Source organism: Belnapia sp. AC561, from assembly GCF_979252845.1.
On the sequence record NZ_CEEDBP010000038.1, the window covers coordinates 1 to 56,405 of the forward strand.

51 protein-coding genes and 1 pseudogene (1 of these 52 running past the window's edge) are annotated in these 56,405 nt (G+C 64.6%); 24 read left to right on the plus strand and 28 right to left on the minus strand.

From position 1 onward, the window contains the following. Positions 1-276 precede the first annotated feature (276 nt). Positions 277-1,395, minus strand: a complete 1,119-nt coding sequence (locus tag AC0IW9_RS24165) for a site-specific integrase (protein WP_471650871.1) — start codon at positions 1,393-1,395, stop codon at positions 277-279. Positions 1,396-1,591: 196 nt separating this feature from the next. Here AC0IW9_RS24165 and AC0IW9_RS24170 point away from each other — a divergent pair, with 196 nt between their 5' ends. From AC0IW9_RS24170 to AC0IW9_RS24180, 3 genes are read left to right on the plus strand one after another with little or no spacing between them, the layout of a single operon-like run. Continuing rightward, on the plus strand, positions 1,592-2,440 hold the full coding sequence (locus AC0IW9_RS24170; RefSeq protein ID WP_471650872.1) for a tyrosine-type recombinase/integrase: 849 nt from the start codon (positions 1,592-1,594) through the stop codon (positions 2,438-2,440). Between the two features lie 5 nt (positions 2,441-2,445). Continuing rightward, positions 2,446-2,622, plus strand: coding sequence for a hypothetical protein (locus tag AC0IW9_RS24175; RefSeq protein ID WP_471650873.1), 177 nt, complete (start codon positions 2,446-2,448; stop codon positions 2,620-2,622). 9 nt (positions 2,623-2,631) lie between these two features. After that, complete coding sequence (locus tag AC0IW9_RS24180; protein WP_471650874.1) at positions 2,632-2,901, plus strand: hypothetical protein; 270 nt, start codon at positions 2,632-2,634, stop codon at positions 2,899-2,901. Here the strand turns inward: AC0IW9_RS24180 and AC0IW9_RS24185 are convergent. Next, positions 2,882-3,813 (minus strand): annotated as a pseudogene (locus AC0IW9_RS24185) (IS5 family transposase). The gene AC0IW9_RS24180 and the pseudogene AC0IW9_RS24185 overlap by 20 nt on opposite strands. Before the next feature lie 176 nt (positions 3,814-3,989). Here AC0IW9_RS24185 and AC0IW9_RS24190 point away from each other — a divergent pair. Further along, complete coding sequence (locus AC0IW9_RS24190) at positions 3,990-5,063, plus strand: hypothetical protein (RefSeq protein ID WP_471650875.1); 1,074 nt, start codon at positions 3,990-3,992, stop codon at positions 5,061-5,063. A gap of 316 nt (positions 5,064-5,379) precedes the next feature. Here AC0IW9_RS24190 and AC0IW9_RS24195 read toward each other — a convergent pair whose 3' ends face one another. The 6 genes from AC0IW9_RS24195 to AC0IW9_RS24220 all read right to left on the minus strand — a co-directional run bounded on the left by AC0IW9_RS24195 (position 5,380) and on the right by AC0IW9_RS24220 (position 10,270). Further along, the gene (locus AC0IW9_RS24195; protein ID WP_471650876.1) at positions 5,380-6,672 is read right to left on the minus strand and encodes a hypothetical protein; all 1,293 of its coding nucleotides are present in this window, start codon (positions 6,670-6,672) and stop codon (positions 5,380-5,382) included. A 144-nt stretch (positions 6,673-6,816) separates the two neighbouring features. Further along, positions 6,817-7,770, minus strand: coding sequence for an MYG1 family protein (locus AC0IW9_RS24200; protein ID WP_471650877.1), 954 nt, complete (start codon positions 7,768-7,770; stop codon positions 6,817-6,819). After that, the gene (locus AC0IW9_RS24205) at positions 7,767-8,390 is read right to left on the minus strand and encodes a cyclin-dependent kinase inhibitor 3 family protein (protein ID WP_471650878.1); all 624 of its coding nucleotides are present in this window, start codon (positions 8,388-8,390) and stop codon (positions 7,767-7,769) included. Before AC0IW9_RS24205 ends, AC0IW9_RS24200 begins: the two co-directional genes overlap by 4 nt. Next, the gene (locus AC0IW9_RS24210; RefSeq protein WP_471650879.1) at positions 8,387-8,743 is read right to left on the minus strand and encodes a hypothetical protein; all 357 of its coding nucleotides are present in this window, start codon (positions 8,741-8,743) and stop codon (positions 8,387-8,389) included. Before AC0IW9_RS24210 ends, AC0IW9_RS24205 begins: the two co-directional genes overlap by 4 nt. Before the next feature lie 49 nt (positions 8,744-8,792). Then, positions 8,793-9,713, minus strand: coding sequence for an ADP-ribosylglycohydrolase family protein (locus AC0IW9_RS24215; RefSeq protein ID WP_471650880.1), 921 nt, complete (start codon positions 9,711-9,713; stop codon positions 8,793-8,795). A 17-nt stretch (positions 9,714-9,730) separates the two neighbouring features. Then, positions 9,731-10,270, minus strand: a complete 540-nt coding sequence (locus AC0IW9_RS24220) for a hypothetical protein (protein WP_471650881.1) — start codon at positions 10,268-10,270, stop codon at positions 9,731-9,733. Positions 10,271-10,502: 232 nt separating this feature from the next. Here AC0IW9_RS24220 and AC0IW9_RS24225 point away from each other — a divergent pair, with 232 nt between their 5' ends. The 5 genes from AC0IW9_RS24225 to AC0IW9_RS24245 all read left to right on the plus strand — a co-directional run bounded on the left by AC0IW9_RS24225 (position 10,503) and on the right by AC0IW9_RS24245 (position 19,591). Beyond that, the gene (locus AC0IW9_RS24225) at positions 10,503-12,581 is read left to right on the plus strand and encodes an AAA family ATPase (protein ID WP_471650882.1); all 2,079 of its coding nucleotides are present in this window, start codon (positions 10,503-10,505) and stop codon (positions 12,579-12,581) included. Between the two features lie 102 nt (positions 12,582-12,683). Next, entirely contained in the window at positions 12,684-13,709 is a 1,026-nt protein-coding gene (locus AC0IW9_RS24230) for a helix-turn-helix transcriptional regulator (RefSeq protein WP_471650883.1), read from the plus strand. 283 nt (positions 13,710-13,992) lie between these two features. Beyond that, the gene (locus AC0IW9_RS24235) at positions 13,993-15,186 is read left to right on the plus strand and encodes a hypothetical protein (protein WP_471650884.1); all 1,194 of its coding nucleotides are present in this window, start codon (positions 13,993-13,995) and stop codon (positions 15,184-15,186) included. After that, positions 15,186-17,033, plus strand: a complete 1,848-nt coding sequence (locus AC0IW9_RS24240; protein WP_471650885.1) for a hypothetical protein — start codon at positions 15,186-15,188, stop codon at positions 17,031-17,033. The genes AC0IW9_RS24235 and AC0IW9_RS24240 overlap by 1 nt, the downstream gene beginning before the upstream one ends. Then, positions 17,030-19,591, plus strand: coding sequence for a DEAD/DEAH box helicase (locus tag AC0IW9_RS24245; RefSeq protein ID WP_471650886.1), 2,562 nt, complete (start codon positions 17,030-17,032; stop codon positions 19,589-19,591). The genes AC0IW9_RS24240 and AC0IW9_RS24245 overlap by 4 nt, the downstream gene beginning before the upstream one ends. Positions 19,592-19,829: 238 nt before the next feature. Here the strand turns inward: AC0IW9_RS24245 and AC0IW9_RS24250 are convergent, their stop codons facing one another. From AC0IW9_RS24250 to AC0IW9_RS24285, 8 genes are all read right to left on the minus strand, one after another. Beyond that, positions 19,830-20,687, minus strand: a complete 858-nt coding sequence (locus AC0IW9_RS24250) for a KilA-N domain-containing protein (protein WP_471650887.1) — start codon at positions 20,685-20,687, stop codon at positions 19,830-19,832. Positions 20,688-21,395: 708 nt separating this feature from the next. Continuing rightward, positions 21,396-22,346 carry a hypothetical protein gene (locus AC0IW9_RS24255; protein WP_471650888.1) on the minus strand — a complete coding sequence of 317 codons (951 nt, stop codon included), beginning with the start codon at positions 22,344-22,346 and terminating at the stop codon, positions 21,396-21,398. 138 nt (positions 22,347-22,484) lie between these two features. Then, entirely contained in the window at positions 22,485-24,419 is a 1,935-nt protein-coding gene (locus tag AC0IW9_RS24260; RefSeq protein ID WP_471650889.1) for a hypothetical protein, read from the minus strand. 122 nt (positions 24,420-24,541) lie between these two features. Then, positions 24,542-24,937, minus strand: coding sequence for a helix-turn-helix domain-containing protein (locus AC0IW9_RS24265; protein WP_471650890.1), 396 nt, complete (start codon positions 24,935-24,937; stop codon positions 24,542-24,544). After that, the gene (locus AC0IW9_RS24270; RefSeq protein ID WP_471650891.1) at positions 24,934-25,269 is read right to left on the minus strand and encodes a helix-turn-helix domain-containing protein; all 336 of its coding nucleotides are present in this window, start codon (positions 25,267-25,269) and stop codon (positions 24,934-24,936) included. The genes AC0IW9_RS24265 and AC0IW9_RS24270 overlap by 4 nt, the downstream gene beginning before the upstream one ends. 311 nt (positions 25,270-25,580) lie before the next feature. Continuing rightward, positions 25,581-26,363, minus strand: a complete 783-nt coding sequence (locus tag AC0IW9_RS24275; protein WP_471650892.1) for a hypothetical protein — start codon at positions 26,361-26,363, stop codon at positions 25,581-25,583. A 25-nt stretch (positions 26,364-26,388) separates the two neighbouring features. After that, positions 26,389-26,640 carry a hypothetical protein gene (locus AC0IW9_RS24280; RefSeq protein ID WP_471650893.1) on the minus strand — a complete coding sequence of 84 codons (252 nt, stop codon included), beginning with the start codon at positions 26,638-26,640 and terminating at the stop codon, positions 26,389-26,391. A 10-nt stretch (positions 26,641-26,650) separates the two neighbouring features. Continuing rightward, positions 26,651-28,501: an exodeoxyribonuclease VII large subunit gene (locus AC0IW9_RS24285; protein ID WP_471650894.1), complete on the minus strand. Its 1,851-nt coding sequence runs from the start codon at positions 28,499-28,501 to the stop codon at positions 26,651-26,653. Positions 28,502-28,811: 310 nt separating this feature from the next. Between AC0IW9_RS24285 and AC0IW9_RS24290 the strand changes: the two genes are divergently transcribed. From AC0IW9_RS24290 to AC0IW9_RS24300, 3 genes are all read left to right on the plus strand, one after another. After that, on the plus strand, positions 28,812-29,507 hold the full coding sequence (locus AC0IW9_RS24290) for a hypothetical protein (protein WP_471650895.1): 696 nt from the start codon (positions 28,812-28,814) through the stop codon (positions 29,505-29,507). A gap of 760 nt (positions 29,508-30,267) precedes the next feature. After that, on the plus strand, positions 30,268-31,776 hold the full coding sequence (locus AC0IW9_RS24295; RefSeq protein WP_471650896.1) for a hypothetical protein: 1,509 nt from the start codon (positions 30,268-30,270) through the stop codon (positions 31,774-31,776). A 71-nt stretch (positions 31,777-31,847) separates the two neighbouring features. Next, positions 31,848-32,903 (plus strand): hypothetical protein, encoded by a 1,056-nt coding sequence (locus AC0IW9_RS24300; RefSeq protein ID WP_471650897.1) that lies wholly within the window; start codon positions 31,848-31,850, stop codon positions 32,901-32,903. Between the two features lie 276 nt (positions 32,904-33,179). Here the strand turns inward: AC0IW9_RS24300 and AC0IW9_RS24305 are convergent, their stop codons facing one another. Together AC0IW9_RS24305 and AC0IW9_RS24310 are read right to left on the minus strand one after the other, a co-directional pair. After that, a complete protein-coding gene (locus AC0IW9_RS24305; protein ID WP_471650898.1) occupies positions 33,180-33,764 on the minus strand; it encodes a Sir2 family NAD-dependent protein deacetylase in 585 nt (194 codons plus the stop codon). 386 nt (positions 33,765-34,150) lie between these two features. Continuing rightward, the gene (locus AC0IW9_RS24310) at positions 34,151-35,161 is read right to left on the minus strand and encodes a hypothetical protein (RefSeq protein WP_471650899.1); all 1,011 of its coding nucleotides are present in this window, start codon (positions 35,159-35,161) and stop codon (positions 34,151-34,153) included. Between the two features lie 188 nt (positions 35,162-35,349). On the opposite strand from AC0IW9_RS24310, the gene AC0IW9_RS24315 reads away from it, so the two are divergent. After that, entirely contained in the window at positions 35,350-35,919 is a 570-nt protein-coding gene (locus AC0IW9_RS24315) for a hypothetical protein (RefSeq protein ID WP_471650900.1), read from the plus strand. Here AC0IW9_RS24315 and AC0IW9_RS24320 read toward each other — a convergent pair. Then, on the minus strand, positions 35,898-36,236 hold the full coding sequence (locus tag AC0IW9_RS24320; protein WP_471650901.1) for a hypothetical protein: 339 nt from the start codon (positions 36,234-36,236) through the stop codon (positions 35,898-35,900). The two genes, AC0IW9_RS24315 and AC0IW9_RS24320, sit on opposite strands and share 22 nt — an antisense overlap. Before the next feature lie 172 nt (positions 36,237-36,408). On the opposite strand from AC0IW9_RS24320, the gene AC0IW9_RS24325 reads away from it, so the two are divergent. Together AC0IW9_RS24325 and AC0IW9_RS24330 are read left to right on the plus strand one after the other, a co-directional pair. Beyond that, positions 36,409-37,479 carry a hypothetical protein gene (locus AC0IW9_RS24325; protein WP_471650902.1) on the plus strand — a complete coding sequence of 357 codons (1,071 nt, stop codon included), beginning with the start codon at positions 36,409-36,411 and terminating at the stop codon, positions 37,477-37,479. A 27-nt stretch (positions 37,480-37,506) separates the two neighbouring features. Next, entirely contained in the window at positions 37,507-37,812 is a 306-nt protein-coding gene (locus AC0IW9_RS24330) for a hypothetical protein (RefSeq protein ID WP_471650903.1), read from the plus strand. A gap of 501 nt (positions 37,813-38,313) precedes the next feature. Here AC0IW9_RS24330 and AC0IW9_RS24335 read toward each other — a convergent pair. Genes AC0IW9_RS24335 through AC0IW9_RS24345 form a run of 3 tightly spaced genes read right to left on the minus strand, consistent with a single transcriptional unit; the run spans position 38,314 to position 40,301 of the window. Beyond that, on the minus strand, positions 38,314-38,685 hold the full coding sequence (locus AC0IW9_RS24335; protein WP_471650904.1) for a hypothetical protein: 372 nt from the start codon (positions 38,683-38,685) through the stop codon (positions 38,314-38,316). 39 nt (positions 38,686-38,724) lie between these two features. Beyond that, positions 38,725-39,744, minus strand: coding sequence for a helix-turn-helix transcriptional regulator (locus AC0IW9_RS24340; protein ID WP_471650905.1), 1,020 nt, complete (start codon positions 39,742-39,744; stop codon positions 38,725-38,727). 56 nt (positions 39,745-39,800) lie between these two features. After that, the gene (locus tag AC0IW9_RS24345) at positions 39,801-40,301 is read right to left on the minus strand and encodes a hypothetical protein (protein WP_471650906.1); all 501 of its coding nucleotides are present in this window, start codon (positions 40,299-40,301) and stop codon (positions 39,801-39,803) included. A 265-nt stretch (positions 40,302-40,566) separates the two neighbouring features. On the opposite strand from AC0IW9_RS24345, the gene AC0IW9_RS24350 reads away from it, so the two are divergent. Both AC0IW9_RS24350 and AC0IW9_RS24355 read left to right on the plus strand, forming a co-directional pair. Next, positions 40,567-40,848, plus strand: a complete 282-nt coding sequence (locus AC0IW9_RS24350; protein ID WP_471650907.1) for a hypothetical protein — start codon at positions 40,567-40,569, stop codon at positions 40,846-40,848. 132 nt (positions 40,849-40,980) lie between these two features. Further along, the gene (locus AC0IW9_RS24355) at positions 40,981-41,352 is read left to right on the plus strand and encodes a hypothetical protein (protein WP_471650908.1); all 372 of its coding nucleotides are present in this window, start codon (positions 40,981-40,983) and stop codon (positions 41,350-41,352) included. Between the two features lie 2 nt (positions 41,353-41,354). Here the strand turns inward: AC0IW9_RS24355 and AC0IW9_RS24360 are convergent, their stop codons facing one another. Both AC0IW9_RS24360 and AC0IW9_RS24365 read right to left on the minus strand, forming a co-directional pair. After that, the gene (locus AC0IW9_RS24360) at positions 41,355-41,879 is read right to left on the minus strand and encodes a hypothetical protein (protein WP_471650909.1); all 525 of its coding nucleotides are present in this window, start codon (positions 41,877-41,879) and stop codon (positions 41,355-41,357) included. Positions 41,880-41,881: 2 nt separating this feature from the next. Next, positions 41,882-43,963 (minus strand): ATP-binding protein, encoded by a 2,082-nt coding sequence (locus AC0IW9_RS24365; RefSeq protein ID WP_471650910.1) that lies wholly within the window; start codon positions 43,961-43,963, stop codon positions 41,882-41,884. Between the two features lie 165 nt (positions 43,964-44,128). Between AC0IW9_RS24365 and AC0IW9_RS24370 the strand changes: the two genes are divergently transcribed. Continuing rightward, the gene (locus AC0IW9_RS24370) at positions 44,129-44,989 is read left to right on the plus strand and encodes a hypothetical protein (protein WP_471650911.1); all 861 of its coding nucleotides are present in this window, start codon (positions 44,129-44,131) and stop codon (positions 44,987-44,989) included. 151 nt (positions 44,990-45,140) lie between these two features. Beyond that, complete coding sequence (locus AC0IW9_RS24375) at positions 45,141-48,965, plus strand: TM0106 family RecB-like putative nuclease (protein WP_471650912.1); 3,825 nt, start codon at positions 45,141-45,143, stop codon at positions 48,963-48,965. A 344-nt stretch (positions 48,966-49,309) separates the two neighbouring features. On the opposite strand, the gene AC0IW9_RS24380 is transcribed toward AC0IW9_RS24375, so the two are convergent. Continuing rightward, positions 49,310-49,780: a hypothetical protein gene (locus AC0IW9_RS24380; protein ID WP_471650913.1), complete on the minus strand. Its 471-nt coding sequence runs from the start codon at positions 49,778-49,780 to the stop codon at positions 49,310-49,312. A gap of 354 nt (positions 49,781-50,134) precedes the next feature. Beyond that, positions 50,135-50,479 (minus strand): hypothetical protein, encoded by a 345-nt coding sequence (locus AC0IW9_RS24385; RefSeq protein WP_471650914.1) that lies wholly within the window; start codon positions 50,477-50,479, stop codon positions 50,135-50,137. Between the two features lie 48 nt (positions 50,480-50,527). On the opposite strand from AC0IW9_RS24385, the gene AC0IW9_RS24390 reads away from it, so the two are divergent. From AC0IW9_RS24390 to AC0IW9_RS24410, 5 genes are all read left to right on the plus strand, one after another. Further along, positions 50,528-50,740 carry a hypothetical protein gene (locus AC0IW9_RS24390; RefSeq protein WP_471650915.1) on the plus strand — a complete coding sequence of 71 codons (213 nt, stop codon included), beginning with the start codon at positions 50,528-50,530 and terminating at the stop codon, positions 50,738-50,740. Beyond that, complete coding sequence (locus AC0IW9_RS24395) at positions 50,733-52,382, plus strand: hypothetical protein (RefSeq protein ID WP_471650916.1); 1,650 nt, start codon at positions 50,733-50,735, stop codon at positions 52,380-52,382. The genes AC0IW9_RS24390 and AC0IW9_RS24395 overlap by 8 nt, the downstream gene beginning before the upstream one ends. Continuing rightward, a complete protein-coding gene (locus AC0IW9_RS24400) occupies positions 52,379-53,614 on the plus strand; it encodes a DNA cytosine methyltransferase (protein WP_471650917.1) in 1,236 nt (411 codons plus the stop codon). The genes AC0IW9_RS24395 and AC0IW9_RS24400 overlap by 4 nt, the downstream gene beginning before the upstream one ends. Then, complete coding sequence (locus tag AC0IW9_RS24405; RefSeq protein WP_471650918.1) at positions 53,550-54,926, plus strand: protein NO VEIN domain-containing protein; 1,377 nt, start codon at positions 53,550-53,552, stop codon at positions 54,924-54,926. Before AC0IW9_RS24400 ends, AC0IW9_RS24405 begins: the two co-directional genes overlap by 65 nt. Before the next feature lie 140 nt (positions 54,927-55,066). After that, on the plus strand, positions 55,067-55,195 hold the full coding sequence (locus AC0IW9_RS24410; RefSeq protein WP_471650919.1) for a hypothetical protein: 129 nt from the start codon (positions 55,067-55,069) through the stop codon (positions 55,193-55,195). Positions 55,196-55,642: 447 nt separating this feature from the next. Here the strand turns inward: AC0IW9_RS24410 and AC0IW9_RS24415 are convergent, their stop codons facing one another. Both AC0IW9_RS24415 and AC0IW9_RS24420 read right to left on the minus strand, forming a co-directional pair. Next, positions 55,643-55,834 (minus strand): hypothetical protein, encoded by a 192-nt coding sequence (locus tag AC0IW9_RS24415; protein ID WP_471650920.1) that lies wholly within the window; start codon positions 55,832-55,834, stop codon positions 55,643-55,645. A 371-nt stretch (positions 55,835-56,205) separates the two neighbouring features. After that, positions 56,206-56,405, minus strand: partial view of a type II toxin-antitoxin system VapC family toxin gene (locus tag AC0IW9_RS24420; RefSeq protein WP_471650921.1) — the 3' portion only. 13 nt of this gene lie beyond the right edge of the window; the window shows 200 of its 213 coding nt (coding positions 14-213); its start codon lies off the right edge, out of view; its stop codon occupies positions 56,206-56,208.

Genomic DNA, 56,405 nt, shown 5'->3' on the forward strand with positions numbered 1-56,405 from the left:
GACACCGCAGGCTTGCCCACCACCGCCTCCTACGATCAGCCATGTGATCGTAGGAACTTTGCGATCAGGACACTAGCTGGCGAACTGCCAGACCAGGCAGTCGGAGATCATCGTGGACACGACGGCCCAGGCCGGGCAACAGACTCACGAGCACGTCCAACCGAAACGGATTCCGGTTCCCGGAATACGCCAGGGGCTGTCGAGCAAATCAGTGATGACCTCCAGCCGGACTGGAACCGCATGACCCCTAGGGGAAATCCGGGCCATGCGGCGAACTCATTTGGTTTCGTCAGTCCTCTCCCAGACCTTCTGCGAGGCGTTGTTGCGCCAGAGCTCGGCCGGCCGGAGATAGCCGAGCGCCACCTCGGCGGAGCGATGCCGGGTCTGGCGCATGACAGCGGCGAGGTCGGCGCCGGCCTCGCCGGCGGCGGTGGCCAAGCCGGCGCGGAGCGAATGGCCGGAGTAACCCTCAGGATTGGCCAGACCGGCGTCGCGGGCGGCCTGCTTGACCAGCCGCCAGACCGCCTTGTCCGAGAGGACCATGGTGGAGAGCCGGCCCGCCTTGCTCAGCCCAACGAACAGCGGCAGCGCCGCATCCGAGGCGCCGCCGGTGTGGTCGCCGCCGCCCTGGCGAAAGCCGAGCCAGGCCTCGAGCGCCCGGGCCGGGCAGAGGCCGGGCTCCCTGGGATTGGCCGAGAGGGCGATGGCCTGGCCGGCGCCGCGCTGGTCGGTCTTCGAGCGGCGGATCAGCAGGCGGAGGCCGCGCTGCGGCACCACCTCGACGTCGCCGAGCGCCAGCCCGACCAGCTCCGAGCGGCGCAGCGCCCCGGCAAAGCCCAGCAGCAGCAGCGCCCGGTCGCGGGCGCCGAGCGGCGTCTCCGGAGATGGCCGGGTCGCCAGCATCCGCCGCAGCACCTCCGGCCCGGCGGCGGTGGCCTGCCTGGCCGGGCGGGCGCCCTTGGTGCGGGCGATGCCCTCGAGCAGCATGACCAGGCGGGGGTGGCGGAGGTCGAGGGCGATGCCGGCAAGGCGGTGGGCGGCCTGGATGGCGGCCAGCGCCACCCGCAGGCTGGAGAGGCTGAGGCCGCGGTCGGCGGCGTGGACGGCGTACATCGCCACCGTCTCCGGATCGCCGGCGAGCGGCGGCCGGCCGAGGCCGCTGCACCAGGCCTCATAGGCCCGCCAGGCGGAGCGGTAGGTGCGGCGTGTCCCGTCGCCGCGGGCCCGCGTGGCATAGACCGCGGCGCGAGCGGCCAGCGCCTGCAGCGTCGCGGCCTGCTCCGGCGTGCCCGGGACCTGGAGATCGCCGAACAGGCTGGTGGAGAGGATGACGGTACCCGGGCCGGTGGCGGGCTCGGGCGGCAGGGCAGGGGGCGCGGCGGCGGGATCGGGCATGGGTTTGAGGCTAGCGCCGCGCTGTCGTGTCCGCAAAGCAGGATTAGCGGACGGAATTGGAAAGCGATAGGCGGCATGATCGGCGTTCCGGTAGAATAGGGCCTGATATCAGCGACTTGGCATGGTGCTAGTGGTGCTTGGCCTATTATCGTGCCTTCATGCTGACATCAGCCGGATTGCCCCGATTGATCCCGGCATGGCAGGCTCTGGACTGCCGCCGGCCGGGCCGAACCGGGGCAGGGGAGCCAGCGCCATCACCACCCACCACGCCACCACCGGGCCGCCACAGTCGGCGCATACCCGCCGCGCCTATGCCGCCGACTGGCAGGCCTTCGCCACGTGGTGCGCCGCCGCCGGACAGCCGGCGCAGCCGGCCACCCCGGAGGCCGTCGCCGGGCATCTGGCCAGCTTGGCCGGCCGGCTCGGCCCGAGCGGCCTGCGCCGCCGCCTGGCGGCGATCGCCGATCGGCACCGCCGCGGCGGCCACCCGTGGGATCCGGCCCAGCCGGCGATCCGCGCCACCCTCCACCGGCTCGTCGCCAGCCCGGTCGCCCCGGCGCGGCCCGCCGCGGTGCTGGACGAGGCCGCGCTCCGCGCCTTGCTCGCCAGCTGCGGCGAGGACCTGGCCGGGCGGCGCGACCGGGCGCTGTTATTGCTGGTTCAGGCCAGCGGGCTGCGCCGCGCCGCCCTGGTCGCGCTCGACCGCGAGCAGCTGCGCTTTACCGCGGCGGGGGTGGTGCTGGAGATGGGGCAGGACGCGCTGGAGCTTGCCCGCGCCCCTGACTCGGACCGCTGCCCGGTTCGTGCTCTGGAGGCCTGGCTGCGGCAGGCACGGATCGACTATGGCGCGGTCTTCCGCCGGGTGACCGCGGCGGGGACGCTGGAGGAGCGGCTCAGCCCGCAGGGGGTCTGGCGTATCCTTCGTCGGCGTGCCGCCCTGGCCCGGCTTCGCGTCCCCGCCGGCAGCCGCCTGTCGCCCGAGGGGCTGCGGGCCAGTTCTCGTCTCCCAGCCGCACCGCCCGCCAGCCCGCCGAAGCGACGATAACGACCATGCTGCCCGAGTCAGGCAGTGGTCCCACACCTCTGGCGCCCACCGACACCGACTGGCTCCGCAACACCCTCGGCGTCAGCGGTGCCACCGAGGCCGTCGGGCGCTTCCAGGCCGCCGCCAGGGGCAGTGGGATCATCCCCTGGCAGCGCGACCTCGACCGGATGGAGGAGGACTGATTCCTACCCATGGCCGCCCCCGCCGACGGGGTGCGGGCCATCAGCCTGGCCGGGGCGCGGATCCTGGCGCGGCGGCTGCGCGACTCAGTGGCCCTGCAGCAGCAGCGCGCCCTGCTGCGCGCCGCCACGGATCAGAGTTGCCCCTTCGATCTGCACCGCCTGCTGCCGGTGCCCCCTGCCATTCTTCGGCTCGGGCCCGAGGACCGGCTCTGTTGCACAGACGAGCTGACGGTCAGGGTTCCCCTTTCCCCGGACAGCTTCATCCTGCGGCTTCAGTGACGGGTATTCCGAGCGCGGTGAAGCCGTTCAGGACGGCCACACGAACCTGGAACTCGGCGACCTGACGGTCGGAGTCCCTCGCAGTCAGGCGTTGGCCCAAGAGTTTGACGCAGTGCATTTTGGTCTCTGCGCGGCTTCGACGGTGATAGCTGCTCCATCGTCGCCAGATGGTTCGACCGAAGCGCCGTAATGCACGGAGGGCTTCATTCCGTGCAATCGCCCCGGCGCCATCGGCCTTCCAGGGTTTGCCATTCTTTCGGATCGGAATGATTGCGGCTGCGCCGTGGGCGGCGATGGCGTCGTGGCACTTGCGGGTGTCGAAGGCGCCGTCAGCGGTGACACTTGCAATCTCTTGGCCCGGCGGGATCTGATCGAGAAGCTCAGGCAACATCGGTGCGTCCCCCACATCGCTGGTGGTGAACTCCGCCGCGGGGATTCCAGCGTTTGCTCGTCAATTCCGATGTGTACCTTCCGCCAGACCCGGCGTTTGGCGCCGCCGTGTTTGCGCGCGTTCCACTCCCCTTCGCCCTCGACCTTGATGCCGGTGCTGTCGATCAGCAGGTGCAGCGGACCCTAGGAACCGCGATAGGGGATGTTGACCTTCAGGGTCTTCTGCCGTCGGCTCAGGGTGCTGAAGTCCGGCACATTCCTATCAAGGCCAATCAACCGCAGCAGGCTCTCGACGAAGCCGGTCGTCTGGCGCAGCGCGATGCCGAACAGCATTTTCATGGTCAGGCAGGTCTGGACGGCAGCATCGCTGTAGAGATGGTGTCGGCCCCGCTTACCGGTCGGCGCGGCTTCCCAGGTCATCTCCCGATCGAACCAGACCGTCAGCGAGCCACGTCGCTTGAGCCCCTCGTTGTAGGCGGGCCAGTTCCTGGTCTTGTAGGTCGGCCGTGTCGGTCTGCTCATGCCCACCAGCTATCACGCTGAATTCACGAGCCGAATCCCCCTCAGGCGATTTGTGCAACAGAGCCACCCGCACCACCAAATCCCGGGACCAAACAGCTAATACGCGTTATATCCTGGATTTATGTTTTTAAATAGGCATGATGTCTCTCCTCTGCCGAAGGCTATAAGGAGGCACTTTGGAACAGCGGCGTCTTCAGGAAATCTGCCTTCTGTCTATGAGTGTAGCCGATGACGGCATGCCGGATTGGACCAATCTGGTCGGCAGCCCGGTGCTGACCAACCCATCGAATGGCCGCGAGTTAGCAGGTGGCGGAGTCTACGCCTGTTTTTGGGATGGAATCCTCATCTACATCGGCTCGTTCGTTGGACCGAAGGGAAATGCTTTAGGCGGGCATGTTGCCGAGCGGATTTACAAGCATGCCATAGGCTTCACTCTACGAGCCAAGCAGCTTGGCTTTAGCAAGCGGCCGCTGCGTTCCATCATGGTCAACCTCGATCACCCAATCGCGCGCGACCTCCAGGGTAAGCGCGAAGCAAGCGACCGTCTGGAGCGGGGCTCGATCAAGGCAACTTACAACAAAGCACGTTTTGCCGCACGGTACTGGGAAGACATCCGTGATGCTTCACCAGAGATGCTGTTCGAGCGTTTCTCCTTTGCGTATCGCCGAATCGCACCTGCATGCAGCCCTACGCATGATAAGCAGCTAATAAAGGAATACTGGATCAAGCCTATCGAGCAGCGGCTGGTCCGGCGGTTCGAGCCGATTTGCAATACCGAGTTCCGTGCAGGCCCCGATGGACCGCCCGTCGGCCCTGACCAAGTGGCCGAGGCGTTCGAGGAAGAGTTTGCGATGCCCTTGCCCCAACTAGGCGATATCACTTCGCAGATTCCGGTCAGCCAAAATTTGAATGGCGGGCCGGACGACGACGATGGTGATAGCCCGGAGGTAATTCCCGCTGATCCGCGTTGGTTCGAATACTACACCGCTGATGGGCAACTGCGCGTGCGGGCCGCGTCTGGCGAGGGCAGTTTGGCCAAGGGCCGCACGCTCCTCTACCGTCAATCGGCCAAACGGGTCATTTGTCTTGCGACGGTGGACGGTTTGGCGGCAGCCGGGATCAAGGCTGAACACGTGCAGCGCGGTCCCCTCGTGTCCTCCATTGCGGTGGATTTTGATGGAAATCCTGACGAACGCTCGACCCTGCTGCGCAGAATCTTGGAAGCATCTCTCACCGCGTTGGGCGACTGATATCATCCTGCTTTCCATCAGCGGACAGCAAAACAACTAGGGACTGCCAGAGCATAAGATCACCGAGCCTGAGCGGCGCTGACAACACGGGGTCGTTAACCGGCGGGATGGCGTTACGGCCTGCGGGCCCGTCAACATCTGACGCCCACTACGCATAGCACGGGGCAGGCCAGTACTCGACCATGGGCAGCGCTCATATCGAATGAGAGGCATGCAGCAGGTTCGCTGCGGCCGTGCAATCCATGCGACCTCTGGGTCTAAGGACGAGCTAAAGCTGCGCCCCGCCGTCTCAAACGAAGATGATGCCTGTGAAGAGTTACGTTATCTCCGTTCTCAAGGCAGTCGTCATCCACCCGATCAAGGTACTCCGTTCAGTATCCGATACCATCTGCAGACGCTCGCGCAGCGCGCCACAAAGCGCGTTCATATGCCCATGGTCAGCGTTGGTATCGTACTCTTCTGGCTCGTCGGAATGGCGAGACCGTCGATGTTCATAGAACAAGCAGAGCCAGAGCTCGGCCGCTGTCCCCTCCCAGCGCCCTGATGAAAAAGCGTTACTGCCCTTTGCATTGGCAAAGGGGCCGAGATCATGAATACCGATATCGCGCGCTGCGTCGTATCCTTGAACCAAGTGGCCGAACTCAATGGAATCAACCCAACGAAGCGGATCGGGGATTTTGTCGAATTTGCCCTTTTGGACAAGGGCTAGCCAGTTCGATGGTGCGGCGGTCGGCCGGCGAACATGGAATGCGGAGTTTGCGTGCCACAGGCCAAAGCCCAGGTGGAAAACATCGATCTGATGAGCGAAGGGAAGCTTGTGCAGCTTTTCCTCATTCAGCCGCCGCGCACGCGGATTGTAGTCGACGAGCGCGATGGCTATCCGGACGTCCTCGATCTTCTGCGAGATCGGCAGCGTCTGAATTTTCGCGCGCGCTCCTTCGCTGAGGCCATTCAGCAGACCAAGCCGAGCTTTCTGCCGAAGCTGGTTCTGCAGGGCGGGAACGATGCTTGGTAACGTCGTGCACAGATCATCGTAGTAGCGCCGGACCTGCTCATCGAGGCTTTCGACCCCTCCCTTTAAGCCGTATTTTACTTCGATCAATGCCAGGGTCAGCGGATCAGCGAACCTGCGCCGCGGGCCAGGCCAGTAGACGCCCATCACATCCGTGCGGCCTTTGCCTTCCTCAGCGACACCTTGGCGATCCACGGCGACGTAATCGGTGTTGAGCTCTTCGAGGTTGTTCATCCGAACCAGCAGCTGCTCGACCTCGATCTCCTTGCCGATATGAGAATGCTCGGCGATCCGCTGCTTGATGAAAGGCACGGTGCCATCGCAAAAAGCTTCGACGGCGTCCTGGGAATCGAAAACTTCGACCTCGCGGGACCAGAAGGCCTTGTGCGACTGAAACCGGTAGGCGTCACTCTTGATAGGCACCACGCTTATGAGGCGTTGCCCCTTGCAGTAAATATCCAGCAAACCAGACCGAATCTCTGCGATCAAATCCCGATCGCGCTTCACCAAGTCCAGAAGCGGTCGGAGGATACCCTCCATGAGGGCTTTCTCGAACTTCTCGGGCAGGATCCGAGGAGGCTGGACTGATTGTTCCATGTAATACCTTTGACAGATGAGAGTCGCAGATTTGTTCCTGCTCTAACGCCTTGGCAAACGAGAACACCGCTTCGCCGGATCGTCACCAACATGCATGCCAACACAGCCGCAGCATTCGGACGGCTCGCGGAACCGTGGATCGGGTCAGAGCTGGGGATGCCCCAGCTCCAAAGCACGATGCGCCATCGCCATCGCACCGGCGCGGGAGCGCGCTGCGCCGACGAAGCGTTCCCGATGGACAAACACCGCATCCGGAATACCGGACACCGTCGCCAGCTCAGCGTCCAGCAGCCCGGCCCAGGCCGCTGGCAACGGCAGGCGCTGGGCATAGGAGCCCGATGCCAGCGGCATGGCGTCGACCATCCAGTTGCCCTGTGCGACCGGATAGACCGCATAATCGACCGGCAAGTCGTATTGGAAGACTGGATCCTGCCAGGGCATCTTGCGACCGAGTTCCAGGATATGGGGATGGGCGGACTGCGCATGGGCCGCGAGCACGACCGATGAGGCGGCAAGGCGCGCCCGCACCGCTTCGACACGTTGACGCAGGAAGCCTTCGATCAAACCGGCTGCCCGCAGGAAGGCAGCATCTTCCACCGCTTGATCCCCGAAACCGGGGCCATCCCAGGACAGGTTGCAGTCCTCCACCACCGACGTCAGACCCAGCGAATCCTCGGGATGCTTCTCACCGTGATCGATCTCGTCGATGCGGTTGACGACATCACGGTCGACTTCGGCGGTCACCTTCGCCACGAGCGTCGGGTCGGCCGCCGATGCTCCCAGGAGCGCCCGCACCGTGGCCTCGCCATGGTGCCGCCAGACCAGACCCGCGGCGCTCAACGGCGTGCCGCTTGCCCGCTTGGGTGCGTCCCGCTGATGATGATCGAAGCGACCGGTGGCGGCGTCGTAGATGCCGCCGACATCCCAGATCATCTCGGCCTGGACGAAGATCTTCCTGTCGCGGGTCCGCACCAGCTGGTGGTCGGTTCCGGGCGCACCGAGCCCATGCGCCAGCCGTAGGGCGGCATAGGCGAAAGCATCGTCGAGGTGAAAGGTCCCGCTATGGGTGACGAACAACCTGCTGCGTTCCGCCGTCATGAGGTTTTCCTTGAAGGGGTCGAGGAGCGACCGGCTGGACCGGTGATGATGGGCGGCGCGATGGGACGGACCGCCCGGGCATGTGCCTCCTGCTCGGGGGTCTCGATGGCCCCAGGGCGTTCCTTGCGAACCCGGCGAATGGCATCCGCCGCCGGCACACCCAACTCGGCGAGAAGGCGCGCCGCAATCGTGCCGGTTCGCCCAAGGCCACCGCGACAATGCAGCACCACCTTGCGGCCCTCCGACAGGTGTTTGCGAAGCCGTTCGCCCGCCTCGATCCAAACCTCATCGAACGCCCGTCCCGGGACGTCCACATCGCGGATCGGCGCGTGGTACCATTCCATACCGAGCGCCGTCACGGCGCTGCCGATACTGGGAACGCCGTACCGCACCAGCTCGGCCTGCTCCATCAACGTCAGGACTGCCCTGGCGCCCCAATCGTTGATCACGGCGAGGTCCAGGCCGAGGTCGCGTGCCCAGGTACCGCTGACCGCCCCAACCTGGCGTTTCCCCGGGCAGAACGTCAGGCCGATCTGACCGCCGCCAGGGGTTTCGATGCTCTTGATCTGCAGCGGATCGGTGACACTCGTGCGGACGCGGTTGCTGTTCTGCATGGTCATGCTCCGGCACCCTGAGGAGCCGGATCCTGCTTCCCGCTCCGGATGTCGAGGCAACGCCGAAGCAGGGACTGCAACTCCGGGAAGGTGAACCGCTCCGCCGAAAGCTCGTCCTCCCGATACCGATTGGCCGGGGCATTGGCATCCGGCTTGTGGCCGCTACCCTTGTAAGCCTGGACGCGATCGGGGGGCGCCTCGAACTGATAATTCGGGCGGATCCCATCGCCCATGAGGCCGAACCGGACAACGACGCCGGGATCCTTGCGGGCATTGGGCTGGAATTCGATCATGCTGCCGATGACGTCCCGAAAGTAGTCCGGCTCGGCTACGAGGAGCCAAGGCTTGTTGCTCGTCATGGACTCTCCTTTTTGGCTGGATGCAGTGAGTGTCGCTGTCTGGGTCGGCTCAGACCGGGCTGTCCGCTGCGCCGCCGGTCTCGAGCAATCCGTGGCTCAAGGCTTCGATCTTCTCGCGCCAGGCCAATGGCCGAAGCCAGCGTTCGGGGATGGCACCGGCGCCGTAGCAGGCACCGGCGAGTTGGCCGGCGACAGCCCCCACCGTGTCGGCGTCGTCCGCCAGGTTCACCGCCAGTATCAGCGCCTCCTCGAAGCTCGTGGTGCTCGCCACGCTCCACAGCGCGGCCTCGAGGGTGTCGACCACGTAGCCGCTGGAGCGGATGCCGGCGCGGGCCTTGCCGCGCCAAGCGCCGGAGGCAATGGCCTGGATGGCCGGGTGGCCCTCCCAGGGGCGGGGCGTGAACAACGTCGCACCGTCCGCACCAAGGATGGCCTCACGCAGCAGCGCCACGAAGAACTCACATGCCTCGACCGCCTGAGGCGCGCCATGCGTGGTGCGGCTCTGGTCCCGTGCGATCCGCGTTGCCAGTGCCGGGTCCCGCAGCGCATGAAGCGCGACGGGTGCCACCCGCATCAGCGAGCCATTGCCGGCAGTGTCATCCGCCGTCGACCCGGCGAAGGGGTTGCCGGTCCGGCGAAAGCGGTTGAGCGCCTGGCTGGTGGTGATGCCGACGTCGAAGCAGGTGCCCGTGCAAGAGTAGTCACCGTCGGTCCGCCAAGCGAGGAAGCGCGTCATCAGGTCCGCCGCATCCAGCCCTCGGCACATGATGAGGCTGTCGGCGAGGGCGAGCGCCATGCTGGTGTCATCGGTCCACTGACCGGGTTCGAGTCCGAAGGGGCCGGCGCCCGTCATCTCGGTGTGGTGCGGACGGGTATCCCGCCGGGAGAACTCGAGGGTCGTGCCGAGTGCGTCGCCGACGGCCAGGCCCAACATGCAGCCCAGCGCGCGGTCGTTCAGGGTATTGGTCATGCCGTTACCAACCGCCATCAGCGACGCGCCCAAGCTTTCGGCTCGCCGGGTTTCAGCAGGGTGTAGGAGAAGATGTACTCACCCGACACCTGCACCTTGACCGGGTTGCCGTCGATGGTTTCGACCTCGGCGCCGACAGCGGCCTTGGACAACGCTCCCAAAGAACGATTCAATTTCGCTTTCAAGGCGTTTCCGCGCTCATTGCCGGGCCGATCGCCGATGGCGCGTTCGTAGAGCCGGCGAAGCTCCGCATCGGTCCGGAACTCCCGGAATACCTTCAACGTCACGTTCGGGTCGAAGGCGTCCGCTGGCGAGAAACGGCGGGCGAGGGTGATGGCACGCGCCCTGACCTCGAGTTCCGCCTCGATGCGACGGGCGGTCGCCTGGTCGGTTTCACCGAGCACGTCGAGCACATCCCGAGCGAGCACGCCGGCGGCGTAATCGGCAGGCTCCTGCCCGCAGCGGTCGGCCTTCTCGTACAAAGCGTTCGCGACCACCCGCTCGAGGCGTATCGTTAGCTGGAACAGCGGCACATTGGGAGATTGGGACTGCGGCATAGTGCGAGCGCCTCGATTGACTGAAGGCCTCTTTATAGATGAACGGTCAGAGGAAAGCAAGCCTAAAGAGGCGTCTGGCTGAGTGCCTCCTTCTAACGTGATGTGCGACGGTTAGCTATCGCCGCCGTAAGGAGGAGGCAGCCGATCCCGAATACGGTGCCGGGCGCTTGCGTCCGTTTCAGACGCACTGCGCTGCTAACTTCCTGGTTTCGCCACTGCCACGGAGATCCGCATGTCATCACGCCGGCGTCGCGTCCTCAGTCTGCAGACCCTGCCCCGCAATGCCCAGCGCCGGCTGGCCGGCTACCTCCGCGCCGCCGCCGCGGCGACCCATCCTGACTCCCAGCAGGCGCAGTTGATCACCAACTGGGCGGCCCAACTGGCCGGACGGCTGCGGCTCGACCTGCCCGCGGCCTTCCTCCGCGCCTGGGCGCATCCCGACGATGACGATCGCCCTACCGCGGCCGCCTGGCGACGGCTGCGCGAGGCGCTGGCGACGGTGCCCGAGCCGACCCGGCCGCAGCGGCCGTTCGGCCCGCTCGCCCGGCTGCTCGGCCTCGACCTGCTGGAGGAACGGATCCTTACCCTGGTGGCGGACTACGCCACCCTCAAGGCGGTCGAGAACTTCTGGGATGCCCTGGCCGGCAGCATCGACGAGGATCTGCGGCTGACCGCCACCTCGCCGTTGTTTTCCCTGCTGCTCGACGCCGCTCCGCAGCAAGTGGCCGAGCGGCTGCGCCCGGAGGCGACGCTGCGGAACGCCGGCCTGCTGCTGCGCGACCATGGCAACGGCCTCGAGATCCTGCGGTCACTGCTCAGTCTGATCTCTGAGCCGCGCCCACCAGCTGACCTACGCGCCGCGCTGCTTGGCCCGCTGGCCCGGGCGCCGCTGTCCTTCGCCGCCTTCGCCCACCTTGGCCCCGAGGCCGGGCACGTCCGCGCCCTGCTGCGCGGCGCGGTGGCCGAGCGGGCGGCCGGCGTGCACGTGCTGCTCTACGGCCCGCCCGGCACCGGCAAGACCACCTTCGCCGCGGCGCTTGCCGCCGAGGTAGCGGTGCCGATCTACGAGGTTGGGCTGGAAGGCCCGGAGGGCGAGGAACTCGAGCGCTACCAGCGGGTGGCGGCTCTGCGCATCGCCCAGCGCCTGCTCGGCGGCGGCGCGCCGGCCATGCTGCTGCTTGACGAGGCCGAAGACCTGTTCGGCGGCGGGCCCTCGGTCTTTGGGCAGGGCCGGATTGGTGGCTCGCGCGCCCACGTGCACAGGCTGATCGAGACCGCGCCGGTGCCGGTGATCTGGACCGCCAACGACATCACCAGCTTCGGACCGGCGGTGCTGCGCCGCATGGCCTGCTGCATCGAGCTGCGCATCCCGCCGGCGCCGGTGCGCGAGCGGCTGTGGCGGGCGGCAGCCAAGGCTGAGGGCATCGTCCTGCCGGCCGGCGAGGCCGCTGGCCTGGCCCGTTTGCTGCCGGCCTCGCCGGCCCTGGCCCATTCGGCAATGCGGGCGGCACGGCTGGCGGGCGGCGACGCCGAAACCGTGCGCTGGGCGGTTTCCGGCGTGGCCCGGGCCATGGCCGACGGCCGCCGGCCGGCGCCGGACGGCACCGGCGAGGCCTTCGAACCGGCGCTGGTCAGCGCCGACTGCGACCTCGCCGCCCTGGTGGCGCGCCTGACGCGCCAGGGAGCGACGCGACGGGTTTCGCTGCTGCTCTCCGGCCCACCGGGCTCAGGCAAGAGCGCCTTCGCCCGGCATCTGGCGGCGGCCATGGAGCTGCCGGTGCTGCAGAAGCGCGCTTCCGACCTGGTCAGCCCCTACGTCGGCGAAACCGAGCAGCGCATCGCAGGCGCCTTCGACGAGGCGCGCGACAGCGGCGCCTTCCTGGTGTTCGACGAGGCCGACAGCCTGCTCAGCGACCGCGGCCTGGCGCTGCGCTCCTGGGAGATCAGCCAGGTCAACGAGATGCTGACCTGGATGGAGCGCCATCCGCTGCCGTTCTGCTGCACCACCAACCTGCCCGAGCGGCTCGACCCGGCCAGCCAGCGTCGCTTCCTGGTCAAGGCACGCTTCGGCTTCCTCAATGCCGGTCAGGCGGCGCTGGCCTGGCGGCGCGGCTTCGCGCCGCCGCCGCCGGCCGGTCTGGCCCGGCTCGACCGGCTGACCCCGGCCGACTTCGACTTGGTCCGCCGCCTGGCCGAGGTCGCCGGCACACTGAACGACGGTGCGGCGCTGCTGGCAGCATTGGAGCGCGAGCACCGGGCCAAGCCCGGCGCCACGGTGCCGATCGGCTTCCTGCCGGCGCGGGCGGCGTGAGCCGATCCCGCCATCCTGTGCCGGCTCCCCCGCTGCGGCGGCGGGGTGCGGCTAGGCTCGGGTCGCTACCAAGACAACCGGGCTTCAGGAGGACATTGCCGCATGCCGGACCGCCACGAGAAGCTGTCGCAGGCGCTCGACCTGATCCTGTCGCTGGCCGCGACGCGCAGCGGGCTGACCATGGCCGAGCTGGTGGCGGAGCTGGGCTGCGGCCGGCGCACGGTAGAGCGCCTGCTGGCGGCGATCCGCCAGGTCTGCGGCGAGATCGAGGAGGTGCCGAACGATGAGCGCGAGAAGCGCTGGCGGATGCGGCCGAACGCCCTGCTCGGGGTGGTCCGCATGACGCCGGAGGAGATGGCCGAGATCGAGGCCGCGGCGCGGCGCTTGGCCGACGAGGGCCTAGCGGCCCGCGCCGCCACGCTGCGTTCGGCCGCCAATAAGCTGCGCGCCAGCATGGACGAGGCGGCCAAGCGGCGGGCCGAGCCGGACGTCGAGGCGCTGCTGGCCAGCGAGGGGCTGGCCGCCCGGCCCGGCCCGCGTGTGGCGGTGCCTGAGGGCGTCATCGAAACCCTGCGCCATGCCCTGCTCGCCACCCGGCAGGTCCGGCTGCGCTACCGCAGCCCGAACGGCCAGGTGCGGGTGCACCTGCTCGAGCCCTGCGGCCTGCTATACGGGGCGCGGCCCTACCTGCTGGCGGTCAAGCCAAGCAAGCCGGATGCCGCGGTCTGGCGGCTCGACCGGGTGCTAGCAGCCGAGGTGGCGGAGGGGAGCTTCACGCCGCGCCCGGGCTTCGATCTCGCCAGCTTGACGCGGGACTGCTTCGGGGTCTGGCGCGAGCCGCCAATGGACGTGGTGCTGCGCTTCGACGCCGGCGCGGCGCAGGATGCCGAGGCTTGGCACTTCCACGCCAGCCAGACCCGCGAGGCGCAAGCCGACGGGACACTGCTGGTGCGCTTCCGGGCCGGCGGGCTGGAGGAGATCGCCACCCACCTGACCCAGTGGGGCGATGCCGTCGAGGTGCTGGCGCCGCCGGCGTTGCGCCAGCGGCTGGGGGCGATCGGCGTGGCACTGATGCGGCGGAATACCCGGGGACGTGATGCCGGACGACGATCCTCTGTCCGCTCCTGACGCGCCACCCTGCCAGTCTCCTGCTTCAGCAGACGGGAAGGATGCCGGACCTATGACCGTCAGCTCGCGCCTTGCCCAGCCGATGCCGCCGCTTGCCAGATTGCGCCGCGGCGCCTCCCGTTCAGCATTGTGACACACCAGCGTCGCCGTCGAGCGCCCTGTAGTGGTGCTGACACCGCGCTTCGTGGCGCAAAGCCCACGCATGGCTTGCCATGCTGGAATGTGCGGCTAGGCGCGCTTGAGATTCGAGCCGATCATACCGCGATGAGGAGCAGCGTCAAAAATGTACTGGGGCATTTTTTCACCCGATCATGTGGCTTCTAGCCGACGGCAACAGACGCTGGGGCTAAGTTCAGTTGTTCGGCATTACAACGATTGTGCAGTTCCGGGATTAGGAGGGCTTTGGTACGGAATGCCTCTGGCATGGTCACTGCTCGGCATCTGGCTTGCCGAGGAACTTGGTGGTCGTCCGCTGCCCAGTGCGAATGCAGTCGAAGCGTTGGCTATGTCCTGCGCTTTGGATGCCGGCAGCGAATTCATGTGGCGTGGCCTGGGCCATCGTAAGCTTGCGGGTCGAGAAGACCACAGCTTCAAAGCGCTCAGCGCGCGCGGCGCTTATGTCACGCAGCCTCGCCGCATGGGCACAGTTCAGCCGCTTGTAGAGCTTGGCTTCGTCGAACCCGCGCCACAGCGCTTTAATCTTTATCGGTTACACCATGTTGGTGAGCAATTTCTAAAGTCGTTTGACGCCGAAAAGCGCGTGCTTTTCGATTGGGCCAAAAACTCTGCTCAACCGACCTTAAAAAAACTGTGGCCGTCGAAACAATTGCCTATCGAAGCCGCACGATTGCTTAATCGACAGCTGCGTCAGTTTGGCAGTGACCGTAATGCAGCGCGGCGGCGCACGCTCCTAGACTCAACGCCGGACAGGATCTTCGCTAGATCCCCACTCGACGAACCGCGCCCTCAAGGAAAAATCGATTCCTCGCATTGGGCCGATCTGCGCTGTGGCATCGCGTTTATTCGTCTGCGCGACGCTGCGATCGCCGTGCTGGACCAAGTCGAGCAGCAGATCTGCACCAATCGAAACATGACGTTGAAACCTGAGGCTGCTGTAGCCTTTGCGGGCACCCAAATCGCAGAGCTGGCGAACGCTGCCCGCATCACGCTGGCAGAAACCGATACGACCTCAGGACAGCTGGCGCATCAGTTTGCCCAACTCTGCATAGCATCACCCGCGGCGGTGATTTTGGAGTTGGCGCGACGTGACGGTGCAGTAGTGCGCGAGTTACCAGGAGGGCACCTGGGGCTCGGCCCGGCGGGTGAGCAGACCGTGGTGATCGACCAGGATGACCAGAGTTCTGATCAAGACGCGGTGGAGGAAGCGGAGGGAGCACTGTTGGTACCCGAACTACCTCGATTAGCCAATCTGTATATGCTTGCGAAAGATATTGAGCCGGGTTGGGGCGCTGTCTGATGAGACACGAGACAATCCTAACCTGCTTTGCACCGCCTGAAAATTTTGAAGGTGATTTTGGCTGGGTCTCTGGTTTTACAGCTAATGCTGACGTGCTGGCGGACATGGCCGACCGCTTTACGGGAGGTGGACGAAGGCGGAGGCCTTCCCTCGGTGTTTTCTTACATCCCCCTGCAGCACATCTGCCAGTAAAGCGTGGGGTAGCAGTGCTGTTCCCACGTCGCGGCAAAACGCTTGGCTTCAATTTGCTCCATGCCAAGGTCGCACTGTTAAGGTTCACCGGACGCGATGCATCGATGCTCCGGTTGGTCGTATCGACCGGCAACTGGACGCATGATCCGCTGGGTAACAGCCTAGATTTATTTTGGATTACTGAATGGCGCAGCGATGCGACGGACACAACGGCAGGCGAAAGCGACCAGGCTGCTGTTGATATTCGTGCTGCTGCTGCGATGTTCGCGTGGCTTCGGCCCCGGTTCGATACGTCGGTGCTGGAGGTTGATACTGGAAACGGCTCGGCGGAGCAGCGTTTGAGCAATGCTGTCAGGCGTCTGCCGCGCGCCGAGCATCTTTCGCCACGTTTCATCGATACGCGGCAAGAGGCGCTCGACGTGCAGGTGCTTAGGGCAGTAGCCGCCAAGCCAGGGCCTGCGCGCCGGCGAGTCGTCATGGGCTCCGGCTACTTCGAAACCGGCGAGGATGCTGATACCGGCGTACTGTCAGCCTTCGTTGAGCAACTGCGCAACGCCAAATGCGCCACCAAAACTTGTGGGGTCGACATCGTGCTCAATCCGGATGCATGCCAGGGTTTGGCTGCACAAGCGGAGAAATTTGACCAACTCGGATGGACATTGCGCCCGCCTGTACACAAGGACATGCCGGGTGCAAAGCTGCATGCCAAGTTCATTTTCTCGGCCAGCGGGAGCAATCAATGCGCCAATCCTTGGTGTTATATCGGATCAGGCAACCTGAGCGGAGTGGGCTTCACGCGTGCAACTGGGAAAGGTGGAAACCTCGAAGCAGGCGTTGTTTTTTTCCCGCTTGAGTCGCTGACGTGGGAGGGGCCTGAAGCGACGACGCTAAGCAATCGCCTTCCTATCGATTTCCGCAAAGTGACAAAGCCTCAGTCGCTCATGGCCGGAGAAGAATATCAGCCGCCGGGGCCTGGAGCCCCGCCACCGCCGGTCAGTTACCTGCAGTGGCGAGATGGAGTGCTTTTGCTGCCTGAAGGTGAGCCTGACATTCCGGAACTGACGGTCGCACTGCCGGATGGCAGCTGGCTGCCGCTGCCTATCAACTTTGCTGAGGCTCCATCGGTCGCGACACTCGGCCCTTGGATGGCGCAGGTTCCGGTTCTGGCTGAGGGGGGCTTCGTGCTACCCCCACTTGGGCCTATGCGAGTGGAGGACGTGCTCCAAGCGCTATCGCTCTTCCCACATCCTTTGCCAGAGGAACGCGATCATGAGGTGGCATCCGAAGTGGATGGCGAGGAGGATGCGCCTGCATCCGTGCGGGACGATATCAGCGAATACCCCGTACGACGGATGATGCGTCTCATTGTAGGGATGAGTGAATGCCAAGCCAAAGTCGAGCCACGTGACTGGGAGCGCTGGGTGAACCGCATCGAAGAAATGATGAATGCGGTTACCGGGCCGGAAGCCGATGCCATCGATAGTATGAGAGCCTGTGGCATCGATCCGCTTAGCGTGCTCACGCATCAACCATTCCTTCCTGACAAGCTAAAGGCTGTTGCCATAGAGCGGCTTGAGGCGGCACTCGTGCGTGTGCGAAAAATATGGCGGCTTGAGGGTACTGAATCGCTCTTTCCTGAAAGCGGGACTATATGACCATCAACTGGCAAGCCGTTGCCGCGCGGCTAGAGGTGAGAGCCGATGCTCCCCAATGGGGCACTAGCTTGGTGCCTCTGGAGGGACAGCGTAACGCCGTCGCCGCAATTGCCACGAAATTGCGGAATGGGCAGCGCAGCCTACTTCTTGCTGACGAAGTGGGTACGGGTAAGACGCTGATTGCTGCTGTACTGATCAAAGCAGTACAGGCGGAAGGCGGCCGGTCCGCTGTCGTTATTCCGGCGGGCCTCGGCGGGCAATGGCAATTTGAGTTACGCCGGCTCGATCCTGAAGATGTAACCCTCTCGCCATTGCGGAGCTACTGGACCTTCCTTGATGTCTTCAAGCGTCCTGAGGATATGGCCGACCGGGATCTCATCCGCAGTCGTCGTACCCAGGAGCTCGCCGACCGTCGCCAGCAGCGAGAAATTCCGCGGAACGGATGGCAAGACGAGCCAGTCTTGCTGCTCTCGCATAATTTGGGCAACATTCGGTCGACCAGTGAGGCCCAGATCTGGCACCAAGGACTTGTTGATGCCGTCTTAAAGGTCATCAATGGCGTCCGCAGGTACCGGCGTGATCCACGCGACGGAGTGCATCACAACATCGCACGTGCGGCCGCAGAGCGCATTCTCGAACCTCTCGATAATGCCCAACAAGAGGCGCTCGTTGCACATATTAATAGCGGTAAACCTCTTGTCGAAAAACTTCGTGCAATTGTCGCTAGTGGCCTTGGCCGATTTGATTTTCTTGTAATCGATGAAGCACATAAGGCGCGTGGTGCTAATAGCTCGCTCGGCCGCGTCCTTGGCGATATGACGTGGAAGGCGCCGGATGCGTTCCGACTGGGACTAACTGCAACGCCGGTGGAACTCGACGCGCAGCAGTGGATCCATACATTGAGTCGCCTCAACGTGCCCGAGGAGACGCTGGCCACACTTCGCCCGGCCATTGACGGCTATGTCAAAGTAGCGAACGACCTACGGATGAAGGTCGCGCTGACACCTGATACAGTCGAGCTATATCGCGCGGCAGCAGAGCGGTTCCAGACGTTGCTGTCACCCTGGGTACTGCGGCGTGACCAGAGAGAGGATAGCTTCATCCAGGAATTTCAGCGGCGTTATGGCAGCCATCGCCTGCTTAGCCCGATAGAAATTTCATTGTCCGAAATGCCACTGATGTGGAAGCGTGCCTTCCTAGCAAGCGAGGCGATGTCGCTGCTGACTGAACATGCACTCACGCCGGCGCAGCGGCGCCTACGATTGTCGTTGCCTGATGGCCGGCACATCAAGGGCGTGTTAGTGAACGAACTCGATGATGCCGCCATTGAACTAACGACGCGCGGTCAACGCGCTTGGGCCAAACTTGCACATGAGGTAATTGGTGACGGGGGGACAGCGATTTTTTCGCACCCGGCAATTACGTGTGCCGTCACCGAGATTGAGGCGCTCGTGGCGCAGGGCCATAAGGTTCTCGTCTTCGGCCGCTTCACGCAACCGATGCGCGCGCTTACCGCTCTGCTCGATGCGCGTGAAATGGTTCGCCGGCTTTGTGCCGAAGAAGGAACACCAACGCGTTGGCCCGAATCAAAGATTCCGGCAACTACTCCCGAAAGGGATGCAGCCCTGAACGCCGCGCTCGACGATCCAGAACTAAATTCTGCGGCGCTCAATCGTGCTGACATCGAGCAGCGTATCGCGGAGCGCGCGGCGCGCTACGAGGTAGGGCGTCGCAGCAATCTTTCAGAGATGCGGATCGGCATCGAACGGATGGCGGCAAATGGCGATGCCAGAGCGGCCATGTTGTTTGATGCTTGGACTAGCAGCTCTGACACAGGAATTCTAACGGCGCTAGAGGATCAAAGGCCATTGGAAGCACGCCATACTTCATGGACCGAGGTTACGCTTCTCGCGGCGTTCGATGCATTGGTCTACGAAATCACCAGTCATGATGATGAGGGAGAAAGCAATGGTAATGGATCTGCGGTTCCGCACCATTTCAAGCAGGCCCTCAGAGTACATCTCGCTGACTTCAGTACGCGCGAAGGGCATTTCGCACGCCTGATGGACGGGTCTACTGCGCCGCAGACACGACGCCTTTTGCAAGCTGCGTTCAATCGTCAAGGAACTTGGCCGCAGATTCTTGTCGCGCAATCGACTGTCGGCCGCGAAGGGCTGAACTTGCAGGCCGCCTGTCGTGTGGTCGTGATGCTGCATCTCGAATGGAACCCCGGCAATGTAGAGCAACAAATCGGTCGTGTTGATCGCATCGGCAGCCGGTGGCGCCGTGAGACTGCAGATTTCGAAGGAAAGGGCGGTGCCGAGATTCCCCGCATTTTAGTCCGGCCAATCCTGGTTCGTGGTACCTATGCTGACCATCAGTGGTCTGTTCTCGTACGTCGGTGGGACAGTTTGCGCGCTCAGTTAAACGGCGAAGTGCTCACGCCCAGTGATGTTGGTGGGCAGAACAAGGATCTTTCCCCGTTAGTGGATGCAGTGCGCCGTGCTGCACCAAATTTTTCGCCACCGCCACGGCATAGTCGTGTGCTTCAGCCTTAGCCCGCTGTCCGCGACCAACGAGGTTTTTGGTCCCTCCGTTTGGCTCGCGTGACTGTGGCAATTTCCAATTAAAAGACACTCTTGATTGTCGGTCAGCATATCGACGTAGCTTCGTGTTTGAAGCTGCCTGCACTGAAGCATCGAAGCCGTCTTAGATCAAAAACACGAAAGCCCCATGACCTCCTTTGGAGGCCATGGGGCTTTTGCAGCTTCACCACTGTGGAGCAGCGGCGCGCGGTTAGATCGCCGGTTCGGCAGCGGTGGTCCGCTCCCGGCGCCGGTGCTCAAGCACGGCGCCTTGGAAGACGCGGAACTCGGGCACGCGCATGAAGCGGACGAGGTACCCGCCGTGCGTTAGTTCAGCGTGGCAGGGGGCACAGATCGGCCATCCATGCTCGGGTTTATTCAAACCGCGATGGAAGAAGTGGTCGAACTCGGCGCCAGGCACCGCTCGGCCGGTTTCGGTAAGCACGCGCTCGCGCAGGCAACAGGGGCACCGGCCGCCGAAAGGCTCGGCCGCCACCGCCTTGATCATGATAGTCCGGCTCAGCGCGGTAAACTCCAGCCGGTTGCCCAGCACCACTTCCTGCGCGGATAGCTGCAGGAACATCAGGTCCGCCGCATGTCGCTCAAGGGTGTTGAGGCGAGCATGCAGGTCGCGGAACTGCCGGGCAAGGTGCCGCTGCAGCGGATCGAGATCCACGGCAGGCGGGGTGTCGTGCCAAGTCAGAGCGGCACGGACAACGGCGTTGCACCAGAGGTGGAACGCGGGCGAGAGGTAGCGGGCATAGGACAGGGCCAGTTGCCAATGCGCCCAGGTGCCGCCGTGGCGGCCCCGGGTGGTGGCAACGAAGCCGTCAGGATCGCGGCGGATAATATCATCCTCGATGATATTTTGACTGGGCGTCCCCTCGGGGTCGGTCCAGTGCGCCTGGGCATGCGCGCGAAAGCGCGTGGTTTCCTCGAGGACCAGCCAATGGATGGGGCGCCGGTACTCCGGGCTGCCTGCTGCCCGCCACATGTCGGTCAGGTTCAGCATGGTGCCGCGGAGGCGAATGGGCCTGCCCTGGTAGCTGAGGATACTGGTTGGGGTCATGGGGATCTCCAACGAGGTTTCGGCCCGTGCTCAATCGGGCCGCGACGGTCGGCTCGGAGCTGCCGAAACCACGCGAGGCGGGTTGGATATCCGGTAGGGCGGCAGGAGGGCCCGGCCGCGCGATGGCGATCGGACCCGGTACGGCAGCCGGCCATGGCCAGCCGACGTACTGCTTGGCGCGGGACTGGCCCGCGCCAAGCAGTACGTGTGCGGCAAGACCGGCGCGCATCCCCGGAGGGGGCCCGGGGCGGCGCCGGGTGAGCCTCGTCCGCACCGCCGTCCTGCCACCGCTGGCAGGGCAAGGGTTCGCAGTGACAGCCGGCTCAGTGCCGGATGCGCGGTGCCGGGCGCGGGCAGCGCCCAGGAGGGCACTACACGAGATCCGCCGCGGCGGGGGACGAGGGGGAACGAAAGGCCTGTGACCCGTCCCTGGACCCGGTCAGGGGCGTGCGGGGCGGTGACCAAAGACTGCAGGCGATGGCGGCGCCGTTCCGCGCCGCCCGGCTTGGTGCTCGGCTCGTCCGGGGCGATGACCCTGGCTGCGTTGCTGTCAGGGGAGCGAGGGCGCCGGCAAGATCGTGCCTCTCGTGCAGTATAGATGGGACTTATTTTTCATATTTCAACATAAATGCAATATATTTATGCGGACTGCAGCCCAAAATTTGTGGCTGCCGTCCTTATCATAATCGTCTTACTTGCTTGTTTTCATTAATCATTCAATTCTTTAAAATGCTGAGCTGCCAGAAGGCGTGTCCGAAGTCTCTCCTGTTTTACATGCTGGATAAAGAATTCGGCCGCCTGCTGCTGTTTGGCTCGATTGTAATGCTCGCCGACCACAGCTTGCGAGATCGCCAGGATTGCAGCGGCTAAACCCGGATTGGACGGGTCCATTCTGGCGGCGGTCGTCGCCAGGGCATGCCGGAAGCTGTGGGTCCCGAACGTCTCGCCGAAGAACGTCCTGGATGCTCTCCGGACAGCGCCTTCGATGCCACGCGCGCCGAGCATCGCACCTTCACGGTTCACCCAAAACGCATCGTGCTGTTGGTCCCCCAGTAGTTCCAGGCGTTCGACGGTCAGGTAGCGGTCGACGCGAGGCACCAACTCTTGAGGGACGTCATACTCGATATGTCGCTTATTTTTGACGTCCTGGCCGGTGAAGACCAGCCGGTAGCCGCTGCCATAGTCGATGACCTGCCGCTCCAGCCGCATCGCGGCAATCGTTCGCAGTCGGGGCGCCATGACTGCCAGCAAGGCGATCAGCAGCCCGTTGCGATACCTTAGGCGGCGCGTCATCGGATGGGGACGTTCCAGCGCGTTATCCATCATGGCGTGCCCCCAGGCCAGCAACTCGCCGGAGTTGAACGGCTCGACGCGTCGCCGCGCGGCCGGCAGCAGGGAGCGCAAGGAAGCCCCACCCGGCGAGGTCAGCCAACTGAAGCCTGTTTCCGGATGCATGACCTTCAGCGCCGCCTGCAGGTCGAAGAACCGGGTCACGATGGAGTTGTTGGTATTGCCCGCCGCCTGGAGCGCCGCGAGGAAGACCCGGACATGGGCCGGCGTGACCCGGGCCGCGGGCGGCACGGAGGGGTCGAGCAAATCGCCCGCGGCGAGCACGGCCAGGAAGCGGCCATGGCCCCGCATGGCATTGCGGATCGTCATGGTGCTCAAGTCCTCCGCGTAAGCGGGACCATCGAATTGGTCCCGAGGAGCGATGCCTTTGTGCCAGAGGTCCTGGTCGATCGCGGGCCATTCTGCGATAGGCAGGATGAGGCTGGATCGGACCGGTGCGGACGGCATCTAACGCATGCCTCCACCCAGCTGCAGCTTGCCTTTGGGGCCCATCGCCAGCGAACGCACCGCCTTGCGGTTGGCCGAGATGGTTTCGAGGAAGCGCCTTATCGCGGCGTCGGCTTCCAGGCCGGCATAGAAATTCTTGGTGGTTTCGACCTTCTTGTGGCCGAGGACCCGGCTGACAATCTCGTACTGTCCAGGGTGCTCGTTCAGGTACACCAGCACCGCCAGGTGGCGCATGATGTGCAGGTTGAACTCCACGCCAATGTCGCTCTCGACCCGGTCGGTCAGGCCGACGGCGAAATCGTGTGGTGCGCGCTGACCTTGACCTCCATTTGGGAAGAGGAAGGGATTGCCAGGCTCCGTGAGAAGAGGCCTGTGGTGCCGCAGGTAGCGATCGATCCGTCCGGCGCTTTCGGGCGGGATCGGCCAATGGATCGGCTCCCCGTTCTTCACCTCATCGTCTGCCAGGTGGAGGTAAGTGATGGGGCTTGTCGGGTTGGCCCGGAACAGGTGCCGGTCGAGCCGCAGGCCCACCAGGTTGTCGCGCCGAAGCGGACAGATGGTCAGGATCTCGAGTCCCACGGCATAGAGCGCGAGCAGTGCTCTATCCCGCGGGCTGATCACCCGCTTTTTCGCCTTTTCCTCATCCTTCGGTGGCTCTGCCCGCCGTAGTAGGATCTCGGGAAGATGCATGAGCGCGGCGTAGTTGTGCGGCTCGGTCAGGACGCGCAGACGCAGCCTGTTCGCATCGGTCATCGTGACCTGCTGATCTGGGGTGACGCTGTGCACCCAGGCCAGGATCCTGGCGATGTCCTCCTCGGCAAGCGGGCCGGCTGCGTCCTCCCGCCGGGCACAGTGGAAGACCGCGATCTGGCGCAGCACCTCGCCGATGCCGGCCAGGTTCATCGTCCTAACGTTCTGCGACGGCACTTCCGATCCCGCTTTGTCGATCTTTCGGCGCTCCAACGTGCGCCCGCGATGGAACATTAGGATTATCCGCACGCGCTCGACTGGCTGTACCAGATCACGCAGCGATGTCAGGCTCTCAGGCAAGATACCACTCTCCACCAAGGCCGCCACTGCCTGACGAATCTGGTACTCCCGCGTCGTCAGGGTGCGCGGCCGAAGTGGCTTGCGCCGGCTGCGCGGGCTCCTGCCCTTCGCCCCTTGATGGGTGGACTGGGTGACGTCGTCCGGGAACAATTCCTGCTCGGTCTGGCAGCCAAGCCGCTCGAGGTAGCGTTCAACATCTCGCTGCAAGGAGGCAGGGTAGGCCTCGAGCGGCAATGTGTATTCGTCCCGCATACTGGGCAGCGCGAGCCGTGTGGCGGGCCAGCCGGCGATGTTGCGGCTTGCCCAGTTCCAGTTCGACGCGGTACGCCGAGCGCGTCCCTTAGGGTCACGATGCAGCGTCCACATGATGGACCACATCTCGAAGGACTGCACCGTTTCGACATCCACACCAAGCGGTAGGATATCGCTCAGCGTGCAGAAGCCCATGAAGGCAATCATGCCCTTTCGGCGCTCGATGGTCAGGGAGGTGTGCAGTTCCTGCCACGCCGGCGACAGGTCCTCCGCGCGCGGAAGCTCGGGTGCATGCCGACCAAGACGCCGGAGCACGTCCCGATTCAGCGATACCACATTGTCGAAGCGTCGAAGCGAGATGCCGTACTTCATGGGAGGATGCTTGAAGAGGCGCCCATTGAGATGCTGGCAATCCAGCGGCACCTCCTTGGCTGCCTGTTGGATCGCATCGCAGCGCCGCTTGGTGCCCATCTCCGGGCCGCAGATACGTATCAAGGCATGAACCGCGCCAATGCGGTCCTCGCGCTGCTTTGGCTTCAGATCGGGGCAATCCCTCAGAAAATCCAGCGCATCGGCGGTGGTTGGAGGCGCCGATGCGCCGTCTCCAAGAAAGAGTTTGGACATACGGGTCACGTGTCTTATCCTTGTTTTGGGCTGGTGGCAGCCTGCGGCAATCCGTGCAGGCATTCCGCACTCTACCTATCAGATAGAGTGCAGGCCCTTCTCACGGGCGCCTTTCAAGTACTTGGAATTGACTAGGTCTTGGGTGGACCGCCTGCATTGAGCAGCTCGGTGATATCGTCCGCCCGGAAGAACACCGCCCGGCCTACCCGCACCGGCCGCAGGTACTCGGCACGGATCCAGTCGCGGATCGTTCGCTTTGATCGGTTGAAGATTTTGGCAACGTCATCAGCGAACAGCAGGACAGGCGCTGACAGTGATCCGTCACCTGATTTTTCAGCAGGCGACCTGATGCTGATTTCTTCCAACCCATAACCCGCAGAGGTGATCTGCGGTGAGCCGTCGATGCCTGCCTCGTCGCTGTCGCGTTCGCTGAGGCACTGCGATGTATGAGTGGTCGTGGTATTGGTACCCACTCTTCTTCCGGTGTGGCCGGTCTTGGGGAATTTCCCTGAGCTGCGCAGGCTCATGAGCACGCCGTCCAGCGGTGGCACTCAAGCCGTGCCTCCACATTGGAGGCCGTCAGCCTGACGATGCGGCCGACCTTGATGGCGGCCAGGTGCTTCAGGCGGATTGCCTGCCGAATGGTGCTGTCCGAGAGCTGCAGGGCCTCGGCAATCTCCGCGATCGTGTAGAGGCGGCGTAGCGCATCGGACTGCGGGGAGGACAGGTTACCGACCTGCCCGGCTGCATGACTCTCACCACCGCGGTCAGTCTGGCCCGACACTTGGTGCAAGAGGGAATCACCATTCGCAAAGCCGCCGCTCACGGTCCGCGAAGAGGGCACAGACGGCTTGCTCATGGCTGCAGCCACCTCTGGAGGCGGAGCCACGGCAGTGCAGGCCGGCCGCTGGTAAAGTGCATCTCCCCCGCCTCAAATCGGGAAGCCAGAAGATCCTGATCGCCGATGGCGGCGAAGGTCAGCAGATGCGCTCGTTCGAGTACGCTTGCAGATGAGGGCTGAGAGCCGAGCGCGACGTCTCTGGCTGGATTCGAAATAATGGAAAGCACCACGGCACCTCCGAATGTCGGGAAAGTGCCGGGTGTTCTAAAGGCAACCGTCTTGGCTGTGCATAGCTGATAGCCGGCGCCTAGCGGGCGCCTAGCCGGCGCCTAGCGGATGGCATCGGGACTTTGCCGGGAGTGGTTTTTCGAATCTTTCGGTAAAGCCTGCCAAGCAACTTGCGCTTCCCGATAGCGACAAGAGATTTCTTTACAGCAAAGCTGCAAAGTATCCTCGCGCTTCGGTTTAACTCCATTCATGTTCATGGCCTTCACGTAGCCCTGCATCCAGTGAATGGCAGCTGCTGCATTATTGGAAACAGGGCTTGCAACACTTATCGGTAAAGACGCATTCTTTCTTATGGATACTGCGGATGCTATTTCCCAATCCTTTGGCGGAATTTCCGGTTCAGCAGGCAGGTTTGATGCCTCAAAAAGCACAGCCAAGCCTCTCAGCTCGATAAGTGGGCGACAGATAACAAAGCCATCTTTTACGCTTGGGATTGCAATATCATTCCCCAGGAGTAAATCACCGATCATTGTGCCGTTGTAATTAGTGTGCCTGCTAGATTTGTGTGAGTAATCCCAAACCGCTTCGGGTAAGCGCAACAAATCACCAGATTCCAAATCAACCCCGGCTGTCTTTAAAATTCCTCTTGAAATACCGAAAAGCCCGACCATGACAATTGTCCTGTTTTCTAACCTGGAAAGCGGTCTATCCAGGTGAGGTCGTTTGTTTATCCAGTCCAAATGATCTGAAAACAACAGCATTGATTTTTTGTCTTTTTTGGGATTAAATGGAGTGCCCCATTTTTCATGAAATCCGCCTTCGCGGTAAAGCTCAGTGATTAATGCGTCAAAGCTTATATAGCCGCCAGGCCACCAATTTTCCATTTAACCCTCGCAGAATATGCTGACCTCAAATCTGATCATTTTTTAGTTGCCTGCCATCCTGTTCCAGGACGGCTTTCACGGCAGCGATGCGAGCTTCACAGTGGTCAGCGAGTTCGCGGGCGCGACGGACCAGCGGCTCGATCTCATCGACGTCCGGAACTTTGCCAGCGTTAGGCTTCAGCCGCTCGGCAATGGCCTGCAACTCGCCGAAGGCGTCCGCCCACTTCGCAGGCAAGCCAGATCCAGGCGGCTGAATAATCGTAGTGGTTGTCGACACGCGGTTTCCTTCACTGCTTCAGGGGGGTGATGCCATCGGCCAGTTCGGCTTGGATAACTGGCTCGGTGCGCAAGGCGGCCGTGGTGGTAAGCGCACGGCCATCCGGAGCCCGCAGGATGGCGTAGCCGCTGGCAAGCAACCGTTTGGGATCGGCCATCCCTGCCACGGCACGCGCATCCGCCACGGAGGATGTCAGGACGGCGATAGACGTGGCAGCAGCCTCCTCGATGCTGTGAAGCAGCGCCGCGGCAGCGATGCCCGCCGCATCCGGGGCAACGTCTGCCTGATGCAGCGATGTGGTCAGGGCGTCGTTGACCAAGTCCTGGAGGCGGTCGAGCCTGGGCAGGGCGGTCGCCTCGACCGTGGACCAGGCAGCATCGAGAGCCGCCTCGCCGGTCCGGGTAAGCGTCCCTGCCCGTTCCTCGATGGATGCGACAGCAGTGCCGAGGCCCGTGACCTGATCCTGCAGGATGGCGAGCGGACGTTCCCGCACGGCTTGGAGCGCCACCACGACGTCCCGATCAGCACGTTGCAGCGCCGCCGAAGGGCCCTGGGCAACCGCATGCTTGGCTGCGGCGAGGCTGGTGGTGGCTTGGTGCAGCATAATGGCCGGCGCGGAGCGGATTGTGGCCGAGGCCGCGGCGAGGCCCTTCTCGCCCGGCTCCAGCAGCGCCCGGCCGTCGGTGACGATGTTGCCCAATGCAGACCGGACGGCATTGCCCGCGGCTTCCCTGGCCGCCGAGGCCGCATGCCGCGCGGTGTCCGCGGCTTCCCTGGCAAGGCTGCTGGCGAGGTCGAGGAGGACTCGAACATCGGGCTCCAGGCCACGGGCCATCTTGCGAGCGCTCGTCTCCGCCTGCTCCACGATACGGCGGGCACCCTCCCGGGCGGTGGCCAGGCTATCGGCGGTAGCACGCTCGAGCCGGGCGGTGTCGCTGCCGACCACGTGCTGGATAGCAAGGATCGCCCGCTCGGCCGCTGCGCAGTTACCGGAGACGATCTTCATGATGTGTCCGGCCACCGCGCTCGGGGTCGGCAGCGAGAGGTGGGCGACCTCGTCGAGCAGGGTTCGGTCCACCTGATGGCCGATTCCGACAAGTACGGGAACCGGCATCAGGCAGATGGCCCGGGCCAGGTCGTAGTCGGCGAGATGGGCCAGGTCGGCCGATGCCCCGCCGCCCCGGACAAGGGCTACGGCGCAATACCGTCCCTGCCGACATTCGACGAAGATCGAGCGCAGGGCATCGCGGATCGACTTCGACGCGGCCGCCGACTGGAAGACGGCCTGCAGGGTGACGATCTCCACCAGACCGTGTTCATGCAGGCTCCGGGTCAGCCGTTCGAAGTCGGCGCCGCCGGCGGACAGTGCTGGGGTGATGACCGCCACACGTTGGAAATCCCGCGGTGCCGGCAGGCGACCCTGGCGGTCGAACAACCCCTCCTGCCGCAGCTTATCGCGGAAGGCCGCCAGGCGCGTGGCGAGATCGCCCAGGGTGTAGCTGGGGTCGATATCATGGCCGTCGAGCTCGAAGCCGAAGGCCGGCTGCAGGTCGGCCTGGACATGGACCAGGATCTTGGTCCCCGCCTCGATGCGAAGGCCCAGCTCCGTAAACCGGCGCTCGATTTCCTGCCAGCGGGGGCGCCAGAACTTCACCCGGGCCTTGGCCACGACCTTACCGGTGGCGTCCGTCTCGATCAGTTCGATCGAGGACACCTTCTCACCGACGGAAACCTTCTGGACCTCGGCCCTGACCCAGGCGCGCGGGAGCTTCCGTAGGGTCTGCTGGATGCTGTCCAGCAAGTCGCGCAGCGAAACCGCCGCATTCGGCAGCGCCGGGACAGGCGGGACCTGTTCGCCCATGGTGTCAGGTTTCCGGGTATCGGCCGTGGGCGCGCGCATCGTGTCCGGTTGCTGGATGTGACCGCCTCCGGTGTACGCCTGGGCCCAAGGCCCGGGAAGCGGGCTTGGAGAATGACCGGTTACCCGTTCTGAAGCCGCAAGCCTATGACGCCCGGATGCGCTGCTCCGGATTTCGGCGCCAAGGGCCTGCTTGGGCCGCCACCCACCAAGCGACGGATTCGCAGCCCAGCGCCTGACAGCAGCGCGTCTGAACCTGAAGCAGCCCGTAAGCTGCTTGGCAGCGGGTGGCGCCATCCTGGTATGGTGGCCCATGGAGCACGCCGAACCGCCTTCGCCGCCCCCTGCCCGTCTGCCCTGGGACTTCCATCCCGCCCTGACCGAGGAGCGGCTGCGGATCTGTGCCCGCATGCTGGCCAATGCCCGGCGCGACGCCCTAGCCATGGCCAGCTACGAGATGGGCGACGACCCCTGGTCGGTCGGCTGCCGGGCCTTCGCCTTCGGCCGCCACCGGCTGGAGCGGGCGGCCAGCTCGGGCGACTTCCCCTGGTTGGAGGTTCTGGACGACAGCGCCCACTTCGTCTTCGTCATCGGCGGCAACAGGCAGGGCGTCCCGGTGCGCTTCTACCGGGGCGCGGCCGAGGAGCCGACCGAGCGCACCCTCAAGCGCCAGGAGATGGAGGTCCAGCAGCTCTCCTTGGCGCTGGGCGAAACCGAGGCTGAAGGCTTGGCCTTCCGCCTAGCGGTCGAAACCGGCGAGGCCGGCCGGGTCGAGCGGGTGGTATTCCTAGCGCTGCGGGGTGACGACAAGGTCGAATGCTTCTGGCTGGTACCGCTTGAACTGCCGGCCGAGGCCGCCGCCGGAACTGCGGTCCAGTTGCGGCTGATCGCCGACGATGGCTATGCCGGCCCTGAGGAGGCGGCCAAGCGGTCCGCCACCCTGCCCCTTGCCCTCCCACGTCGAAAGCCGGCCAGCGCGCTGCAGCGGCCGCAGACCACGCTGCTGTAGCCAGACCCAACTGGCACAAACCAATGACCCTGCATCTTGAGCGCCTAAAACGGCGGCTTGCAGGAAACGCGGTCCCAGGTGTCGTTGCCAGGAGGTTGTTCCTCCAAGGTTGAATGGGCTGGCTGGCCAGCCTGTCAATCGCGGCCTAGCCGGTGGTGTGGGTGATCGACGCGGCGCGGGAGACAGGGACGGCCGGATGCCACCCTTCAAGGCGCAACGCCATACCGAAAGCAAGGCACTCATCCCGACGGCGTGACCCACGTCACATAGTCTCTGGCGGAACCAGTGTGGTTCAGGTCCAAAGATCTCCAATTTCTTTCAGAATTTTTCTCTATTTTTTTCGGAAATTTTCTCCAATAGAGGGGTATATCTCGGTTCAGGAACGGACACACTCGGGTCGTCAACGGAGCCCGACCATGAACCTTGGAACAGACCGCCTCCCCCTCACTCGACACGCTACCGCCCGCATGCGGCAACGTGGCGTCCCGACCCGCATCCTCGATCTGCTACTCGAGCACGCCGACTGCGCGCTCCTGGCAGGCGATGGGTGCGAAACCCTTCGTCTCAGTCCTGGCGCCACTGCCTCGCTCGTCGCTGGTGGCACGGCTCCCGATGACGCGGCCCGCGCCGCGCGCTTGGTCGCCCTGATTGGGCGGAATGGGGTGGCGTCGGTGATCCGTCCCGCCAAGGGCGCCTGGGGCCGGCGCTACCGCCGCCAGATGCCGATCCGTACCGCAACCCACCGGAGCCTGTGAACGCCATGGGCAACACCACCCAATCCCCGCCCCAGCACCCCCATCTGGCTGCTCGGCCCGAGGAAGGACCGGCACAGGCCCGGCTTATCCGGGAATGCCGGGAGATCGAGGCAGCCATCAAGAGCATTGGCATGCTGCGAACTGAGCACGACGCCGAGCGCGCGGCGCGCAATCTGACCGATCTCCTCGATGAAGCACGCCGGCTTGCCGACGTGCGCCGCTCGTCGGTTGCTGAACGGGTCTGGGGTGGGAAAGGGATCGGTGATCCTTCGAAGCGCCTCTACAAGCTCACCTTGCCGCGGGCCGCAGGCCTTGGCGCCGAGGAGCAAAGGAAGCAGGCGCGCCTGCACCGGAAGCATCTGCAAAGGCATGCCGACAGATACGCGACGGTGGCCAAGGCCCTGGCCGAAGAGATGGACGGACGTCCCGGCTGGGGGCGCCAGGAGATCCTGGTACGCCTGTTCCGTGACACCGCGGTCGACCGGAAACTGGGTGATCTTGTCGCCTCGCGTACGGCAGCGTCGACCGACCCCGACAACTGCTGGCAGGAGTTGGCGGCCCGGATGCAGCAGACCGCGGCATGGGTCACCCGAGAGACAGGCCTCCATGGGCATTTGGCCCGCATCACGTCGACACGCGGCTGCTACGACTTGGCGAATGATGTGATCAAACCCAATACGGGCCTGCTGCTTCCCCACGGGCCACTGCACGGCAACTACGAGGTGTCCGAGGAATTCCCGCCAATTCCTTCGGTTCGGCTGATCGATGAACTCATCGCTGACGTCGCGTGCGCCACCTTGACCCTGGAGCGGGAAAAAGGCGCCGAGCCGGCCCCGCTCACGGTGCGGGCACGCGTCTGGCGCGAGCTCCGGTTGGCGGTCGGGCCGGCGGACGTACCGGAACAAGCGGCCGCCCTGTTCGAAGTCCGTACCCGGGTCAGTATCGAAACCAAGGACGGGCCCTTGGCGGTGTCTCGTCCCTGGATCTACCTGCCAGGCTGGGATGTCGAGGTCGAAGTCGACGGCACGATGCACCGGGGTGAACTCGACCTCGGCGCGGAGTCGCCAAGCGGTGGCGACTGGCGCGATCTGCTTGCCTGGTCCGATTTCGAGGACACCGGGAAGCCCCTGCAGCCGGAGCACAGCTACGCGGCTTGGCGGCTGGTCACATCGAAAACCTGCCAAGAGCTGCTGGCGAACCGGCCGATGCAGGAGGGGCGCTTCTGGCTTCCCTTCGAGCCGATGGACATGCCGACGCTGGCACCCGAGGGCAGCATCGGCGCCCAGGTGGAACTCGCGTTGGTTGCCGCGGAAGGACCGCGCGTCGACCTCGCGCTTCTGCGGGAGGCTCGCCACCTCGTGGCCCTCGTTGAAGGCTACGTCGCTAACCGACGGCTTCAGGCAATGCAGATGCACGATCAGGCCGCAGCGCGGTGGTCCGCAGGAAGCGCCGCGGAAGCAGCGGACACCACCCTGCCTTCCGACGGGCCCGGACCCGAGCCAACGGCCGCATGACAGGCCTGCATGACCGACTGACTGACCCTCTTCCGGGGCAATCCGGAGCTTAAACCAGGATGACTGCCGCCATGGGCGAAGCACTGTTTTTCGACGACCGCGTGCGCGAGCGCGATCTTGACCACTTCCTTATCGAGGACTTGCAGGCCGACATCGCACTCCGCCGCTGGCTGGTCGCGCAGCTCACGCATGCCTTCACCGAACCGGACGGGTCGACCGCACGGGTGGGAAAATCGTCGCGGCGTACGGTGGATGGGCGTCAGACTGACGTCCAGGTCGAGTATCTTAGCCCGACGGGAGAGGTGCTGGCCGTTATATTGATCGAGAACAAGGTCACTGATGGCTTTCAGGATGGCCAAGCGGAGTCTTATGCCGCCGAAGTGGCGGCGCTACGACAGAGGTTAGGCAACCGGCGAGCCGCATGCATCCTCGTGGCGCCCCTCTCGAACCTGCTGTCGAGGGGCAACACCAACTTCGATGCCACCGTTCCGGTCGAACGCTTCGCGGAATACCTTCGGCTGCGGCTTCAAAGCGAGGGGCTCGAGCCTGAGCTGCGGGCGAGGCTGGAGGTGCGGGCTGAACTACTTGACATGCTGTGCGGCAAGCGGTCCGGGTCACGCTGGGTACCCACCACCATTGCCGGCAAACGCGATTTCGCCACGGCCTACGCGGAAATCGCCCGAGAGGCCGTGCCTTCGCTGACCGTGCGGCCATCGACCGATGGGCAGCGGGCGGTGACGCGCTTCTTCGATGGCTTTGCCGGTCAGACAACCATGCCGGTCAAGGTCAGGCTCAAGCATGAATTCGGCAACGGGCGCGAGCCGATGAAGTACGTAAACCTTCAGTTTGACGGCGCCGGCGACCATGAGGATGCATTCCGGAAGGCATCCGGTCTGTTGCCCGTTGACGGTTCGATATTTGTGGTCCGTGCTGGAGCCAGCTTGATGGTCCGAATCAGGACACCTGCAATCGTGCCTGACCCGGAGAAGCTGGACGCACAGCGACCCGCGATCAACGAGGGCCTCCGCGGCATCCAGCGTCTGGCCGACTGGATGGAAGAGCATCATCAACGCGTTCGAGCAATTCTTACTGTGGGAGTATTGAGCCGTGCCGCGACGCCCACTTAAATCGCGGGGCCGAGCCGGTCCGAAACCATCACCCAAACGCATCTCCTCATGGAAGGCGCCGAAGAGGTTTCGTAGCCAAGCAACCCCGACGCTGCCCGGAAAGCCGGGCCAGCAGCCGTCGCACCACATTGGCCCTGGCTTAACGATCCCAGCGCTCCAGAAGCGCGTCGACGAAAGCCGGCACGACGACCGTGGCAGGGCCGTGATGCCATTCGTCGAAGCGACGTGTACCATCGCTGCGCTCCAGGTTCAGCTCCACTGTCCTCGCGCGTCCTCTTACCTGGCTAACATATCCCGCTGCAGGATACACGTTGCCGGAGGTTCCGATGGCGACGAACAACTCGCACTCGTCCAGCGCGGCGGCAATCCTGCCCAACTCAAGCGGTTGCTCGCCGAACCAACCACCGCCGGGCGTATCCAGCCTGCGTGGCCGCACTGCGGGCATACGGTTGCGGTGGTGACATCGTAGGTCCAGGCCACCATGACCCGGCAGTGCAGGCAACGCACCTTCAGCAGTTCGCCATGCATGTGAAGCGGGGCACGGCTACCCGCCCGTTCGTGCAGGTCGTCCACGTTTTGGGTGACCAGCAGGAAGGGACTGGGCCACCGACGCTCCAGTTCGGCCAGCGCGCGGTGCGCGGCATTCGGCTGGACAGTCGGATCGCGCAGGCGGGCTCGGCGGGCATTACAGAAAGCATGCACCTCCGCCGGGTCGTGCGCGAAGGCTTCCGGCGTGGCGAGATCCTCGGGACGGCGGTTCGCCCAAAGCCCGTCGGCATCGCGAAACGTCGCAAGCCCCGACTCCCGAGAGATGCCGGCGCCGGTCAGGATGACAATCGCTGGTGGTTTCGGCTCGGCCATCCGAAATTCCTCTTGCTCCCCTGACCCGCTTCTTCGGACGCGAAAAGGACAGGCAGGTCATGCAGCGTAAGCGGGAGTCACGCCAGATCCTGGCGCATCGCCCCTCGGCTGTCAGCCGATTATCAAAACCCTCGGTCGTCAAAGAAGACCATCGGACACCATCGAGCGGTCGCAAGAAGTTCTTGAGATGCCACATCAAGATTTGGCTGCCCTCTTTCGCCTCAATCCTGCACAAGCATTGGCCGACGCTGGTTCTCGACGATTCCGTCACAACCCGTGCTCGAGAGGCCCGCAGCCCGTTCGGTGAGCTGCCGCCGTGAATGCGCCGGTCTTGGACGGGATCTCGATGTCGCTCTTGAGGACTGGCGAATGCCCAAGCTAACCGCCTACGCCGCGAGTTCGTTGAGATCGAGCGCGTCGTCCGCTGCATCGTCCTCGGCACCGTCGTGGTCCCACATGCGTAAGGGTTGCAGGACTGCGTCCAGGGCATTGCCGAGCATCGCCGGCAGGGCGCTGATCAGATCTTCGGGCGGCCGCGCATTCCTGGGCAGGACGCATTGATCAAGGGCCCAACTGTTGGCCGGAAGCTGGTGAAATTGAGCGAGGGCTCCCTGCTCGACGTTGAAGAGGAACACGGACCGGTTCAGCAGCAGCGAAACCGCATAGTCACCCGCGCCGTATTCACCGGGTCGCACGCAAATTTGCATGCGGGTGCCATGCTCCCATAGTTCGGCAACCCGTCGAATCCGGTTCCAGCCCGGCGCGATCGGGAAGTCGATCTCGGGCGCCTCGGCTTGGCGGAAGTCGGCTGCGACGCGGCGTGCTACCGCCTTGTTGCCCGCCCCGTCAGGGATGGTCCCAAGCGTGCGCGTCAGGCCCAAAACGTCCAACGTCATCATGACGGTTTCGAGCTGGTGCCGCTCGTGCCGATTGGTGATTGCGTGCCGCGCCCGCTTCAGGATAGGCGACGACTGCAGGATCGTGTGCGCTTCCCTTGCGTGGGAAGGTTCGATCCTGTTGCGCCGAAGCAGGATGTCGGAAACGTTGGTACGGATTACCGCATTGAGCGCGAGGTAGTCCGCGTGCGACCAAGCCGGCAAAGTCGCCCGGTCCAGCAATCGGTAGAGTCGGGCGTCGGTATCAGGAAGGACATCGCGCAGCAGGTCGCGCGGATGCGCGCCGGATAGCTTATCAGCGAGCGTCTCCGCGTCGCCAGATCCACCAGTCTGGTGCAACAGGATGGCGATCGCATGTACAGCACGCGGCGGCGCCTGCATGATGCGTCCGGCAAGTAGCGGCGCCGCACGTACCAGCGCGCCGACTGCGCTCGCGAGCGGCCCGAAGAGCGCGAGTAAAGGCGCCGCCTCGGTAGGGAGACTTTGGAACGGGTGTGCCATGCCTCTGAGCTATTCCTGTGGTTTGTTTGTCGAGGCCTCCTGGATCGTGCTGAAGCCTGTCCACGCCACGCACATCACCTAACCTCTTGTTGGGATACACTACCGGCCGCACACGCCAAAAACTGGCGTACATTCCGCCGTAGCATTGCGCTCAAACAAGTGTGTCCGCTGCTACCATGGGTGGATTCATGCGCCACTCAGTGTCGTTCCGCTCGACCAGTTATCCGCCCGTGATCGTCCCGGAAGATTGTCGCATTCCCTTGCCGTTCGGCTCGGCCGGTGATGCGGCTGCGGTCATCTCGAAAAGTAGTGGTGTTGCCACGCTTCTCCGCACGGCCGGTAATGCGGCCATGGTCATCCCGGAAGACTGTTGCATCGCCTTGCCGTTCGGCTCGGCTGGTCGTGCGCCCATGGTCATCACGAAAAATCGTGGTGCCGCCACGTTCCTGTGCTCGACCGGTAACGCGTCCTTTGTCGTCGCGGAAAACCTTGCTGTCGCCGCGATCCTCGGCCCGGCCCGTGGTCCTCCCACGGTCATCGCGATAAACGGTCGTGCCGTCATTGGGTTGAGCCACCGCTGTGCCGGCGAAAAGCAGCAGGCCGAGAATCAGGACGCTGCGCATGATTCAAATCCTCTAGTTGCAGAAGCAATCGGCATTGAAGTGGTTGTCTTTGCTCCGAAGCCCGCCGGGCCAGTGGGTCGGGCAAACCCGCACGCCTGTGTGAAACGAAGCGCCTACTTGCGATTTTGCCCGTAGATGACTTGGTGAACTGACGGTTGCCGTGGTTTGACGACCCCATATTCTGTAGCCAGCAAGGCCTCAAACCGTCTCAGGACCTCGTGGCGTAGCGCGATCCGGCTGCCGAAGGTGTTGCCGTCATGGACCAGCCGGACCTCTGCCATGATGCGATTGAAGTCTTCCATCTTGGACTGACAAAAGGCCGCATACTCCGCCATCCGTGCCACGGCGCACCGGCGTTCGTACTCGGCGGTGATGTTGAGCAGCGGCAGTTGCGCTCGTTGCCGCAGGGCGTTGATCTGCGTGATCTCGGTGAAGATGGCGGCCTTGTCCATGCCATTATGGCTAGGCGACGATTTGCGAACGGTCAAGGAAATCACTGGGATGTTGAGATGGTCGATCCCTCAGCCTACCTTGCTGTTTGTCGGAGCCAGTGCAGCCGAACCGGCACTTCCCCCGGAATTCCCATTTCGTTGACGTAGTTCCAATTTCGGCTAGGCAAAGGAGATGGACAAGAAATCTCATCCGACCCAGCGCGAGCGTTCCCCACTTCTCCGGGTATTCGGCGATGCCCTTGCCGGCCGGGTTGCCGGCCTTATTCGGGAGCGACCACAGTTGGTCGCTCGCCTGATCATGGCACCGCCAGAAGCGGTCCACAGCATCGGTGCCTACTTGCACCTCGCACCTGATGCCGCTCTACCAGACGCCGCCGTCGCCGACAGTCTGGCCAACACCAATCCGCGCGATTTGTTGGCCGCGGCAATGCCCAACTGCCCGGTACAACTTTATCGAGCGCTAGGGCGCGCAGGTGATCAAGTGCGCGGTCGCATTTTCTATATCCGGATCGGCGGCATTTTGAATGGGCCGTTTGCTGACATGCTCCTCGAGGCGACATCCATCGACGATGGTTGCCTAACCCATATCGAATCCTTGGCAAAGTTGGACCCGGAGGTAGCGGCGATCTTTTCCAAGCTGGAAGACAGGCATCACGCCGAGGCCGCCGACAGTCTGGTCGCTCTTCTCCGAGCGTATAACGTGCTCGGTGAGAATGACCTCCGCTTGCCGCCTCGTGCTGGACTGCCGGCCTTGGTCCGGCGCCTGACGCAAGCCCTGGCTCGGATTGCCGCACCTGATCCCGGGTTCACTGCGCCACCGCCTTACCGGCTCGTGGCTACCAGTGGCGAGCTTCAGCGACTTGCAACCGAGTTCCAGAACTGTCTCCGGCTCCATCAATGGGGTGCGGCCGAGCACCACTTCAGCCTCATCGATGGCAGCAGCGTCTATCTGGTCGCCGATGAACCCCGCGTGCTCGTGGCGTTGCGCCGGGTTGTAGGCAACCTCTGGGTCCTTGAGCAGATGGCCGGACCAAAAAATGCAGCACCGCCCGAGGGTGCTCAGACAAGGCTACTGCAAGACCTCAAAGCGAGCGGCATCAGGATACTGACAACCGATCCTCAGCATGGTTTGAGCAGGCTCTACAGCGTGATACAGCGCCACCGCAATCGCATTGATAATGGTTTCGACGAAGCAGTGGACAATGACGAAGACGACGAAACCGCCGACGAGATCGCGGCCTAGGGGAACACTGGTGTGAGTTGAAAGTGAATGCCGGTGGCCGTCGTCACAGTCTCGACTGCATTGACGGCGGTTGGTGAAGCGCTGGCCAAACCTCCAGGAACCGCGCGGAGTATACCCAGGAATGTTGAGGCTCTGCTTCAGCCACTGATCACATCGACCACCCTATTTCTCTGGCAGGATCCGGACCTGCCGCATGTGACGTTCGAGCACCTCGCCGGCGAGGCCGGGCTGCGGGCTATTCCCGAGTTAAGGACGCTGCGGGTGAACGGCGAGACGGTGGCGCTGCCTGGGCACTTCCCTGGATCTTCGGCAAGAATGCCGGCGCCAAGCTGAATATCCAGGCTCGGCGCACCGTCGTCGCCGGCTGACTGGATGGCAACCTGCTGCTTCGCACGATCCTGCCAGACGGCTTCATCTGGGATGGTATGTATGACGAGCCCTGACGCCCGCGGCGACAGCCGTAGAACACCATCAAGCTGTAGGGCTGCGGCATGAAGCATGGCGACTTCGCCATCGGCTAGACCTTAAGCTGCAGCAACTTAAGTCTGTGGCGCTGCGCCGATATCAGCATGCGAATCATCTTGGCGATCCAGCTCAACCGTGGCGAGGTCGCTTAGGTCACCATCCGCAAGGGGGGCCCAGCACTGAGGAGCGGCACTCCGTCATCTACCCGCAGCACGATCCCGGCTTGCTCAACGGCCGCTCTACGTCACTGCAGAACAAGTGTTCAACTAATGCGAACTGCCGGCGCTTCACTCGTTCGCCAAGCAGGCCGTGGCGGACTGGGCGCCGGCGCCTGCCTAGGACCGCGGCTCGGCATTCGACGTCCGGCCGCTAGAACAGGTCATCGTCCTGCTCCGGCGGCGGGTGCTTTAGCCATTCATCGTAGGATAGGATCACCATAAGGTAGTCATCAGGCACTAGGCTCTTGCCCTCGGCATCCTCGAACTCCGCCGAGTATTCGGCAATCCGGGGATCATCGAGCCCGTCGAAATGGACCACGGCCATCCTGGCATCGCCCTCCAGCCACCCGCGGGGCCCCGTTTTCTCGGTGCGGAGCCCCTTCGCGGCGAACCACTCACGGTGGCGCTGCCGTGCTCGGTCGGACGACTCGGTCCGGTCGAAGGGCGACCCGAATATGACGAACAGCATGTCCCGCTTATCGCGCGCCATGATCTCGTCGATGTTCAAGATTAGCTGTGGCATGGAAGCATTCTTTTCAAATTTGGCGCCATTGCGAACCCGTCAGGCCGCATTGCCCTGCGGCAGGCCTCTCGCGTGCGGCAGGGCGGCTTCGGCGCCCTGCAGCATGTCCCGGTACAGCGCCCGCAGCGTCTCCGGCGCCAGCACCTCGACCCCTGGCCCCCAGGTGAAGAGGTGCCAAGCCATCTCCAGCATCCCGCCTGCGGTGAAGCGGACCTCGGCCGAGCCGTCCGGCAGCCGCTGCTTGCGTTCGGTCGGGTGGAAATGGTGCTCCATCGCGTCGGCCGCGATCGCCGGAGGGAAGCGCCAAGTGACCTCCTGCGGCTCCTCCTGGAACACGCCGAAGGCGCGGGTGGCATAGGCTTTCAGGTCGAAATCCGGCCGCCGGGCGAATTGGTCGCCCGTCGTTGCGACCTCGGATATATTGGCCAGAGCATAGAGCTTCGGCACGCGGGACGCCGCGCCGGCGGTGAAAGCCACCAGGTAGTGCCGCTGTCCAAACAGGATGCCGTGCGGCTCCAGTTCGACCAGCGTGTTGCGGCCGTTGATTCGCCGGCGGTAGCGCAGCCGCACCACCCGGCAGCCCAGAAGAGCAGCGCGCAGGGTATCCAGCAGCCCGTCGGCGATGGCGGGGCGCGGGCCGGGCCGCATGGCATGGCCCTCGGCCTCCAGCAGCGCCTCCAGGTCCGGCTCGACGCGCGCCAGGCTCGCTGCGGGCATCAGCGCCGCCAGCTTGGCGCGCAGGCCGTCGAGCGATGCCGCCTGCTCCGCCAGCCCCTCCGCCCGCAGGCGCCCGGCGGCCAGGGCAAGTTCCTCCAGCTCCCGCGCCTCGAAGGCGATCATCTGGTTGAGAAGGCCGCGCGGCATGCGCCAACGTTTGACCTTTTCCCCGGTCGGCACCTCCTCGACCTGGGGAAAACCCCGCAGCACGGCGTCGCGCATGCGTTCCGCGGTACGGCGGCTGACGCCGAATTCCTGACGGATATCCTCGAGCCCAAGGCCGCTGCGCGAGCCCTGCAGCAGCATGGCCAGCCGGACGATGTCCTCCGATCGCTCGTACACGCGTCCCGCTCCGTCCTGCCGTTGCACCGTCTGCCATGGCGCATCGACCAGGTGGGTCAGCCGCCGCCATCGTGCGCCTTCGGTACGAGACGTCCATTAACCATTTCGTACTCGCGCCCCTGGTAGTCGTGCCAGACCGCGTGGGCCTCGCGGTCCTCATAGGGCGGCTCCGCCTTAAGCCAAGCCATCAGCTGGCCTGGTGGAAGGTCTTGCGGCATGCGGTATACTTTCTGTGGGCCAGTTTCCAGCAAGCTGTTCTCAATGACGAACTCATCGGACAGGCGCAGCCGTTCCCCCGTCTCCTCGTCGATCGAGTAGACCGGCGGGCGGAAGGGCAGTTGGCGCCAATCTCCGATGACATTGGTGCCGTGTGACACGGCTGGTGCATGGTCGATCCCGAAGCGCCGCAGGATCGCCTTTCGCCCAAGGCGCCTGGCGGCGGCGATGGGGATCGTCTCCACCCAGTCGGCGAGCACGCCGGGTGGCGCGGCCGGGAAGTCGCCCATGTCCTCGGCCAGCAGCCAGTCCCAAACATCACCATTCGTCCGCGTATCCATGGAAGCGCCCACCTACCTTGGCTTGAAGCAAAGGTTTGCATGCATGCACGTCAAATCCTGACGGAAAGCACTGGCAAGCTGTCCGATGTAGCAGCAGTAGCGTGCGCCAGGACGAATTGCGGCTTGGTCTGCCATCGCTGCCACCGGGCAGGCATTCCCGACGAAAGTGGCCCAGATCACTTGCCATTGGCCTTAGGTGTTGAGGCGTCTGCCGGGCGACTTCGTGCTCTTTCGCGTCGCCTCTTATCCGCTATGGAATGTCGCCATGACCGACCGACTTTGTTCGATCTGCAACCGTCCGCTCGACCGCGCCGATGACCCGCTTTCGAAAGACTGCGGCGGTGACTGCTATGACTGCATCATTTGGGCTGAAGATGGCGAGCGGGCCCCGGACCACCTGCCGCCGGCCGAGTTTCGCGCGTGGCTCGACGCCCGCGAGAAGCGGGTGATCGCACTTTGGGAAGCAGCCACCCTGCAGGCCGATATCCAGCGGCTGGCCATCAAGGACATGCAGAGCCCCGGCCGGGTTGATGAGCCGGATGATTAACGCGGCATCTCGCCGCCGCCGGCCCACCAGACATGCCCGGCGGCCTGATCCCGTCCACGGACCATGAGTTCAAAACCACATCTACGTGGAACGGAGCAATGAATCATGCAGGACCCAGGAGAGCCGTCTACGATGAAATTGCGGTTCGTCCGCCTCGACCGACATCTAATCGTGGTATTCGGCACAAGCGAACTCATGACCCCAACCCGCATGCGGATGTTCCACCTGGATGGCAACCGCTTCATCGGGGTGGCCTACCGCATCGAGCCGCGGCCGGAGGGCGGCGAAACCTGGTTTCCAGGTCCGGTTGGTGACGCCGACCTGGCAGACGCCACCGAGCACATCCCGTCGCTCCAATTGCTGGAACGCGGGCCGCCGACCATCCTTGCCATGGATGACGCGGATCTCGCGCGCCTATCGTCGTTCGCCAGGGAGCCTCGGCGCCGGACGGCTCCCTGGCGAGCGGTCCCGCAGAAGGGCCGACTTGGCGAAATCCCTGGCTGACGTCACGCCTCCGGCGCCTTGTCACGCAGCGGCAACATCATGGCGGCGCCATCGAGGAACCGCGGGTCGGCGTCGTCGCGCCAGAGGCGGGCAGAAGTCCAGCCGGGCTCCCCGCGCTGCCATCCATCGTCGCCGTACAGGATAATGCCGCTTGCCGGTGCCAAAGTGCCGTTCACCCAGTCGAGGAAAGGCTCGAACAGGTGCCTCTGCCAGAGCATCTCGAGGCTCGCATAAGGCGTCTGCGCCTCGGGCGCGCAGAGGGCGCAGACATAAGCGCCGGCTCGTTCCCGTACGGAGACGTCGTCGTCGTAGGTGAAGTTCCAGCAGATGTCGCACCACTCCACCGCAACGCTGAGGCCATGGGCGGACAAGCCGGCCCTGATCGTCGGCGTCAGCCCGGCGAACGACATCGACAGGGAGAGAAACCGGTCCTCGCGCCGCAGGATCCGCGGTTGGAGGGCGAAGCGCGGGCGCGCCTCCTTCAGCCAGTCGAGGAAGCAGCGCTGGATTGGGTGCCGGTCCGCCATGCTCACGCTGCCCGGATCTTGGTGGGCGGCTCCGGCAGCGCGGTCGGAAAGCCGATAGGTGCGCGGACCGTGCCCTTCGCCGCTGCCTCCTCCTCCAGCCAAAGGACGAAGCGCGCCGTGTCCTGCACGCCGAACAGCTCCGCCTTCCGGCGGACCACCGCGAAGTCACCGGGTGTCAGCCCCTCGGGCAGGGACCGCGGCGGCTCGGCGCCGAGCATCTGCCGGAAGGCCAACGCCGCGCGCGCCGCGTCCAGCGGCTCGAAGCGCAGCTTTAGCGTGAAGCGGCGCGGCACCGCGCGGTCCATCCGTTCGACTAGGTTGGTAGTGCAGACCAACGGCAAGGGGTGGCGCTCCATCCAGGTCAGCATCTCGTTCACCTGGCTTACCTCAAAGGAACGTTCGGCGGCGCCGCGGTCGAACAGCAGCGCCTCCGCCTCGTCGATCAGCATCAGGGCATTCTTGGTGCGCGCCTCTGCAAAGGCCTCGGCAATTGCCTGTTCGCTGCCACCGACCCACATCGAGAGCAGGTCGGAGGCACGCTTCTGCAGTACCGGCAGGCCGATCCGCGCGGCGAGATGGTGCGCGAAGCCGGTCTTGCCCGTGCCGGGCGGCCCGCTGAGGCAGAGCGACCAGCCGCGCGGCGCCCCCGGCCTGGCAAGCATGACGCAGAGCGAGTCGAGGTCCTCCGCGCAGGCGGTCAGCGCCGGATCGAACCTGACTTCGCCAGTCTCGTGCTCCGACGCTGGCAGGCCGCGGCCCAGCACCGCCATGACGCCAGACAACGCCGTCTCCAGCGTGGCTTCCCCCCCGCCGGCGAGGCGCGCGGCACGGGCGGCGGAAGCGGCCGCTGCGGCCGGGGCCGCCCAACGGCGGGCCAAGCGTTCCGGCGCGGCGGCGTCGAGCGTGACCGTCTCCCGCGCCAGCACGCGGGTCCAGATCCGTTGTCGGGCCACGACATCCGGTACCTTTACCTCGATCACCATCGTCATCCGCCGCAGCGTCGCCGGGTCCATCAAGCCGAGCGCGTTGCAGGTCCAGATCGTCGGTACCGGCGAGTCCTCGAGGCTACGATTGAGGAATGCCTTCGAGATCTCGTCGCGGTTCGCGCCGTAGGTGCGGCCGGCCTCCAGGACGTCCTCCGCCTCGTCCAGCAGGACCGCGGTATTGCCCAAGCTGCCAAGCATGGCCTGGGAGGCACGCAGCGCCGCCAACCGTTCGCGGCGGTTCGGCTCGTCACCCGAATGGTCGGCTTCACCGGCTGCGAACAGGGCGAGTCCAGCATGCATTGCGAGCGCTGCGGCGAACTCCGTCTTGCCGGTGCCAGGAGGGCCGAACAACAAGATGTGGACGCCCTTCTCGCGTACCTGCGCGGCAGCACGCAGAGCGCGTGCGGCCACCTCGGCAGCCTCGCCGAGATGGGCGAAGTCCGCCCAGTCCAGCGTCGTGCGGCACTCCCGGCCCATGATGGCGGCGGCCAGGTCCTCCGCCCGGCTGAATTCGCGCGCCATGTGGCGGCGCATCGCATCCGGCATCCAGACGCCGACATGATGGCCAAAGAGGCACAGCCCGTGGGCCTCTAGCATGAGTAGACCGCAATACCTGAGCGGCCCGTTGGGCTCCAGCCGAGCCTCGACAGTGGCCGGCGGCTCGCCGATTAGGGCGGCAATGGTGCGGGGGATATCGTCCAGCTGCTCATAAGCGGTGTTGGCGTAGCTCTTGAGATCGTGCAGCCGGTCGCAGCGCATGACCAGCTGAAGGATGGCAACATCGGTCGCGTTGAGACCGAAGGATGCCGCGGCATGATGGATGTTGCGCTCAAAGAAGTCACCACCCGGCGTCGCAACCGGGAATTGCGCGAGGCGATCCAGCATCAGCGCATGGAGCTCAGCATGGCGGTCGCTGCCATACGCAGGCAGCATCTCGTTATCGCCCGAGGCCGGGTCGTCCTTCGGCGGCCTGCGGACGTTGCAGACCCTGTAGTGATAGCGCAGCACCGTGCCGAACAGCGCCTCGTCGGCCTCGCCCTGCAACGCGTTGCGGAGATACCAGCCGAACTGGGCGCGGGCGACGGAAGACGTAGGCATCGGCGGGGGATCCTCGGCTGATTCGTCTGGCTAGCCATTGGGAGGCTGGCTGCGTCGCACAGCTTCGCTGCTGCCTACGCCAGTTCCTGACGCGGGACGGGCGGATGCTGCGCAGGCGGCCGTTGCCGGGATGGTCCTGTCTCGCGGCCAAGAGCCGGAGATCCAATGTACCAGTTTTCCCGAGCCGTCCTCGCCGTCGCGGCGGCGACCGTCATCCTGGTTCAGCCTGCCGCGGCCCAGGCGCCGCGCCCCGACAACCAAGTTGTCACCTGGGCCGGCCAGCTTCGCACCGAGGCGGAGGCGCTCCGTGCCGAAGGCGCCGAGCAGGCCGTCCGCACGCTGCAGGCCATGGCCGAGGCGGAGGCGGAGGCGGAGGCACGGTTGCTCGAGCGCCTCCGCAACGCGCCCTCGATGGACGCGATGCTGCCCGAAATGGCCGAGGCCTGGGCCGGTGGCGCGACGCAACTCGGCACGCTTGCGGCGGGGATGCCGGAGGTGCTGGCGGGGCAGCGCCGGCGCCTTGGCACCCTGCGTGGCGTGCTCGGCCAGGCGCAAACGCTCGGCCGCGCGGTGGAACGCGACGTTGAGACGATGCGGACGAAGCTCGGGCAGCTGCGGGTCCGGCAGCGGTCGGCGCCGGCCGGCTCGGTCGAGACGAGGAAGGCCGAAGTCGAGGCGGCGGCCCAGGCAGCGGTGCTCACCGCCCGGCAGGCCCAGGCGCGCCTAGTCGCCGGCTTCGCCGCTCAGGCCGGACAGGTGGTGCAGTGGCTGGAGGATGCGGGCCAGGGAATGGAGCTGCTGGCGACCGCCATGTCTGCCCATGCCCAGGTGCCGCAGGCATCGTCGGACCTCGCGCGCACCCGCATGGTCGCCCGCGACGTGCTGCATTCGCTGTCCGACACGGCGGAGCAGTTGGAAGGCCTCGATGGCCTGCTGCAGGGGCTCGCGCAGAACTGGGAGGCGCTGGACGGGTTGCTGCAGGGCCTCGGTGACCTGCCTACCAGCCTCGGCCGGGCCGCCGGCTGATGGCAGCGGGCATGCAGGCCATGAGCTTGGCCACGCCCATCGCCTGGGGCTTGGCTGTGATCCTTGGCTTGGTGCTCGGCGCCTGCCTCGGCGCGCCGCGGGTGCAGGTCATAGTTGGGCGCGTTGAGGTCCCGGCACCCCGGTGGATGCCATGAAGACGGAAGCCTTGGTCTTGGCCGCCTTGTTCCTCGGCGCCATCCCGGTCGGTTGGGTGCTACGTCGAATCGGCGGCAGGCTACTGCCCGGGGTGGTGGCACTGGGCATCGCGCTGCTGTCTTTCCAGCTCGCCGACGGCACGCCGGTGCGGCCCAGGCCGATCCCGCCTGCTCCGGCGGTACAGCAGCGGCCAGGCTGGGCTGAGGTGGGGCGGGTCATGTCCACTTACGGCACCCGGCACCGCGAGGTGCATGCCATGCTCCGCCATCGTGGCGCCGGGGGGAGCAGGGACCGTTGCCGCCGCGCCCTTCCCGATGATCTCAATTCAGAGTTGATTAAGGGGTTCCGGGCTTGGTGTGCCGGTCAGGGGATTTGGCGTATGCGGCTGTACCAGGATCGGATCCTTCTCTCGGCGGGGGATCTGAACGCCTTCCTTGGCTGCCGCCATGTCAGCGCGCTCGCCCGGCGAGTGCTGGATGGCGAGAGCATCGCCAAGGCCGCTCCCGATGCCACGCTGGAGCTGGTGCAGCGCCGGGGCTTGGCCCACGAGGCCGATTACCTGGCGGGGCTCGAGGCCCAAGGCCTCGCGGTGGTCCGTATCCCCGACGGCCGCGACTTGGAGGCGCGTGTCGCCGCGACGGTGGCGGCGATGCGGGCCGGCGCGGCGGTGATCTTCCAGGCCGCCCTGGCGCATGGGCGTTGGCACGGCTTCGCCGATTTCCTGCTTCGGGTGGAGCAGCCCTCGGGCCTCGGGCCCTGGTGCTACGAGGTGGCCGACACCAAGCTCGCCTCTCGCGCCAAGGCCTCGCACGCCATCCAGCTCGCGCTCTACGCCGACCTGGTGGAGGCGGTGCAGGGCGTGCCGCCTCCGGTATTGCGGGTGAAGCTGGGGAACGGGCGAGAGGAGGTAATCCGGCCCGGCGACGTGGTGCATTACACCCGCCTAGCTGGACGGCGGCTGGAGGACTTCCTGGCCACCCCGGTGCGCGAGACGACAGCCGAGCCCTGCGGCCACTGCAAAATCTGCGATTGGTCTGAGCGCTGCGAGGCGGAGTGGGAGCAGGCCGACCATCTCAGCCTGGTGGCCAATATTCGTGGCGAGCAGGTCCGCCGGCTCCGCGCAGCCGGCGTGAACACCCTGGCTGCCCTGGCCGCGCTGCCGGAAGGGCAGCGCATTCCGGACATGGCGCCCGCAACCCTGGCGACGCTGCGCGCCCAGGCGCTACTGCAGCATCAAGCCCGCGACGCCGGCGAGAAGGTGTACGAGATCCTCTCGCCTGAGCCTAGCCGAGGCTTCGCGCGGTTACCGCCACCCAATGCGGGCGACGTGTATTTCGACATGGAGGGGGATCCGCTCTTCCCCGAAGGCGGGCTGGAATACTTGTTCGGCATGGAGGCAGGTGGGCTGTTTCGCGCCTTCTGGGCGCATGACCGGGCGCAAGAGAAGCGCGCCTTCGAGGCCTTCATGGACGTGCTGGCGGCGCAGCTGGCCGCCCGCCCCGGCGCACACGTATACCACTACAACCATTACGAGACGACGGCGCTAAAGCGGCTGGCGATGCGGCACGGGACTCGTGAGGCGGCGCTGGATGACATGCTGCGCCGCCGCCGGTTCGTGGACCTCTACGTGGTGGTGCGCGAGCAGCTGCGGATCGGCGAGCCGCGCTACTCGCTCAAGAACGTTGAGCACTTCTTCCGGGATGCCCGCGCCGGCGAGGTCGAGACGGCAGCCGACAGCATCGTCGCCTATGAACGCTTCTGCGAAACCAGCGACGCGAACATCCTGTCGGAGATAGAGGCTTACAACAGGATCGACTGCCGCTCGACCGCGGATCTGCATGGCTGGCTGCTGGGCTTGCGGCCGGCCGGCGCGTCCTGGTTCGATCCTGCCGTCGAGGCGCCGGATGCAGCGAAGGAGGAGAAGCAGCGCGCGACCGAGGCCGAACGGGAGGCGTTGCGGTCCCGCTTACTGGATAGCGCGACGCCAGCGGAAGCCCCCTATCGCGCCCTGGTTGCCGAGCTCTGCGACTTCCACCGGCGCGAGCAGAAGCCGCAATGGTGGGCGATGTTCGACCGGATGGAACGCGAGGCGGAGGAATTGGCCGGCGATGCCGAATGCCTCGGCGGCCTGGTCGCCGAAGGGCCCTGCACCACCGAGAAAAGATCCTTCCTTCGCGCCTACCGCTACCCGCCACAGGACACCAAGCTGCGCCCAGGCGACAAGCCGACCATCGCCGCGACGATGGGGCGCGCCGGGGAGATCGTGGCGCTGGACGAGGCGGCCTGCCGCGTGGTGCTCAAGCGTGGCAAGGCGGCAGGGGAGCTGCCCGAAGTGCTTTGCCTCGGCCCGGCGCCGCCGATCGAGGATGCGGTGCTACGCACGGCGATGCGGCGCTTCGCCACCTCCGTCGCGGCGCGCGACGGGCGCTTCGCCGCATTGGAGGGCATTCTGCGGCGGGAGCCGCCGCGGATCATGGGTCAGGTCGCTGGGACGCCCATCCTCGCCGCGGGCGAGACGGCGCTGGCGGGCGCAATCCGCGCCGTCAGCAGCCTCGACCGCAGCCATCTGTTCATCCAGGGTCCGCCAGGCACGGGCAAGACCTGGACGACCAGCCGGATCGCCGTGGCGCTGATGCAGGCCGGCCGCCGGGTCGGCGTCGCCTCGCTGTCGCACAAGGCGATTAACAATTTGCTCAAGGGCATCGAGGCGGCAGCACGCGAGCAGGGCTTCGCTTTTACTGGCATCAAGAAGGCGACCGCCGGGAAGCCGGACCAGGTTTTCGAGGGCGACTGCATCACCACGGTCACCAGCAACGACGACGTGCCGGGCGACTGCGACCTGGTGGCCGGCACCGCCTGGCTCTTTGCACGGGAGGAGCAGGAGCTCGCGCTCGACACTCTGTTCGTGGACGAGGCCGGTCAGGTTTCGCTCGGCAACCTCGTCGCCATGGGCCTCGCGGCGCGCAACATCGTGCTGATCGGCGATCAGCAGCAGCTTGGTCAGCCGATTCAAGGTGCACATCCCGAGGGTACCGGCGTCAGCGCGCTGGAACACCTGCTGCAGGGCGCCGCGACCGTGCCGCCCGACCGCGGCATCTTCCTCGACTCCTCCTACCGCATGCACCCGGCGCTTTGCGGTTGGGTGTCTGAAGCCGTTTACGACGGACGGCTACGGGCGCATCCGAGCACCGGAGCGCAGGGCCTGCTGCTGCCGGCCGACGCACCGGCGCCGCTCATCCCACATGGTCTGCAGTTCCTGCCTATCGGGCACCAGGGCCGCTCGCAGTCCTGCCCGGAGGAGGCCAAGGAGGTCGTGCGGCTGTGGCATGCCCTGGTAGGCCAGCGCTGGACCGACGGTGCAGGCCTTGAGCGGCTAATCCTTCCGAAGGACGTACTGGTCGTCGCTCCCTACAACGTGCAGGTCAACCTGCTGAGCCGAAGCCTGCCTGAGGGCGCCCGCGTGGGCACGGTGGACCGGTTCCAGGGACAGGAGGCGCCGGTGGTCCTCGTTTCCATGACCACCTCCTCGGGCAATGACATGCCGCGCGATATCGGCTTCCTGTTCAGCCGCAACCGCCTCAACGTTGCGGTGAGCCGCGCGCGTTGCCTCGCCGTGGTTCTGGCCAGCCCGAGCCTCCTCGAGGTTTCCTGCACCGCGATCGAGGACCTCGCGCTGGTGAACCTACTCTGCAGACTACGGGCGTGGGGCGATCCGGAGGAGGCCGCCATGCTGCCTTCCTGGCGCTACCTTAGCGTAGCCTGTCCCATCGCCACGATGCAGGAGGCTCCTCCGGCCCTGACAGAGGCGGACATGTTATGACTGCACGACCGGACGGGATCGTGGAGATAGACCGGTACCACGCGGACGAGGCGCACCGGATCTTCGACTTCCCGCTGGCCGAGCAATGCGTCGTCCGGCGGCCGGCCGCGGCGTATGTCGACGTGGTCCGGCGCGACTTCGCGCGGCATGGCCTCGACCCTGCTCCACTGGAGGCTGCGGCCCGGGGCGGACAGGGCTGCCGCCTTCTGCCTGACGTCTTCGCTTATGGTACGTTGATGCGGGATGAACTGCGTCATCGCTCCGTGGTCGGGCTTGGCCTGGACGGCGTTACCCCCGCCTATACGGCATCCTGCACGACCTCGGCGAGTTCCCAGCCCTGCTTCCTACCGCCTCCGGGGAGCAGGTGCAGGCAGAGGCATTGATGACCTCTTCCAGGCTCCGGATGTGCGCCGGGCTAAGGCGGACCAATGGTTGGGGAAAGCGCCCGGGGGTGACCAGGAAGGTAGGGAGGACAGCCCGCGTGCCGCGGGCCTGATGGAGTCCGAACACATGCAGCTGGCCGATTGGCGGTGCCAATGCGTGAGCCAGACCAGGTCCACGGTCGTGTCGTCCACGAGCAGGTAGGTGACGTCGCCGGCGGGCCACTTGTGTGGCGGGAGGTCCAGGATGCCCTCGCCCAGGAGGTCGGACGCCTCGATCTCTTCGAAGGTCATGGTGCCGAGGTGCTGGGCGGCCGCGAGGCTCTTGCGCACCATCTGATGGAAGGTCACCCGTGTGCGGGGCGGCACCATGTCGATGCTGGTGATCATGGCGGCGAGGACCGCCGCCATGATGACGATGATGTCCGGGGTCATGGTCTGTCTCCGCTCTAGGAATGCCGAAGGCATGGCGCGGCGTTCCCCGGTCCGGGTGGACCGCAGGTGCCGAGGTTGCCGGGAGGGAGCAGGCGCACGTCGCCGTACATGGCAGATCATCACGCGGCACGGATGCCGCACGACGATCAGCCAACGTCAGCTGACGCGGCCTGCGCTCTTCAGCGCCCTATTCGGAGAGGAGAGAACTCGAAGGAAAACATGGATGGCTCCGGGTTGCGGCTCGCAGCTAGGCGGGGCGCAGGGCTATATCCGGTGCTGAGTGTCCATGTGCGGGATTTATTTTGGAATCGAATCTATTACGAGGAATCGAAGGCGTGCACAATGTGATCTAGGTTATCCTAGCAACGAGCGGCGCCTCTCGAGGCGCTGCTGTTCGAACTTAGCCGTCGCCTCACTAAATTCGGATTGGGGCTGTCCCAACGGCCGGACCTCCATAAGGGCAATTGGGGCCTTTTGCTCCCAGTAACGGCCCTCTGACACGGCGAGCCAGCCTGCAAGTCCCTGTTTTGCCAGTGCAACTTCGACCTCCTCGATCTCGGCAGGGGATGGGTCACTATGACGCCCCATCCAGACATGGCGGCCATCCTCGGCAAGGATTAACCAGCGTCGCTCGCGTGCGAACAGATCGTCACGTGGCCCCTGCGAGGGGAGATCCTGCTTTTCCTTGGGATCAGGCACCTTGCATCTAACCTCGGGTTTGCGGCTATGTTATGTGACACAAGGCACATGGAGACGACGATGCCCAAAGGCACATCCGGCAGGATTGTCGTCGAAATCGATCCTGCGCTGAAGCGGCGCCTTTACTCCGTGCTCGCGGACAAGAATCTTACTCTCAAGGATTGGTTCTTGGGTGCCGCCAAGGATTTGGTCGAGCAGCATCACCAGCCGCGCCTTTCCTTGGCTCTTCCCGGGAAGGCGCAGGGTGATAGCAATGCTTGACACCCCTCTTGCTCATGCGGCCGCAGCCTCTTTGTACGCTGGCAAAACTCTGGCGGAGCGGGCATCGGGGCGGTTCTACACCCCCGATGTCTTGGCTTCTGATCTTGGCCATCAGGTCACGAACGCACTTGAGCGCATGGTGGCTGCTGGCGTCATCAACTCAGAGGTCAAGCTCTGTGACCCGTTCGCCGGAGATGGCCGCCTGCTTGTCGCAGTCCTCCTGAGCGCGGCCTCGTCGCCTACGCTGTCGCGGCGTCGCTTCACCGTTACCTTGCGTGATCTGGAAGCCGCGGCTGCGTTGCAGGGACGTGATCGGATTATGGACCTAGCTGCTAGTGTCGGTATGAATGTGACGGCCCGTGTCGAAGTGGGCGATAGCCTCCGAGACGCCTGCCCCGCGCTACACGACGCCGTTGTGACCAATCCTCCTTGGGAGCTACTCAAACCCGACGCACGTGAGATGGCTGGCCTCGATAAGGAGGCGGCGGCTCGTTACCGCGCTTGGCTGAAACAGCGGTGCGCAGAGCTGGACGCAAGGTTTCCCGACGCGAAGGCCGACGTGTCCTATGCCGGTTGGGGCACCAACCTTGCGCGGTGCGGCTGGGATCTGGCACTGCGCTCGACCCGCCGCGGTGGAGTTCTAAGCATTGTGCTGCCCTCGACACTCCTCGGCGACCAAGCCTCGGTGTCGATGAGGAGGTCTGTATTCGGGCGAGCTAGGCTAACCGATATGGCGGCGTACCCGCCTGAGGCCCGCCTGTTTGATAGGGTTGACCAGCCAGTCGTCGCAGCCACCTTCGTGGTTGAACCCTGTAATCGACTTCATGCCACGGTTCGGCTGTTCGGTGCCGATCGCCAGGTCCGCGCGGTTCTTGATTTTGCCAGAACATCAGAGGCTCTGGCTGCGGAAGACTACGCGCTGCCGGTCGGCTTCGGCGCTGAGGCGCAGGCGTGCTTGGCGGATTTTGCAGAGCTTGCCCGTTTCAAGGACCTTGAGGGACCTGGACCGGAGAACCTCTGGGCTGGACGCGAACTCGACGAGACTCGCGTCGCGGCGAAGCTCGTCGCGTCAGGACGAAACCCCTTTGTGAAGGGGCGCATGGTCAGGCGCCACAGCATGGCGGAAGCTCCCGTAGCATCGATTGCGCCGGAGATTGCTCGCGGGATTAGATCCGCCGGGTTTGAGCGACTTGTGTGGCGTGATGTGTCCCGTTCCTCGCAGGCCCGGCGTATGATAGGTACGGTGATTCCACCGGGCTGGATCGCCGGGAACTCACTCCACGTCGCCCATTTCAGGAACGGTGATCCCGAACGCCTGCGAGCACTGCACGGTGTGCTGTCGTCCTTGGTATTCGAGTTCCAGGTCAGGAGCCGTTTGGCGACGGGCCACATGTCTCTGGGGGTGGTCCGCACCGCACGCGTACCGCCAATGACACGGCGTGTCGTGACGTCGCTGGCGTCAGCGGTCGAACGAGTGATGTCGGATCCAGCACAGGAAACCGCCCTGGAGGTGAAAATCGCGCGTGCCTACGGGCTCAGCCGGGACCAGTTCGAGGCGATTATCACTCAGTTCCCGAAGCTCGACGCGCCCGTGCGGGAGAAGCTCCTATCCAAGTCGCTTTGGAGGTCGAAGGCTCAATGATCCCGAACCATGCCTGCGCGTCCCTGAGCGAACTGGACCTTCAGATTGCTAGGGCTGTGCCGCCAGGGGGCAACTGGCGAGACATTCCTGAGAGTGTCCCGTCGGAGCGCCTCGCCCAGATCCGGATCAGCGCCGCTGCTGGCGAGGGGTCACGCTCAACGTACTACGGGCGCCTCAACCCGGACCGACCGGGCTACACAATCAACACCTACTACAACCGCCCGGGCAACGGATGCTTCCTCCATTACGATGCCGAGGGAGGGCAGCACCGGACCCTTTCACACCGTGAGGCGGCGCGCCTTCAGAGCTTCCCTGACTCCTTTGTTTTTCAAGGTTCGCAGCGCGCAATTTGCCAGCAGATCGGCAACGCCGTGCCTCCATTGCTGGCTTTCCAAGTCGCTCAGGCACTCGGCGCCCCTGGGGAGATGATAGATGTCTTTGCCGGAGCCGGCGGTCTTTCGCTCGGCTTTGAATGGGCCGGGTGGAAGTCGCTTGCAGCGACCGACTTCGATAGGCATGCCGTGGCGGCTTTCAACTCGAACATGGCACCCATCGCGTTCGTCGGTGACATGCAGGATGAGACGGTCCACGACCGTCTCGTGGCCGCAGCAGAAGACCGTCGCGGGCAGCGCCTTGCTCTCGTAGGCGGTCCGCCCTGTCAGGGTTTCTCCACGGGTGGCAAGCGCCGTTCGGGGGAGGACACGCGAAATCAGTTGCACACCCGGTATGCGGCTCTGCTCGCCCGCCTGAAGCCAGACGTTTTCGTGTTCGAGAATGTCATTGGACTTCTGAACATGGAAGGGGGGCGCTTCCTGGTCAGGGTGCTCGATGGGCTACGTCAGGCGGGATACCAAGTTGAAATCTGGCGCCTGAACGCGGCCCGATATGGCGTCCCGCAGCGCCGGGAACGTGTGGTCATCGTAGGTGTCCCAGTTGGACGAGAACTCCCCCACTGCCCGACCGCTTGGACTGTCCCGGTATCTATGGACGGGTTGCTGGCCGATCCCTTGGTGTGCTCGGTGCGGGGTGCGTTGGATGACCTTCCGCCCTTGGTGCCCGGCCAGGACGGGACCCTCCTTCCCTACAGATCGAATCCTAGGACACAATATCAGCGATTCCTTCGTGGGCTCATCCGGGCGCACGAGTTCGTCGTTGGGGGCCTGGACAATGATTTCGACGGACAATGCAGACCTGTACGCAGCGAGCTTGCGAACGCTGAAGCAGTTTCGTGACCGCACCTACAAGGGCCGGATCGTCCAGATTTTCTTTGCTGCTAAGTTCTATGGGGCCTTGATACCAAGGATTGGCTCGGGACATCGAATCGACACCGGTGAGTTCCAGCACTTGATCGACGCGCTTTATAGGCGGAACGCCCCCGATGACCCGAGCCACAGCATCAAAATCATTTTCAGCAATAACCACCTGACCCCATCGGGCGAGCGCGCTCCTGATCGGCAGGACAACTCCAACATCTGGCGCAACAACCTTCAAATTCAGAAGGCAACCGTCTGTTTCGCGCCCGAGGCAGATCTCCTGAACCCCGCCTTCGTCGTCGAAACTCGAACATTGTGTCCCTACCTACGGCCCGAAGTCCCCGGAAGCACGCGGAATGCGCGCTGTGACGCAGCTCCAGGAGGCCGAAACGGGCGATATCGTGACTTGGAGGTGGACGGGCCCAAGACCATCCATTTTGGCGACGGCGGGTACTCGGTTACAAATACCGAAGACACTAGGCTTTGGGCCTCGACTGTCCACGTTCAAGGTAATAGGCTTCCCGTGGTGCCCTTGATCGCGGCGATCTACTACGATGCCGATGTCGCTGGCGGCCGCCAGGCAGTGGACGTCGTCGACTTTTGCCGCGACTTCAACTTCAGCGCCGCCGAGTTCCACACTTATTTCGACGAGGACCCTGCTCACCCGGTGCACGCCGCACTACTGGCCGACTTCCCTTGGCTGACATGGACAAGACTCCCGCGCCTGGCCGCCGGAGTTGCGGGCGCTTTAGTTCCGATGCCTGCCCCGGCTGCAGCACGTGGCGCCCGGGGGGGCCGGAGGCGGCGCGAACTCCTAAACCCCGACGATCTTCCGGACCGCGCGCCCCGGGTTGCTCCTCCGGCAGTGAACCACTGGTGGGGAGCCGAACAAGCGATCGCCGCCCACCTCGAGGCACAGGGTTGGGAAGTTAGGGACCGAACACGGGACTTTGTCGGTTTCGACTTCGAGGTTGTGGGAGTCGGCCAAAACAGACGGTACTTCATTGAGGTCAAGAGCAGTGTCGGCCCCTGTGCCCCAGTGCTGACGCGTGGGGAGCACGAATCTGCTGTTCGACATGGCGAACGCTTCATCCTCGCGCTTGTGGAAAATTTTGTCCCTGGAGAGCCGCTCCGTGTTCTCTGGGTCCGCAATCCCTCGGCCTTGGGTTTGGTGCCGCGACAAGTGGAGGAGTACCCCATCCCGCGGTCCGTATGGCTGCCGCACGCCGCTCTCTATATCGACGACCGGGCGGAGGACGACGCGCAGGCCGCAGCAGAGGCGGCCGAGTGATGCAGGGGCAGGGTTTCTCCTTTTCATGTCACGCATGCTCGGCGTAGCGAGGTAGCGGCGTGGCTATTTTGGAGATCGGGTGCGAGCGGCGGTTGTTTGCCAGTCGGGGGTCCAAAGTGGCACCGATGTAGGCCGCCGCCATGGACGTGTCCAAGCTCGACCTGCAAGAGGTTGCCCGCTACCAAGCCGGTGCCCAGAATGATCATGCTTCCATGATGCAGTTCGCCCTTCATGTGAAAGCCCGCGATCCGGCGAACCTGTGGCCCTAGATGATCTACATATCGTCGGCGGCGTCCGACGAGGAGCGAGCCTACTATCTGGACCGCACAGTTCGGGCTGGCCGTCAGCGCCTTGAAACCGAATCCATGGATGCGAGAGAGAGCCGCTTCTATCGTAAGCACAGCTTGGAGGTCCTTGGTGCTTGTGCTTGCTGATTAGGCGGTCAGTGCGGGTGCCCAATGGTACCCCTCCGCCGAGGGCCGCCTTCCGGCCTGGGGTCGAACCTGTCTTCTGATCTTATCGACGCTTTTAGGAGCGTTGTTAAGGACGGGGGGCGGTTTGGGGCATGGAGATCATCAGCGGCGTTGAGCGCCGGCGTCCTGTCGATGCTACCCCCGGTCCCAATTGGCCTGCCCCCCTAGAAGTAGTCCGCCGGCTGTGAGAAGCCGGTGCGACCTGAGGTGCTTGGGTGTGGACGACTCTCAATATCAAGCTGATTAGCTCGACATCAGATCGAGTACCGTGCCGTCGGCCGGAAAGAGCGCGCGATAAAGCTCGGTCACGGCCGCGATGGCGCCATCGTCAACGTGGGTGACGAAGCGTGGCTCGGCATAAAAAACCGTATCCGGCAACAAGTCAGCTTTGGCGAAGGCGCCGAGCGGCAGTTCCGGCAAGCCGTCCTCGGTCATGATGACGGAATCCCCTGAATGGCGGTCCTTCAAAGGTAGGGCGGTCAAGGGGTTGCCAACTAGAGGCGGTACGGCTGGTCTTGGCTGCCTTGCCATCCACCATGGACAACCACCATTGCGGTAGCAGCCTGACAAGGCATCGCCGGTGGTCGAAGCTACGCGAATGGCTGGCTGCGCGGGTCCGCTCTCAGCCGAGCAGCGTGACTAATTCGGAATAGGGCGGCAGCAGCGGATCGGCGGTGTAGAGCCGCACCGGCTCAACCATCGCCTGCGCCACCAGCAGCCGGTCGAAGGGATCGCGGTGATGCAGCGGCAGGTCAGCGACCCGCGCCGCGGCCTCGGCCCGGACCGGCAGTTCGGTAAAGCCGGTGTCACGGGCCGCCTGACACCTGGGCGATCTGGTCCGGGCGCGCCAGGAAATCGACGCGACCGAGCCGCGCCTTGATGGCGATCTCCCAGATGCTGGCGGCGCTGAACAGCACCTCGTTCGCCGGATCCTCGAGCAGGGCCCGGGTTCCGCCATCCAACCGGGCCGGCGTGTCGAGCGCCCAGAGTAGGATGTGAGTGTCGA

Bases quoted from the DNA above. Each gene is read 5' to 3' on its own strand.
- AC0IW9_RS24165 (WP_471650871.1), bottom strand. From the start codon at position 1,395: ATGCCCGATCCCGCCGCCGCGCCCCCTGCCCTGCCGCCCGAGCCCGCC.
- AC0IW9_RS24170 (WP_471650872.1), top strand. From the start codon at position 1,592: ATGGCAGGCTCTGGACTGCCGCCGGCCGGGCCGAACCGGGGCAGGGGA.
- AC0IW9_RS24175 (WP_471650873.1), top strand. From the start codon at position 2,446: ATGCTGCCCGAGTCAGGCAGTGGTCCCACACCTCTGGCGCCCACCGAC.
- AC0IW9_RS24180 (WP_471650874.1), top strand. From the start codon at position 2,632: ATGGCCGCCCCCGCCGACGGGGTGCGGGCCATCAGCCTGGCCGGGGCG.
- AC0IW9_RS24195 (WP_471650876.1), bottom strand. From the start codon at position 6,672: ATGGAACAATCAGTCCAGCCTCCTCGGATCCTGCCCGAGAAGTTCGAG.
- AC0IW9_RS24200 (WP_471650877.1), bottom strand. From the start codon at position 7,770: ATGACGGCGGAACGCAGCAGGTTGTTCGTCACCCATAGCGGGACCTTT.
- AC0IW9_RS24205 (WP_471650878.1), bottom strand. From the start codon at position 8,390: ATGACCATGCAGAACAGCAACCGCGTCCGCACGAGTGTCACCGATCCG.
- AC0IW9_RS24210 (WP_471650879.1), bottom strand. From the start codon at position 8,743: ATGACGAGCAACAAGCCTTGGCTCCTCGTAGCCGAGCCGGACTACTTT.
- AC0IW9_RS24215 (WP_471650880.1), bottom strand. From the start codon at position 9,713: ATGACCAATACCCTGAACGACCGCGCGCTGGGCTGCATGTTGGGCCTG.
- AC0IW9_RS24220 (WP_471650881.1), bottom strand. From the start codon at position 10,270: ATGCCGCAGTCCCAATCTCCCAATGTGCCGCTGTTCCAGCTAACGATA.
- AC0IW9_RS24225 (WP_471650882.1), top strand. From the start codon at position 10,503: ATGTCATCACGCCGGCGTCGCGTCCTCAGTCTGCAGACCCTGCCCCGC.
- AC0IW9_RS24230 (WP_471650883.1), top strand. From the start codon at position 12,684: ATGCCGGACCGCCACGAGAAGCTGTCGCAGGCGCTCGACCTGATCCTG.
- AC0IW9_RS24235 (WP_471650884.1), top strand. From the start codon at position 13,993: ATGTACTGGGGCATTTTTTCACCCGATCATGTGGCTTCTAGCCGACGG.
- AC0IW9_RS24240 (WP_471650885.1), top strand. From the start codon at position 15,186: ATGAGACACGAGACAATCCTAACCTGCTTTGCACCGCCTGAAAATTTT.
- AC0IW9_RS24245 (WP_471650886.1), top strand. From the start codon at position 17,030: ATGACCATCAACTGGCAAGCCGTTGCCGCGCGGCTAGAGGTGAGAGCC.
- AC0IW9_RS24250 (WP_471650887.1), bottom strand. From the start codon at position 20,687: ATGACCCCAACCAGTATCCTCAGCTACCAGGGCAGGCCCATTCGCCTC.
- AC0IW9_RS24255 (WP_471650888.1), bottom strand. From the start codon at position 22,346: ATGACGATCCGCAATGCCATGCGGGGCCATGGCCGCTTCCTGGCCGTG.
- AC0IW9_RS24265 (WP_471650890.1), bottom strand. From the start codon at position 24,937: ATGAGCCTGCGCAGCTCAGGGAAATTCCCCAAGACCGGCCACACCGGA.
- AC0IW9_RS24270 (WP_471650891.1), bottom strand. From the start codon at position 25,269: ATGAGCAAGCCGTCTGTGCCCTCTTCGCGGACCGTGAGCGGCGGCTTT.
- AC0IW9_RS24275 (WP_471650892.1), bottom strand. From the start codon at position 26,363: ATGGAAAATTGGTGGCCTGGCGGCTATATAAGCTTTGACGCATTAATC.
- AC0IW9_RS24285 (WP_471650894.1), bottom strand. From the start codon at position 28,501: ATGGGCGAACAGGTCCCGCCTGTCCCGGCGCTGCCGAATGCGGCGGTT.
- AC0IW9_RS24290 (WP_471650895.1), top strand. From the start codon at position 28,812: ATGGAGCACGCCGAACCGCCTTCGCCGCCCCCTGCCCGTCTGCCCTGG.
- AC0IW9_RS24295 (WP_471650896.1), top strand. From the start codon at position 30,268: ATGGGCAACACCACCCAATCCCCGCCCCAGCACCCCCATCTGGCTGCT.
- AC0IW9_RS24300 (WP_471650897.1), top strand. From the start codon at position 31,848: ATGGGCGAAGCACTGTTTTTCGACGACCGCGTGCGCGAGCGCGATCTT.
- AC0IW9_RS24305 (WP_471650898.1), bottom strand. From the start codon at position 33,764: ATGGCCGAGCCGAAACCACCAGCGATTGTCATCCTGACCGGCGCCGGC.
- AC0IW9_RS24310 (WP_471650899.1), bottom strand. From the start codon at position 35,161: ATGGCACACCCGTTCCAAAGTCTCCCTACCGAGGCGGCGCCTTTACTC.
- AC0IW9_RS24315 (WP_471650900.1), top strand. From the start codon at position 35,350: ATGCGCCACTCAGTGTCGTTCCGCTCGACCAGTTATCCGCCCGTGATC.
- AC0IW9_RS24320 (WP_471650901.1), bottom strand. From the start codon at position 36,236: ATGGACAAGGCCGCCATCTTCACCGAGATCACGCAGATCAACGCCCTG.
- AC0IW9_RS24325 (WP_471650902.1), top strand. From the start codon at position 36,409: ATGGACAAGAAATCTCATCCGACCCAGCGCGAGCGTTCCCCACTTCTC.
- AC0IW9_RS24330 (WP_471650903.1), top strand. From the start codon at position 37,507: ATGCCGGTGGCCGTCGTCACAGTCTCGACTGCATTGACGGCGGTTGGT.
- AC0IW9_RS24335 (WP_471650904.1), bottom strand. From the start codon at position 38,685: ATGCCACAGCTAATCTTGAACATCGACGAGATCATGGCGCGCGATAAG.
- AC0IW9_RS24345 (WP_471650906.1), bottom strand. From the start codon at position 40,301: ATGGATACGCGGACGAATGGTGATGTTTGGGACTGGCTGCTGGCCGAG.
- AC0IW9_RS24350 (WP_471650907.1), top strand. From the start codon at position 40,567: ATGACCGACCGACTTTGTTCGATCTGCAACCGTCCGCTCGACCGCGCC.
- AC0IW9_RS24355 (WP_471650908.1), top strand. From the start codon at position 40,981: ATGAAATTGCGGTTCGTCCGCCTCGACCGACATCTAATCGTGGTATTC.
- AC0IW9_RS24360 (WP_471650909.1), bottom strand. From the start codon at position 41,879: ATGGCGGACCGGCACCCAATCCAGCGCTGCTTCCTCGACTGGCTGAAG.
- AC0IW9_RS24365 (WP_471650910.1), bottom strand. From the start codon at position 43,963: ATGCCTACGTCTTCCGTCGCCCGCGCCCAGTTCGGCTGGTATCTCCGC.
- AC0IW9_RS24370 (WP_471650911.1), top strand. From the start codon at position 44,129: ATGTACCAGTTTTCCCGAGCCGTCCTCGCCGTCGCGGCGGCGACCGTC.
- AC0IW9_RS24375 (WP_471650912.1), top strand. From the start codon at position 45,141: ATGAAGACGGAAGCCTTGGTCTTGGCCGCCTTGTTCCTCGGCGCCATC.
- AC0IW9_RS24380 (WP_471650913.1), bottom strand. From the start codon at position 49,780: ATGACCCCGGACATCATCGTCATCATGGCGGCGGTCCTCGCCGCCATG.
- AC0IW9_RS24390 (WP_471650915.1), top strand. From the start codon at position 50,528: ATGGAGACGACGATGCCCAAAGGCACATCCGGCAGGATTGTCGTCGAA.
- AC0IW9_RS24395 (WP_471650916.1), top strand. From the start codon at position 50,733: ATGCTTGACACCCCTCTTGCTCATGCGGCCGCAGCCTCTTTGTACGCT.
- AC0IW9_RS24400 (WP_471650917.1), top strand. From the start codon at position 52,379: ATGATCCCGAACCATGCCTGCGCGTCCCTGAGCGAACTGGACCTTCAG.
- AC0IW9_RS24405 (WP_471650918.1), top strand. From the start codon at position 53,550: ATGATTTCGACGGACAATGCAGACCTGTACGCAGCGAGCTTGCGAACG.
- AC0IW9_RS24410 (WP_471650919.1), top strand. From the start codon at position 55,067: ATGGACGTGTCCAAGCTCGACCTGCAAGAGGTTGCCCGCTACCAAGCC.
- AC0IW9_RS24415 (WP_471650920.1), bottom strand. From the start codon at position 55,834: ATGACCGAGGACGGCTTGCCGGAACTGCCGCTCGGCGCCTTCGCCAAA.